Below are 56,702 nucleotides of genomic sequence, written 5' to 3'. Positions count from 1 at the left end.
GCGGCATGCCGCATCGCGACGGCACCAACGGGTCGGGGGCCGACGCGGCTTATCTGAAGAACACGCCGATCGAGATCACCGAAATGGAAACCCCGGTGGAGTTCGTCCGCTACGGGCTGGCGACCGACAGCGGCGGGGCCGGGCGCTGGCGCGGCGGGCTGGCCACCCACATGGCCTTCCGGGTCTTCTCCCCCGACACCCGGATCACCGCGCGCAACCGCGACCGTGGATTTTTCCGCCCCTGGGGCGTGCTGGGCGGCCGGCCGGCCGGGCTGTCGGACATGGTGGTCAATCCCGGCACGCCGGGTGAACGGCGGCTTGGCAACATCGATACTACGGTGCTGCAGCCGGGCGATGTGCTGGACATTCGCTCGGCCGGCGGCGGCGGGCGGGGAGACCCGTTCACGCGCGAGGCATGGCGGGTGGCCCGCGACGTGGCGCGCGGCTACGTCTCCGTCGAGGCGGCGGAGCGGGAGTATGGCGTCGTCATCCGCGACGGCGTGCTCGACACCGAGGCCACCGACCGACTGCGTGCCGGCCGGCCGGCACCCACGGGGCATTTCCATTTCGGGCCGGAGCGCGAGGGCTACGAGCGGCAATGGACGCCGGTCGCCTATGATTTCCTGACGCGGACCCTGGACGGCCTGCCGATCCATTGGCGCTTCTTCGCCAAGACGGAAATCTTCAGCCGCATGGCCGGACGTTCCGGGGCCGAGGGGGTGGAGGCCGCGCTGGAGGAAGTCTACGCCCGCTTCCCTGAAATGCCTCGCTCCAAGGCCATGGTCCGGGAGACGGCGGAATGATCGAGGCTAGTGGCGGCAGGCTGGTCAGGTTGGCCGAGACGGGGCGGGAGCCGATCCGTTTCCTGCTGGATGGCGTGGAGCGGACGGCGCTGGCGGGCGATACGGTGCTGACCGCGATCCTCACCAATGTGCCGGCTCTGCGGCAGGCGGAATTCGGCCCGGAGCGGCGCGCCGGCTTCTGCCTGATGGGGGCCTGTCAGGATTGCTGGATCTGGCAGGAACAGGGGCCGCGCCTCCGCGCCTGCTCCACTCCGGTGGCCGAGGGCATGCGGCTGCTGACCCGGACGCGGAGGGATTGGCCATGACCGAACTGCAAGTCGTGATCGTCGGTGCCGGCCCCGCCGGGATCCGTGCAGCCGAGACGCTGGCGGTCGCCGGACTGCGCCCGACGGTGATCGACGAGGGGGCGCGGGCCGGCGGGCAGATCTACCGCCGACCGCCCGACGGCTTCATCCGCCCGCCCACGGCGCTCTATGGCTCGCAGGCCGGCAAGGCGGTGGCGCTGCACACCGCCTTCGACGGGCTGGTGGCGACCGGCCATATCGTCCATCTGCCGCGCCGTTCGGTCGTCGCGCTGGCTGACGGAACGCTGCACACGGTCGGCGATAGCGGAAGCCGCCGCATCCGCTACGACCGGCTGATCCTGGCGACCGGCGCGACCGACCGTCTCGCCCCGCTGCCCGGCTGGCAGGCGCCCGGCGTCTACAGCCTGGGCGCGATGCAGATCGCGCTGAAGGCGCAGGGTGTGGCGATGGGGCGGCGGATCGTGCTCGCCGGATCGGGGCCGTTGCTGACCCTGCTGGCGACCCAGCTGCTGAAGGCGAGGGCGGAGATCGCGGCAGTCCTCGACACCGCCGGCATGCGTGGTCAGATCGCCGCCTTCGCCGACCTTGCCGTCCGCCCGTCCTTCGCCCTGCAAGGGCTGGCGATGCGGGCGCGGCTGCGGCGGCTCTATCATGCCGGGGTCGTGCTGGAGGGGATCGAGGCGACCGACACCGGGGTGACGGCGGTCCACTGGAGGGATGCCGGCGGGCAGACGCGGCGGACGGCGTGCGACGCGGTCGGGCTGGGCTGGCATCTGAAGGCGGAAACCCAGTTGGCCGATCTCGCCGGCTGCCGGTTCGACTACGACACGACATGGTCACAGTGGCTGCCCTCTGCCGACCGGATGGGCCGTGCCGGGGACGGCGTCTATCTGGCCGGCGACGGTCTGCGCCTGTTGGGGGCTGACGGGGCGGAGGTTGCCGGGCGTCTCGCCGCTGCGGCCTGTCTGTCCGATCTGGGGCTGGCGGCGCCGGACGCCACTGCCGACCTCAAGCGGCTCGACCGTCTGGAGCGCTTCGCGCGCGGCATCGCCCGCGCCTTTCCCTGGCCGGCGGATCAGGTGCGCGCCCTGCCCGACGATGCCGTCCTCTGCCGTTGCGAAGGGATCACCGCGGGCTCGGTGCGCGAAACGGCCGCCTATGGCGGGGCGGAGGCCAACCGGGTGAAGTCGCTGGGCCGGGCCGGCATGGGGCGGTGCCAGGGCCGCTACTGCCAGCTTGCGGCGGCCGACCTGATCGCCGTCTCCGGCGGGCTTGCGCATGCCGGAGAGGTGGGGCGCCTGCGCGCTCAGGCACCGGTCCGCCCGACGCCGATCCGCGCCTTGCTGGAGGAGGAATGAGCTGCGGCGGAGACCTCTTCGGCCGGTCGCCGCCGCTACAATCCCGAACATCCCTATTGATATCTGAAACATCATTATGCATACTATGAACATAGTTACTGATGTATCAGCGTGGTATACAGGATGATCACGGCTTCGCAGATGCGCGCCGCCCGGGCGCTCCTGGGGATCGACCAGAAGACACTCGCCGAACTGGCCGGACTGTCCGTTCCGACCATTCAGCGCATGGAGGCGAGCGACGGAAACGTGCGCGGTGTGGTCGACAGCCTGACCAGGGTGGTCGATGCCCTTACCCAGGCCGGGATCGAACTGATCGGTGAGAATGCGCAAAGCATCGCCGGCGGCCGAGGCGTCCGGTTGAGGACCCCGACGGAAAAATCCTGACGCCACACCCGATCGAACCTGCGACGGCGACCGCCGACCTGATGCCGACGATCCCGCCGCCTCATTGAAGGCCGCCGGACAGATGACAGCCCGAACCGAATCGATTTCCCAGCGCCCAATCTCCAAACCTCGCCAGCCCAGTTTTGCCGAACTGTTCACCCCGAAGCTCGTCACCATCCTGCGCGAGGGGTACGGATTATCGAATTTCCGTGCCGATGCCATCGCCGGGCTGACGGTCGCCATCGTCGCACTTCCGCTGTCCATGGCGATCGCCATCGCGTCCGGCGCATCGCCGGCCCAGGGTCTCTACACCGCGATCTTCGGCGGCTTTCTGGTGTCCGCTCTCGGCGGCAGCCGGTTCCAGATCGGCGGCCCCGCCGGTGCCTTCATCGTGCTGGTCGCCGCCACGGTCCAGGCGCACGGCATGGACGGGCTGATCCTCGCCACCATGCTGTCCGGCCTGATGCTGGCGGCCATCGGCTTTCTGCAGTTGGGCACCTACATCAAGTTCATGCCCTATCCGGTGACGGTCGGCTTCACCGCCGGCATCGCCGTCATCATCTTCGCCAGCCAGATCAAGGATCTGCTGGGCCTGAGCCTGGGCGTGCCGGAGCCGGGGCCGCTGCTCGACAAGCTGCCGGTGCTGTGGACGAGCCTGCCGACAGCGAAGCCGGCGGCGGTCGCGCTGGCACTGGCGACGATCGGGATCATCACCGGGCTGAAAATCCTGCGGCCACACTGGCCGGGCATGCTGATCGCGGTCGCCGGAAGTGCCGTCGTAACCGCCGGCCTCGGCCTGGAGGTCGCGACCATCGGCACCGATTTCGGTGGTATCCCGCCGGGCCTGCCGATGCCGAGTCTGCCGGCCATCACCCTGGACAAGATCCAGGCGGTTCTGCCGAGCGCCGTGTCGTTCGCGCTGCTCGGCTCCATCGAATCGCTGCTGTCGGCGGTGGTCGCCGACGGCATGACCGGGCGCCGTCACCGCTCCAACTGCGAACTGGTCGGGCAGGGCGCCGCCAACGTCGCCTCTGCCCTGTTCGGCGGATTCTGCGTCACCGGCACCATCGCCCGCACGGCGACCAATGTCCGCGCCGGTGCCCACGGGCCGGTTTCCGGAATGCTGCACTCGGCATTCCTGCTGGTCTTCGTGCTGGTCGCGGCGCCGCTGGCCAGCTTCATTCCGCTCGCCAGCCTTGCCGGCGTATTGGCGGTGGTGTCCTGGAACATGGTCGAGAAGCCGGCCTTCGCGCTGCTGCTGCGGTCCTCGCGCGGGGATGCCGCGGTGCTGCTGTCGACGTTCCTTCTCACCATCTTCCGCGGTCTGACGGAGGCCATCGTCATCGGCTTCGCGCTCGGTTCGGTGCTGTTCATCCATCGCATGTCGAAGGTGACCGCGATCGAGAGCCACACCCCCTTCGTCGCCGAGGACCGGCCCGACGGTGCCGATGGCGCCCGCAAACCCTACGATGAGGCCGCCGCCGATCCCGATGTGGTCATCTATCGGATCTCCGGCGTCTTCTTCTTCGGCGCGGCGGCCTCCATCGGCTCTGTGCTCGACCGCATCGCCGACACGCACCGGGTGCTGATCGTCGATTTCAGCGCCGTGCCGTTTCTCGATTCCACCGCCGCCAACACCATCGAAAGTCTCGCGCACAAGGCGGCGCGGCGCGGCGTGAAGGTGATCCTGACCGGGACCAGTCACGCGCTGCGGCAGGACCTGTTCAGCCATGGGCTCAAGCCGCCGCTCGTCGCCTATGAACGGACGATCGAGGTCGGCCTGCGCAAGCTGCGGCGGAGCGATGGGCGTATGACCGCCGGGGCGGACTCTTCCGCCGAGACGTGGCGGGGCAACGAGGGGTAGGATCGCCTGTTGTCCGGCACGGGAGGCGGGCGCCACGCCAAGCGGTGCCCGCTCCGCGGCAAAGGAGGGCGTCATGAGAAAGCTGCTGATCGCACTGGCCGTCATCGTCGGTATGGTCGTCGTCGCGGTGGCCGCTCTGCCCTTCGTCCTGACCGGCGATTTCATTGCCCAGCGCATCGCCGCGGCGGTGAAGGAGCATACCGGCCGCGATCTCGACCTCCGGATCGCTTCGGTATCGCTGTTCCCGCGGCTGAAGGCGGCGATCGCATCGGCGGCCTTGTCCGACGTGCCCGGCAGCGGACGCCCGCCGATGGTGGAGATTGGCAGCGCCAATCTGGAAATGCCGCTGTGGCCCCTTCTGCACGGCACCGTCGAACTGGAGCGACTGCATGTCGACGGCCTGCGGGCCAATCTGGTGGTGGATGCCGGGGGACGCGCCAATTGGGACTTGAAAGGCCAAGGCACAGGCCAGGGCAGCCAGCCTGCCGGCTCGGGCGGCGGGAGGACCCAAGAGCTTCCCGACCTGCGGTTCGGCGACGTGCGTATCGGCGATGTGGCGGCCAGCTACACCGACCAGCGTTCCGGCCAGTCCATTGCATTGTCCGACGGGTCGCTGGTGGTGGAGATGCCCGATCTCGACACGCCGGCTCATATCGAAGGCCATGCCGCGGTCAATGGCCGGGCACTTACCCTGACGGCCCAGGTCGACTCTCCGCGTGCCCTGGCCGCGGGCAAGCCGACGGCAGCGCGCGGGCGACTTTCATCCGACCTGTTCGAAATCAAGCTGGATGCGAAGCCGGAGGCCGACGGTCGTACCGGCGGGCCGCTGACGGCGTCGGTGCCGGACATTCCCGCCCTGGCCGGTTGGCTCGGGGTGCCGAACGCCGGGACGCTGCCGGTGCGAACGGTCCACCTCACCGGGAAGGCCGGTCTCGGTGGGCCGCAGGCGTCGCTGGACGATTTCCGTCTGGCGCTCGGCGACGTCAAGGCCAGCGGTGCGGTGAGCGCCGACTGGTCCGGCAAGGTGCCGGCCGTGACGCTGCGGGCGTCGGTCGATCCAGTCGATCTCGACCGTTTCCTTCCCGCGCCTGCCCCCGCCCAGGTTACGCCATCTCAGGGTCCAAAGCCCGGTTCCGCGGACGCCGGATGGAGCGACGAGCCGATCGACGTCTCGCCCTTGCGGCGTCTGAACCTGGACGCGGTCGTCGACAGCAAGGGGACCAGAATCCGGGGAATCGACATCGGACCCACCCGGACCAGCGTCAACCTGCGGGACGGCGTTCTGGCGGTCGATGTGCCGGACGTTCCCGCCTTCGGCGGCCACAGCAGCAGCGGGCTGAAGCTGGATGCCACGAAGCAGCCGGCGAGCTACGCGCTGACGATGACCGCCAACGGCCTGCAGGCCGAGCAGGTACTGGCGACCTTCGCCGGCACCAACGTGATCCGAGGCAGCACCGCGCTGGACATCGACGTGACCTCGGCCGGCGGCAGCCAAAGGGCGCTGGTGTCCGCCCTGATGGGGACGACCCACATCCTGTTCCGCGACGGTGCGCTGCGGGGCATCAACATCGCGGCCATCCTCCGCGATCCGGTCGCCGCCGCCACCGGGCGGATGCAGGATGCGGCACGGGAAACCGACTTCGCCGAGTTCGGGGGCAACTTTCGCCTGGATCACGGCGTGGCCCGTACCGGCGACCTGCGCATGCTGGCGCCGATCTTCCGTGTGGAGGGTCAGGGCACGGTGTCGCTGCCCGACCGCCGGCTGGACCTCCGCTTGGAGCCGACGGTGACGTCCAGCCTGAAGGGGCAGGGCGGGCAGTTCCAACAGGCGGGCGTGACGATCCCCGTCCTGGTGACGGGCAGCTTCGGCTCCCCCTCGATCCAACCCGATTTCAGCGGGGTCGCCCTGTCCGCCATCAAGGATCCGGCCAGGGCCGCCGAGGCGGTGCGGCGCTTGAAGGAAGGCGCGTCGCCGGCCGACATCCTCGGCGGCTTCCTTGGCTCAGGCAATTCCGGCACACCCGACAAACCGGCGGGAAACCTCCCCCTGCCGATCCCGGGCGGCCAGCTGCCGCCGGCCCTCAAGGACCTGTTCGGCCGATGAGGCGTGCCGGCCGGTGCCCGGATGCCGTCAGTCGAAGCTGAAGCCTTGGTCCTTCATGTAGATGTTCTTGACCTTGCACCAGTCGACACTGAACTTCTCCGATTCATAGCCGACCCAATCGACCTTGAAGGGCACGACGCAGTTGCCTTCGTCGCTGCCCCAATCCATCTCGGCGGATTCGCCGGGCTTCAGCTTGAAGTCGATCCAGTTCTTGCTCCACGCGCCATTTTCATAGGTGCGGAAGCCGTTGATGACGTAGTCGGACGATTTGTTGTGCAGGTTGAACTTGTAAGTATCGGCCGCCTGGGCGGAGACGGCGGTGCCGGTCAGGGCGGCGAGGATGGCGAGAAATGCGAAGCTGCGCACGGTTTCACCTCGTCAGGGGGTAAGCCGGCCATGGTGGCCGCAACCCACACTGTGACGAGGCAATAATCCGAACGGAAGAACGGATATGACCATCGCGGCGGTCGGCTGCCCTGTCGCCAGTTGCCGTGACGGTCCAGCGCCTTATGATCCTGGGCAATGACCGCCTGGACGGTCACGCAAGATGAGGGTTCGGGACATGAGTGACGCATCAGCCGCCGGCTGGATCGAGTTGACGGCGGCGGACGGCCACCGGATGCGCGCCTATCGGGCGCCGGCCAGGGGCGAGGAGATCGGGCGCCTGATCGTGGCGCCGGAGATCTTCGGCATCAACCACCACATCCGCAGCGTCTGCGACGGCTTTGCCCAGCAGGGCTTCACCACCGTGGCGCCGGACCTGTTCGACCGGGCCGAACGCGGGGTGGAACTGCCCTATGACGATGCCGGGATTCAGCGTGGCATCGCGCTGAAGAGCGCGATCGCGACCGCCGACGCCCTGCAGGACGTCGCCGCGGCGCTGGCCCATCTGGGCGGCGACGGGTCGGCCGCCATCGTCGGCTATTGCTGGGGCGGCAGCATCGCCTGGGCGGCGGCCTCGGCCCTGCCGGTGCGCGCGGCCATCGGCTATTACGGCGGGGAGATCGGCAAGACGCTGGACAGCGCCCCGCGCGTGCCGACCCTGCTGCATTTCGGCGAGCAGGACCACGCCATCCCGCTGTCGGTCGCCGAGGGGGTAAGCTCGCGCTATCCGTGGGTGCCGGTGCATGTCTACCCGGCCGGCCATGGCTTCAACTGCGACGAGCGGGGGAGCTTCCATCCCGAAAGTGCGGTTCTTGCGCTTCGCCGGACCGTCGGGCTGCTGCGGGCCGTGTTCTGACCGGACCCGTTCGGGCCTTCTGCCGTCCCAGCCGGATCGGCCAGCGGCGGAAGGCCAGCAGCCCGATACAGATCAGCGCATAGACCAGCGGCGCCGTCTGCCAGCCCTTCACCAGCATGATGAAGTGCAGGCAGCCGGCCAGCCCGGCGATGAACACGCCCTTGTGCAGGGCGCGCCAGTTCTTGCCGCCCAGCCGCTTGACCATGCCGTCGGTGGAGGTGGCGGCCAGCGCCGTCAGGATCAGGAAGGCGCCCATGCCGACCGTGATGTAGGGCCGCTTGACGATGTCCTTCCAGATCGCCGGCCAGTCGAAGAACTGGTCCAGCCCGATATAGGTGGACAGGTGGACGCAGGCATAGAAGAAGGCGAACAGCCCCAGCATCCGGCGGAACCGCGCCAGCCCGGCCACGCCCGTCAGCATGCGCAGTGGGGTCAGCGCCAGCGCGATCAGCAGGAAGCGCAGGGCCCAGAGCCCGCTGGCCTTGACGCTTTCCAGCACCGGCTCCGCCCCCAGTTCGCCGGTGTAGGCGAGCCAGACGGTCCAGACCAGCGGGACCAGGGCGGCGGTGAAGACGAGCGGCTTGGCCCAGCGGGACGCAAGCGCCGCGTTGGCGGTGGCGCGGAAATCGGGCATGGTCAGAAATTCGCCTTCAGGTCCATCCCGGTATAGAGCGACGCGACCTCTTCGCCATAGCCGTTGAAGGGCAGCGTCTTGCGGCGGGAGAATTCGCCGACCCGCCGTTCCGTCGCCTGGCTCCAGCGCGGGTGATCGACTGCAGGATTCACGTTTGAATAGAAGCCGTATTCGCTGGGCTGCGATTTGTTCCAGGCGGTCGGCGGCTGCTCCTTCACCAGCGTGATCTTGACGATCGACTTGATCGACTTGAAGCCGTACTTCCACGGCACCACCAGCCGGATCGGCGCGCCGTTCTGGTTGGGCAGCACCTCGCCATACATGCCGACGGCCAGAAGGGTCAGCGGGTGCATCGCCTCGTCCAGCCGCAGCCCCTCGGTATAGGGCCAGTTCAGCACCCAGGAGCGCAGGCCCGGCATCTGCTTCGGGTCGTTCAGGGTCTGGAAGGCGACGTATTTGGCGTTGCCGGTCGGCTCCACCCGCTTCAACAGCTCGGCCAGCGGGAAGCCGACCCAGGGGATCACCATCGACCAGCCTTCGACGCAGCGCAGGCGGTAGATGCGTTCCTCCATCGGGAATTTCAGCATGTCCTCGATGCGGATGGTCATCGGCTTGGCGACCTCGCCGCCGATGGCGATTTCCCACGGGCGCGTCTTCAGCGTGCCGGCATTCTCGGCCGGATCGCTCTTGCCGGTGCCGAACTCGTAGAAATTGTTGTAGGTGGTGGCCGACTTCATCGGCGTCGTCGGATCGAACTTCGGATCGGCCGGCTTGATCGTGGTCGGCGCCTCGAAGGCTGCGGCCAGTGCGTTGCCGCTCCACACCGGCAGGCTGCCCAATGCCATCGCGGCGGCGCCACCGGCCATCAGGCTGCGGCGCGACAGGAAAAGCTCCCGCGGCGTCACCTCGTCTTCGCGCGCCTGCGACGCGGTGGGGAATTTGAACAGCATCGACCCTCTCCCGAACGGACCATTCCTGCCACTAACCATAGGTCCGCAGTTGGCCGACGGCAAATCACGGGGTCAACACGATTGCGTGAGCGGCGATTTCAGCGCCGCCCCAGCGGAATCACCACCGCAGGACCGCCGAAGCCGCCGCCGCGCGCCGTGCGCCGCACCGGAAAGGGCAGCACGTCGGCCGGAGGGCGCGGCGGGCTGAGCATCGGCAATCCGGGCAATCCGGGCAATCCGGGCATTCCGGCGAAAGAATGGGCCAAGGCCACGCTCTGTTGGCAGGCGCGCATCCAAGAGAGCATGCAGCACATCGAAGCCTGCATGGTGAATGTCCAAAGAGTCATGGCCAAGCCCCGGGCTGTGAAAGAGGTCGGGTTGTCTTGCCCCGCGGGAGGCGGCCGTTGCCGGAATGACCCGCTTTGGCAGGATCCATAACGATGGCGGCAGGTGAATCGTTCCTGCACCCGCTTGGTGCGCAATGGTCATTCGGCTGAATGACTGAGCCGGTAAGCGCGTTGAAGCGCAAGAACGGCCCCTCTCCATCATAAGTCATAGGCGTAATCCTTCCGCACGAATCGGCAGCGCCTACGAAAGGCTAAATTGACCGGAATCGCCTTTACTTCATCGTGCGGGGCTGTAGGACTGCGCAGTCGCTCTTCGAATTGGAGCGGTGTACGCACAGTCCTGTTGCGGGTATTCGGCTTTCCGGTTGTATGGGCTTGCGTTTTCTTCGACCGCACAATCAGGCGGTCTTGGGGATGGGTGGAGCGCGGTCCATGGTGGGCTTAAGCGCGCGGATTGGGGAACGGCATGACGGCGATGGTCGAGACGGCGGACGCGTTGGATCCGAAGGTTCTGCTGATGGCCCTGCGGCAACTGCGCAAGGGCGATTTCTCGGTGCGGCTGCCGCTCGACCTGACGGGAATCGACGGTGAGATCGCCGCCGCCTTCAACGACGTGGTCGAGCTGAACCAGAACCTGACCACCGAGACCAGCCGGCTGAGCGTCGCCATCGGCAAGGAAGGCCGCATCAGCCAGCGCGCCAAGCTGAACAACGCGTCGGGCGGCTGGGAAACCTGCGTCGACAGCATCAACACGCTGGTCGGCGACATGATCCAGCCGACGACGGAAATCGCCCGCGTCATCGGCGCCGTCGCCAAGGGCGACCTGTCCAAGACCATGGCACTGGAGATCGAGGGCCGGCCGCTGCAGGGCGAATTTCTGCGCACCGCCCGCAACGTCAACACCATGGTGGAGCAGCTCGTCACCGTCACCACCGAACTGACGCGCGTGGCGCGCGAGGTGGGGATCGAAGGAAAGCTGGGCGGTCAGGCGCAGGTGAAGGGGGTTGCCGGAACCTGGAAGGATTTGACCGAGAACGTCAACGTGATGGCGGCCAACCTCACCGGTCAGGTCCGCAACATCGCGGAGGTGACCACGGCGGTGGCCAAGGGCGACCTGTCCAAGAAGATCACCGTCGACGTGAAGGGCGAAATTCTTGAGCTGAAATCCACCATCAACACCATGGTGGACCAGCTGAACAGCTTCGCCTCTGAAGTGACACGCGTGGCGCGCGAGGTGGGCTCCGAAGGAAAGCTCGGCGGTCAGGCGAAGGTCGAGGGTGTCGGCGGCACCTGGAAGGATCTGACCGACAATGTGAACATGATGGCGGAGAACCTGACCGGTCAGGTGCGCAACATCGCGGAGGTGACGACGGCGGTCGCCAAGGGCGATCTGTCGAAGAAGATCACCGTGGACGTGAAGGGCGAGATTCTGGAGCTGAAGTCCACCATCAACACCATGGTGGATCAGCTGAACAGTTTCGCCTCGGAAGTCACGCGCGTCGCCAGGGAAGTGGGTTCGGAAGGCAAGCTCGGCGGTCAGGCCCAGGTGAAGGGCGTCGGTGGCACCTGGAAGGACCTGACCGACAGCGTGAACATGATGGCGGCCAACCTGACCGGTCAGGTCCGCAACATCGCCGACGTGACGACCGCCGTCGCGACGGGCGACCTGTCGAAGAAGATCACCGTCGACGTGAAGGGCGAGATTCTTGAGCTGAAATCCACCATCAACACCATGGTGGACCAGTTGAACAGCTTCGCCTCGGAGGTGACGCGCGTGGCGCGCGAGGTGGGTTCGGAGGGCAAGCTGGGCGGTCAGGCGCGCGTGGAGGGCGTCGGCGGCACCTGGAAGGACCTGACCGACAGCGTGAACCTGATGGCCGCAAACCTGACGGGACAGGTGCGCAACATCGCCGACGTGACCACCGCCGTCGCCAACGGCGATCTGTCGAAGAAGATCACCGTGCCGGTGAAGGGCGAGATTCTGGAGCTGAAGAACACCATCAACACCATGGTGGACCAGCTGAACAGCTTCGCCTCGGAGGTGACACGCGTCGCCAGAGAAGTGGGCTCCGAAGGAAAGCTCGGCGGTCAGGCGCAGGTCCGGGGCGTCGGCGGCACTTGGAAGGACCTCACCGACAGCGTGAACGCGATGGCGACCAACCTCACGGGGCAGGTGCGCAACATCGCGGAGGTGACGACGGCCGTCGCCAACGGCGACCTGTCGAAGAAGATCACCGTCGACGTGAAGGGCGAGATTCTTGAGCTGAAATCCACCATCAACACCATGGTGGACCAGCTGAACAGCTTCGCTTCGGAAGTGACGCGCGTCGCCAGGGAAGTGGGTTCGGAAGGAAAGCTGGGCGGTCAGGCCCAGGTGAAGGGCGTTGCCGGCACCTGGAAGGATCTGACCGACAATGTGAATGCGATGGCGACCAACCTGACCGGTCAGGTGCGCAACATCGCCGAAGTCACCACCGCAGTCGCGAATGGCGACTTGTCGAAGAAGATCACCGTCGACGTGAAGGGCGAGATTCTGGAACTGAAATCCACCATCAACACCATGGTGGATCAGCTGAACAGCTTCGCCTCCGAAGTCGCCCGCGTGGCGCGCGAAGTCGGCATCGAGGGCAAGCTGGGCGGTCAGGCGCAGGTGAAGGGGGTTGCCGGCACCTGGAAGGATCTGACCGACAACGTGAACATGATGGCGGCCAACCTGACCGGTCAGGTCCGCAACATCGCGGAGGTGACGACGGCCGTCGCCAAGGGCGATTTGTCGAAGAAGATCACCGTCGACGTGAAGGGCGAGATCTTCGAGTTGAAATCCACCATCAACACCATGGTGGACCAGCTGAACAGCTTCGCCTCGGAAGTGACGCGCGTGGCGCGCGAGGTGGGCTCTGAGGGCAAGCTCGGCGGTCAGGCAAAGGTGGAGGGCGTCGGCGGCACCTGGAAGGACCTGACCGACAATGTGAACATGATGGCGGCCAACCTGACGGGGCAGGTGCGCGGCATCGCCAGCGTCGTCACCGCGGTCGCCGACGGCGACCTGAAGCGCAAGCTGGCAGTGGACGCCAAGGGTGAGATCGCGGCGCTGGCCAACACCATCAACGGCATGATCGACACGCTGGCGACCTTCGCCGATCAGGTCACCAACGTGGCGCGAGAGGTGGGCATCGAAGGCAAGCTGGGCGGTCAGGCCCGCGTGCCCGGCGCCGCCGGCCTGTGGAAGGATTTGACGGAGAACGTGAACCAGCTGGCCGCCAACCTGACCACCCAGGTGCGCGCCATCGCCGAGGTCGCCACCGCCGTGACCAAGGGCGACCTGACCCGCTCCATCACCGTGGAAGCGATGGGCGAGGTCGCGGCGCTGAAGGACAACATCAACGAGATGATCCGCAATCTTCGCGACACGACGCTGAAGAATGCGGAGCAGGATTGGCTGAAGACCAACCTCGCCAAATTCACCCGCATGCTGCAGGGCGAGCGCGATCTGGTCACCGTCTCCAACATGATCCTGTCGGAGATCGCGCCGCTGGTGAACGCCCAGCACGGCGTCTTCTACGTCGCCACCCGCGACCGCGACGAGCCGCTGCTGGAGCTGGTCGCCTCCTACGCGCTGAAGGAGCGCAAGAACCTGTCCAACCGCTTCCACCTGAAGGAAGGTCTGGTCGGGCAGTGCGCCTACGAGAAGAAGCGTATCCTGCTGACCAATGTGCCGCGCGACTATGTCTCCATCAGCTCCGGCCTGGGCGAGGCGCCGCCGCTGAACATCATCGTCCTGCCGGTGCTGTTCGAGGATGACGTGAAGGCGGTGATCGAGCTGGCGAGCTTCGGCCGTTTCAGCGAGACGCACCAGAGCTTCCTGGAGCAGCTGACCGAGAGCATCGGCATTGTTCTGAACACGATCGCCGCCAACATGCGCACCGAAGGCCTTCTGAAGCAGTCGCAGCGGCTGACCACCGAACTGCAGAGCCAGCAGGAGGAGTTGAAGACCACCAACGAGCGGCTGGAACAGCAGGCCGCATCGCTGCGCAAGTCGGAGGAGCTGCTGAAGGCCCAACAGGAAAAGCTGACCACTACCAACGAGGCGCTGGAGGAAAAGGCCGAACAGTTGGAGAAGCAGAACATCGAGGTCGAGCGCAAGAACCGCGAGGTGGTGTTCGCCAAGGCGGCGCTGGAGGAGAAGGCCGAACAGCTCGCGCTGACTTCCAAATACAAGTCGCAGTTCCTGGCGAACATGAGCCACGAGCTGCGCACGCCGCTGAACAGCCTGCTAATCCTGTCGAAGCTGCTGGCCGACAACCCCGACACCAACCTGTCCGACCGTCAGGTGGAGTTCGCCCGCACCATCCATTCTGCCGGGTCCGACCTGCTTGGACTGATCAACGACATCCTCGACCTGTCGAAGATTGAGTCCGGCACCGTGACGCTGGAGATCGGCGAGGTCGTTCTGGGCGACCTGCGCACCCATGTGGAGCGCACCTTCTCGCAACTGGCGCAGGAGAAGAAGCTGGACTTCACCATCGAGATGGACGAGACGCTGCCCGCCAGCGTCCAGACCGACGAGAAGCGGCTGGCCCAGGTGCTGAACAACCTTCTGTCCAATGCCTTCAAGTTCACCGAGAGCGGCGGCATCACCTTCCGCGTCGCCCCGGCGACCGAAGGCTGGAGCGCGGCGCATCCGACGCTGGACGCCGCATCGTCGGTGCTGGCCTTCACCGTCATCGACACCGGCATCGGCATCCCCGAGGAAAAGCAGCGCATCATCTTCGAGGCGTTCCAGCAGGCCGACGGAACCACCAGCCGCAAATATGGCGGCACCGGCCTGGGGCTGTCGATCAGCCGCGAGATCGCCCGGCTGCTGGGCGGTGAGATCCGCGTCTCCAGCACACCCGGCCAGGGCAGCGCCTTCACGCTGTTCGTCCCGCGCAGCTTCGACAGCATGGCGGATGCCGCCGCTCCGCTCGGCACGCCCGCCATCGCTGCGGCCAGCACCGTGCTCGGCACCTCCCCGGCGCCGGCCGGGCTGTTGCCCAAACGGACGGAGACGGCGACCTGGCCGGTGGTGGCGTCCGGTCCGCAGGAGGGGTTGGCGCTGCTGGACATGCCGCCGGGCGGCGACGACCGCGAAAAGCTGCGCCCCGGCGAGCCGGTGGTGCTGATCGTGGAGGATGACAACACCTTCGCCTCCATCCTGCTCGATCTGGCGCGGGAAAAGGGGTTCCGCACCATCCTGTCGAGCGGCGGCGCGGCGGCGCTGCCGCTGGCGCGCAAATACCGGCCGGACGCCGTCCTGCTCGACATCGGGCTGCCGGACATGGACGGCTGGGCGCTGCTCGACCTGCTGAAGCGCGATCCGCAGACCCGCCATATCCCGGTCCACGTCATCTCCGCCAAGGACGAGCGGCGGCGCGGTCTGTCGATGGGCGCCTTCGACTATTCGGAGAAGCCGGTGGAGCGCGAGGCGATCTTCGACGCCCTGAACCGGGTGAAGAGCTTCAAGGAGCGCGACCACCGCAAGCTGCTGGTGGTGGAGAAGGACAGCCCGCAGCCGGGCGCCGTCGCCGCCCTGATCGGCAACGGCGACGTGGAGACGCACACCGTCACCTCGATCGAGGCGGCGATGGCGGCGCTGAGCGCCGACCGCTTCGACTGCATGGTGCTGGATCTGTCGAGCCCGACCCTGTCCGGACCGGTCACCGTTGATTTCGAGCTGATCGAATGGCTGCGCACCCGCGACACGCTGGCCTGGATGCCGGTGGTGGTCTATGTCGCCGCCGACATCGCGCCGGAGGACGAGGCGCGGCTGCGCCGGCTGGCAGAGACGGTGGTGCTGAAGAGCGCCCGTTCGCCGGCCGGGCTGCTGGACGAGACCGCGCTGTTCCTGCACCGCGCCGTCGACCGGCTGCCCGACGAGAAGCGGCGCAGCATCCTCGATCTGCGCCAGCACGACCCGTCGCTGGCCGGCAAGCGGGTGCTGGTGATCGACGACGACATCCGCAACATCTTCTCGCTCGCCAGCGTCATGGAGGCCCACAAGATCGAGGTCCTGCATGCCGAAAGCGGGCGCGAGGGGATCGAGCGGCTGCGTGCCGATCCGGAGGTGGACGTGGTGCTGGTCGACATCATGATGCCGGAGATGGACGGCTATGAGACCATGCGCACCATCCGCGGCATCGACGAGTTCCGCGGCCTGCCGATGATCGCCGTCACCGCCAAGGCGATGAAGGGCGACCGCGACAAATGCATCGAAGCCGGCGCCACCGATTACATCGCCAAGCCGGTGGACATCGACCATCTGCTGTCGCTGCTGCGGATCTGGACCGCCAAGGGCAACCGGCCGCAGGCGCGCGGCGGCGGGGTGCAGCCATGACGCGGCGCAAGCTCCAGACGGCGCGGAGGGGGCGGCGCGTCCCCCTCGTGCCGCCTTCCGCTTCTCCGGTACCGCCGGTTCAGCGGTCGACCCTGCTCGGCACCACCAGCGTCCCGACGCCCGGCGAGGATGCCGTTCGCCAGACGTTTTTGCCGGCGGCCCCTGCACCCGACGTGACTCCGGTGCCACCCCCCGCCGGCCCGACTGCCGTCCCCGCGGGTTGGGAAAGCGGAACCATGACCAGCGATTCGAATCCCCAGCCCGACAAGGCGGACGTCGCGATCCTGATCGTCGACGACGACCCGCGGAACCTGTTCGCCGTGCGCGAGACGCTGGAGGATCTGGGGGCGCAGCTTGTGCTCGCCCGCTCTGGCGAGGAGGCTCTGAAGCATCTGCTGCGCCAGGACTTCGCCCTGATCCTGCTGGACGTCCACATGCCGGGCATGGACGGCTACGAGACGGCGGAGCTGATCCGCCTGCGCGAGAAGTCGCGCCACATCCCGATTATCTTCCTGACCGCCATCAACAAGGACGAGACGCACATCTTCCGCGGCTATGCCACCGGCGCCGTGGATTACATGTTCAAGCCGGTCGACCCGCTGATCCTGAAATGCAAGGTGGCGGTCTTCGTCGATCTCTATCGCAAGACCGAGGAGGTGAAGCGCGAGGTCGAGGCGAAGCAGCGCCTGCTGGACGAGAACGAGCGGGTGCGGCGCGAGATGCGGCAGGCCGAACAGGCGTTGCGCCGGTCGGAGGAGCGGCAGGCGCTGATCCTGGGCCAGCTCCCCATCGTTCTCTATGTTGCCGACCTGACGCCGGGCATGCCCTTCCGCTACCTGTCGGACACCACCGAAACGGTGCTGGGCTGCCCCGCCGCCCGCTTCATCGAGGATCCGCAATTCTGGGAAAGCGGTCTGCATCCGGACGACCGCAGCCGCGTGCTGCGCCAGTTGGAATCGGTCCATGAGACCGGGCTGACCATGGTGGAATATCGCTGGCGCGGCCCGGACGGGGGCGAACGCCACCTGCTGGATCAGGCCGTCGTCGTGCGCGACGAGGACGGCGTGCCGACCGAGCTGTTCGGCACCATCATGGACGTGACCGAGACCCGCCAGGCCCAGCAGCAGCTCGCCCATGCGCAGAAGATGGAGATGGTCGGCCGGTTGACCGGCGGCATCGCCCACGATTTCAACAACATGCTGATGGTGGTGATCGGCAGCCTGGAGCGTCTGGTCCCCGGCCTCGCCGACGATCCCAAGGCGGCGCGGCGGGCGGAGATGGCGCTGCAGGCGGCGCTGCGCTGTTCCGACATGACGCGGCGGCTGCTGACCTTCGCCCGGCGCCAGCAGCTTCACCCGGAGCCGGTGGACCTCGGCGCGCTGGTCGCCGGCATGGGCGAGCTGATGGAGCGGACGCTGGGCGGCGCCGTCGCCATCGCCATCGAGGCGCCCCCGGCCGATGCCGAGCCGTTGTGGACGGCGTCGGTCGACCGGTCGCAGGCGGAATCGGCCTTGCTTAATCTCGTCATCAACGCCCGCGACGCCATGCCCGGCGGCGGCACCCTGCGCATCCGCACCGCGAACAGCCGATTCGGTGAGCCGCAGACGGCGCATGGCATGTCGGTGCCGGCCGGCGACTATATCCTGCTGTCGGTGTCGGACAGCGGATGCGGCATGCCGCCGGACGTGCTGGAGCGCGCCTTCGAGCCCTTCTTCACCACCAAGGAGACGGGGAAGGGCACCGGCCTCGGCCTTGCCATGATCCATGGCTTCGTCAAGCAGTCGGGCGGACTGATCGGCATCGACAGCATTCCCGGTACCGGCACCACCTTCCGCCTCTATCTGCCGCGGGCGGCGATGGACGCCGCGCAAGGCCCCGCTCCGGACGAGGACGGTACCGACGAGGCCTTCGCCGGTCGTGGCGAGACGGTGCTGGTGGTGGATGACGACGCCGACGTGCGGGCGGTTGCCGTCCAGGCGGTGACGGCGCTGGGATACCGCGTGCTGGAGGCCGACGGGGCGGAGGCGGCGCTGACCCTGCTGGACCGGCAGCCGGTCGATCTTCTGTTCACCGACATCGTGATGCCCGGCGGGCTGAACGGGCGCGAACTGGCGCTGGAGGGTCTGCGCCGCCATCCCTCGCTGCGGGTGCTGTTCGCGTCGGGCTATGCCAACGGAACCAGTGCGCCGGAACCGGAGGCCGGCGCATCCGCCGACACCGGCAGCGCCACCGATCCCGGCGCCGTGCTGGGGGCCGTGCTGGGCCGTGCGGAAACGTTGCCGAAGCCTTATCGCGACGGCGTTCTGGCCCGTGCCCTGCGGCGCGCGCTGGATTTGCAGTCCCCTCTCGCCCCGGCGGAGGCCGTCCGGGGATGATGAGGGGGATCGAGGGCGGCGCCGCCCCACGCCGCCGGTTGTGCATATCAGGTCAGGTTCCGGTTCATGGTTTTGTCCGACGACGCGCTTACCCTGCTCAGAAGCTCCATCCGATCCGTTTGGGCGCTGGAACTGCTTTTGCTGTTGCGCCGGCATCCCGATCGCGACTGGTCGAACGGCGACCTCGTGAGGGAGCTGCGCGGCAGCGACGTGGTGGTTCAGGAGGCGCTGGGCGGCTTTCTCGGGGCCGGGCTTCTGGTGGCGTTGGCGGACGGCCGTCACCGCTACCAGCCCGCCGCCCCGGTCCTCGACAAATGGGTTGAGGAGATCGCGCAGGCCTATGCCACCCGTCCGTCCGCCATCATCCGCGAGATTTTCGCGGCACCCGGCAACAAGGTGCAGATCTTTGCCGACTCCTTCAGGTTCCGCCTCAATGATTGAGACTTACTGGACAGAGACGATGGCTGTTTCGAGAGTTTCTTCCCTCGACCTGTATCGACTCCCCTCCCCGCCGGGGAGAGGGAAAGAAGGGCGCTGACATGGATGTCCTGAAGTCGGCGGTCTATCTGCTGTGCTTTGCCGCCAGCCTGCTGTGCATGGTCCTGCTGCTGCGCAGTTACCTGCGGTCGCACAGCCGCCTGCTGCTGTGGAGCACGCTGTGCTTCGTCGGGCTGGCGATCAACAACCTGCTGCTGTTCATCGACGTCGTCGTGCTGCCGACGGAGGTCGACCTGCTGCCGTTCCGCCATCTCTCCGCCCTGGCCGGGGTCGGGGTCCTGCTGTACGGCTTCATCTGGGATGCCGAGTGATGTTGCCAACCACCTACAGTTTCTTCACCGGGGCGCTGGCAGCGCTGTATGCGGTCGCGGGGCTGTTCTTTCTCAGCTTCTGGAGACGGACGCGCGATGCGCTGTTCGCCAGCTTCGCATTGGCCTTTGCGCTGCTGGCGACCAACCAGATCGTGCTGGCGCTGGGCGGGCTGGAGCGGGAGGAGCAGAGCTGGGTCTATGTGTTGCGCCTGCTGGCCTTCCTGCTGATCATCGCCGGCATCGCCCGGAAGAACCTGGAGGGACGGCGGCGCTGACCGGTCATTTGCGGCCGTCGCCGAAACGGCGGCAGTCCCATTCGTCGGTCCCGGCCTCCGCCCGCCCGCCGTTGGAGGTGCGGTAGCGCGCGTCGTCGCACCGGCCGTTGCCGGCATAGCGACTGTAGCCGCCGCGGCCCCGGCTTCGGTATCCGGTGTCATAGCCGTTGCCGTAATAGCCGCCATTGTCGTAGCCGCCGCGACGGTGATGGTGCCGGCCGCGGTTGTAATCGCCGTCGTCGTCATCGCCGGCGGTCGCGGCCAGCACGCCCAACCCGACCACGGCGGCGCCGATCAGCAGGGCGCCCGCCATGTCGTCGTTGCCGTTGCCGGCGCAGCCGGGCAAGGCCAGCGACACCGCCAGACAAGCGGCCATCACGGTCCTGCCGCCGAAACCTCCGCGCCGTGCCACCGTTCCCATCGCCGCCTCCCGGAATAGGGCTTCATTTAGGCACGAACACATGAGCGGCGTTTTTCATCCGTTACCATTATAATTTCTTTTTAGAAACTTTTGCTCCGCATCGCTTCCGCCCGGCCGGTGCATACGAAAGACTTGCGGCGGGGCTTGGCCCGGCCGGCGTGAAGCCCTATGGTCGGGCTGCTGTCGCCAATACGGGGAGTGCGTGGATGTTCACCGCCAGGATCCTTCTGCTCGGCTCCGGGGAGTTGGGCAAGGAATTCGTCATCGCGGCCAAGCGGCTGGGTTGCGAGGTCATCGCCTGCGACAGCTACGCCAACGCCCCGGCGATGCAGGTCGCCGACGCGGCGGAGGTGTTCTCCATGCTGGACGCCGACGCCCTGCGCGCCGCCATCGCCAAGCACCGCCCCGACTATATCGTGCCGGAGGTGGAGGCGATCCGCACCGAGGTGCTGCACGAGTTCGAGGATGCCGGCACCACCGTCGTCCCGTCGGCCCGCGCCGCCACCATGACGATGAACCGCGACCGTATCCGCGAGGTCGCCGCGACCGAACTGGGCCTGCGCACCTCGCGCTACCGCTATGCCGAGAGCCTGGAGGAGGTCCGTGCCGGGGCGAAGCACACCGGATTCCCCTGTGTCGTCAAGCCGGTGATGTCCTCTTCCGGCAAGGGGCAGAGCACGGTGCAGGACGCCGCCGGGCTGGAGGCCGCCTGGGACTATGCGGTGGCGAACATGCGCGGCGACCGCCGCAAGGTGATCGTGGAGGAGTTCGTCCCCTTCGAGTACGAGATCACCCTGCTGACCGTCCGCACCCGCGACGGCATCCTCTATTGCGAGCCGATCGGCCACCGGCAGGAGCGCGGCGACTATCAGGAATCCTGGCAGCCGGTCGCCATGCCGCAGGCGATGCTGGACGACGCCAAGGCGATGGCGGCGCGCGTCGTCGACAATCTCGGCGGCTACGGCATCTTCGGCGTCGAGTTCTTCGTGACCGCCGACGAAGTCATTTTCTCCGAGCTGTCGCCGCGCCCGCACGACACCGGCATGGTCACGCTGCTGTCGCAGAACCTGTCGGAATTCGAACTGCACGCCCGCGCCATCCTGGGCCTGCCGATCCCGAACATCGTCTGCAGTGCCCCGTCGGCGTCGGCCGTCATCCTGGCCGACCGCGAGGCCGAGAATTTCCGCATCGAGGGGCTGGCCGACGCGCTGCGCCTCGGGTCGGCGGAGCAGGAGGTCGACGTCCGCCTGTTCGGCAAGCCTACCACCCGCAAGAATCGCCGCATGGGCGTGGCGCTCGCCACCGGCACCGGCACCGACACCGACGACGCGCGGGCGCGGGCCAAGCAGGCTGCGGACAAGGTGACGATCCGGTATCTGTGAATCGTCAGGCGATGCGGCGGGCACGGTGGATGCCCGCCGCATCGCCGCACGTCCGCTTAGGAGATCGCTGCCAGCGTTCCGGACAAGCCATCCGCCTCAAGCATCGGAGCCGCCCGTCCAGTGGTGGTCAGCGGAACGGTGGAGCGCCCTTCGCGGTATCCGAACTGTACGTAATGGGTGGCCGCAGCCGCCTCGGTGCTGCCCAAGGCACGCTGCACATCGGGATTGCGCGCCAGATAGGCTGCCGCGTTGAAAGTGGTCGTCCGTCCTTCCAGGCGCCCGGTGCGGGCATAGTGCAACGCCGCGGCAGTCGTGTCGGTGCCGAACGCCCGGATCAGATCCGGGTTCGCTGCGATATAGCTCATGGCGTTGAACGTGGTGCTGCGCCCTTCCGACCGGCCGAGAACAATGTAATGCTCCGTCGCAGCCGCGGTGTTCGTGCCGAATGCAGCAGCAAGATCGCGGTTTGCGGCCAGATAGCTTGCGGCATCAAATGTCGTCGACCGGTTTTCGAGGTGCCCGGTCTGCACGTAATGGTAGAAGGCAGCCGTGCCGTCGGTTCCGAACGCGGCCGCCAAGTCACGGTTGGCCGCGAGATAGCTCATCGCGTCGAAGGTGGTCGCGCTGGAGGTCGAGACCGTGCGGTCGGAAAACCGGATATACTCGACATTCCGAATCAGATCGGACCCATTGAGGCGGTCGATGATCGCGGACTGGCCGCCGTAGCTCATCAGTTTACTGGGCGCATAGCTCTGGCTGGAGATGACCGTATCGACGCCGTCACCTCCGTCGATCGTATCGACTCCATACCCGCCGTTGATCAGATCATCACCGCCGCCGCCGCTGATATAATCGTTTCCATTATATCCATAGAGCGTGTCGGCATAGGACGATCCAAAGATCTGGTCGCTGCCGGACAGGATGTTCTGGGTGGTCAGTGCATAGGATAGACTGTAGATGCTGGAAAAGCTGATGTTGACATTGCTGAATGACAGCAGAGAGCTTCCACCGGGCAGGGTGGCCGACATGGAAGTTATTCTTCCGGACGCATTGTAGTCGGTGATGTTGAACGAACCGTTGACGGTAATGTCCATCACCGGCGCCCCGTTCAGCGTATAACGGAACGCAATCTGCGAAGAATTTTGCGTAAGAAGCGAGTAATTGTCGTAAACGATACCGGCGGAATCTCCGGACCCCGATAAATTGATCGAAACATTCGCGACGACAGTGGTCATTGTGGGTCCTCGAGAAATCCGGTGGAAGTATGGCTGACGGGATATTCTGCGGCAGCTGATCTCAAGGGCGGCATCACCGTGCCCTGCGTCACCATCGCCTATCCCATTCTACGGTCGCCTTCACGCCACCGGTTGGAAGCGGCGACCTTTAGGGCTTGCTCAAAAGGGTAAATGCGCAATCTTAGAATGTCGAGAGTGTACGAGTAAATTTCGCTTCCGACGTGTGGATACGTCTACCGCCCCAGCAGCCTGTCCACCCGGCGCAGGGCCGGGAACATCACCGTCCACAGCCCGGCCAACCCCATGGCGCCGACCCCGCCCAGAACCACCGCGGGGACCGCGCCGACCAGGGCCGCCACGCTGCCGGATTCGAACTCGCCCAACTGGTTGGAGGCACCGATGAACAGCGAGGTGACGGCGCCGACCCGGCCGCGCATTTCGTCGGGAGTGGACAGCTGGATCAGGGTTTGGCGGACGAACATGCTGACCTGATCGGTGGCGCCGACCGCCAGAAGGGCGATGAAGGACAGCACCGGATCGGCCGACAGGCCGAAGGCGATGGTGGCGACTCCGAACCCGGCGACGGCGACCAGCATCCAGCGCCCGGCATGGCGCTTCACACCCCAGCGGGTGATGACCATTGCCATGGCGAGCGCCCCCAGCGCCGGGGCGGAGCGCAGCAGGCCGAGCCCCCACGGCCCGACATGCAGAACGTCGCGCGCATAGATCGGCAGCAGCGCCGTCGCCCCGCCGAGCAGGACGGCGAAGAGGTCGAGCGAGATGGCGCCCAGGATCTCCGGCCGGCTGCGGATGAAGGCGGCACCGGCCAGCATGCTCGTCAGGCTCATGGCGCGCTTGGTCATGGTGACGGGGCGCGGCCGGCAGGCGGCGATCAGCAGGACCGACAGCACCAGCATCGCCGTGCTGACGCCGTAGACCGCCGCCGGCCCGGCGATGTAGAGCAGTCCGCCCAGCGCCGGCCCGGAGATCTGCGCCACCTGCACCCCCGACGATTGCCAGGCGACGGCGTTGGGCAGATCCTCCACCGGGACAGTCGCCGACAGGATCGCCTGGTTGGCCGGCCCCTCGAAGGACTTGGCGAGGCCGATCAGCGCCACCACGGCGAAGATCGCGTGGGGCGACAGCGCGCCGGCCATGGTCAGCAGGAACAGGGCGGCGACCGCGATCATCTCGATCGACAGGGCGCCGAACAGCACCGTCTTGCGGTCGTTGTTGTCGACCACATGGCCGGCGACCAGCACCAGGGCCAGTGTGGGCAAGAACTGGAACAGCCCGACCAGCCCGAGGTCGAGCGGGTCGCCGGTCATGGCATAGACCTGCCAGCCGACCGCCACCACCTGCATCTGGATCGCCAGCATCGAACAAACCCGCGCGCTCCAGAACAGGGCAAAGGCGCGGTGACGGAAGGCCGACCGGAAACTATCCCCGGCCGCGGCGGCGCTGGTCATTCAAACTGGCTCCAGAAGTGTGGCGAGCCCCAGCCCGCCGCCGATGCCGAGCGTGGCGAGGCCCCGGCTGGGCGTGGTACCCGCCGCCGGGAACAGCAGCTCGGTGAACAGGCGCGTCACCAGGATTGCCCCCGACGCGCCATAGGGATGGCCGAGCGCCAGCGCGCCGCCGCCGACCGACACCCGCGCCGGGTCGATGGCGAGCGCGTCGAGGCTGGCCAGCACCTGGGCGGCGAAGGCCTCGTTGAACTCGACGAGGTCGATGTCGGCGACGGACAGACCGGGATTGCGGGCCAGCAGCTTCGTCACCGCCGGGATCGGGCCGGTGCCGAGCAGTTTGGGGTCCACCCCCGCCGCCGTGCTGTCGACCACTGCCAGCCCTTTGGTCAGGCCGAGCGCGCGGAATTTCCGTTCCGACACCACCGCCACGACGGCGGCGCCGTCATTGACCGGGCAGGCGTTGCCGGCGGTCACCGTGCCGTCGGCCCGCAGGATGGGGCGCAGGGCCGTCAATTTCTCAAGGCTGGTGTCGGCGCGCGGGCACTCGTCGCGGTCAATGATGCGGCCGTCGCGCAGGGTGAGCGGCACGATCTCGCGGTCGAACCGTCCGGCGGCTTGCGCGGCGACGGCCTTGCGGTGACTGTCCAGGGCGTAGCGGTCCTGGCGGGCGCGGCCGATGCCGTGGGCGGCGGCGACATTCTCCGCCGCTTCGATCATCGACGGGTCGCCGATCTCGTCGGGAGCGAAGCGGGCGCGGTCGTAGAAGGTCGGGCTGCGGTAGAGGCTGGACGGCTTGGCGACGCGCCACGGTGCGGTGCTGGTGCTCTCTACCCCGCCGGCGAGGACGACGTCGCAGGCGCCGGACTGCACCAGCCGAGCGGCGAGGTTGATCGCCTCCAGCCCCGACCCGCACTGCCGGTCCACCGTGACGCCGGGCACCGACACCGGTAGCCCGGCCGCCAGCGCCGACAGCCGCGCGACGTTGCCGCCCGGCCCGACTGCGTTGCCCAGCAGCACCTCGTCCACCTCCGCCGCATCAAGGCCGGCGTCGGACAGCACCGCGCGGATGACCGGGGCGGCGAGGTCTTCGACCGGAAGCTCCCGCAAGCTGCCGCCGATGCGGCCGACCGGCGTGCGGCGTGCGGCGACGATGATTGGACGGGTCATGCGCTACCCCCCTGGCTTCCCCTCTCCCCCCCCGGGGAGAGGGTCAGGGTGAGGGGGATGCGCGGCGAGGATCTCATCGGCTGCGCCGAACCCCCTCATCCCAACCTTCTCCCCAGGGGGGAGAAGGGGCTTGGTGGTGGGGAGGCGAAGTGCATCGGCAATCATTATTCCACCACCTCCAACCCGCCGGATTTGGCCAGCTCACGGACATCGGCGCGGGCGATCTTGCCGCTGCCGGTCAGGGGCATGTCGGCCGCCGCGAAGACCCGGCGCGGGGCCTTGTAGGCTTCCAGCCGCTCCTGGCACCAATGGCGCAGGTCGGCCAGCGTGGCGCATCCATTCCCGCGCCACCAGACGACGGCGGACAGGGCGTCGCCCCAATAGGGGTCGGGCAGGCCGAACACCACAGCCTCAGCCACCATGGGGTGGGCGCGCAGCACCGCTTCGACCTCCGCCGGGTAGACGTTCAGGCCGCCGGTGATGACCATGTCGCCGGCCCGGCCGACCAGCCTGAGCCAGCCATCGTCGTCGATCCAGCCGTAATCGCCGACCGTGCCCCAACCGCCCTGCTCGCGATAGCCGGCGCCGTCGGTGGTGCCGAGATAACCGTCGCTCAGCATGCCGCTGCGCACCCAGACGGTGCCGGGCCGGCCGCGCTCCACCGGAGTGCCGTCGTGTTCGCGCAGGCTCAACTCCACCCCGTGGAAGGGGCGGCCGACGCTGTCGGCGGGGGCGCCTTCGCGCGACGAGCGCAGGCTGACGAAGCTCAGCTCCGACGCGCCGTAATATTCCAGCACGGCGGCATCCGGGCAGAGCGCTGACAGCCGCTCATGCACCGCGGGGGCGAGCTTGGCGCCGGAACAGACCACCCGGCGCAATGCCGGAAAGCGCCGGCCGTCGCGCTCCGCCGCGTCGAGGATGCCGACCAGCATCGTCGGCACCAGCACCAGCGTGGTGACGCCGCAGGTCGCCAGTTGCGCCGCCGCATCCGCCGCGTCGAACTTCGGCTGTACCCGGACAGTGGCGCCGGCCGACAGCCCCTCCACCGCGCCATAGAGGCCCAGGCCATGGACCAGAGGTCCCGGCACCAGAACGATATCGTCGGTGCCGATGCCGAACTCGACCCGGCTCGCCTCCAGCGTCGCCAGCCAGGAGCCCTGGTTGCGTATGAAGGCCTTCGGCCGCCCGGTGGTGCCGGAGGTGAAGCCGACCAGGAAAGGCGTCTGCGGATCGACCGCCGGGATGCTCCAGCCCGCCGGCTGTGCCGCGATCCAGCCGGCGGCGGTGTCCGTCGTCAGGTGCAGGTCGGGACGGAAGGTCTCAAGGGCTGCGGCGGTCTGCGAGGCGCTCCATTTCGGGTCGAGCAGTCCGACGATTCCGCCGGCCGCGACGATGCCGAAGAACAGCGCCGGCAGTTCCGCCCGGTTGCCGAGGCTGAGCGCCACGCGCGGCGGCGCTCCGTCCCGGCGCAGGGCCGACACTCCCGCCCCCGCCCGCCGCACTTGGTTGAGCAGGGTGCCGTAGGACACCATCTCGTCGCCGAAGATCAGTGCCGGATGACCGGGCGCCCGTCCGACGGCCAACGCGAAGGGGCGGGCGAGGTTGTCCGCCCCGGTATAGCTGCCGGCCAACGTGGGTCGGTCAGGCGCCACGGTCTCAGGCATGGATCGGGAGGATGCCGGCGCGGCGGACGCCCGAGGCGGCGACGGCGGCGACGCCGGCCTTGATCAGGTCGCCCGGCACGAAGGCCATCGAGCCGAACAGCGCCTTCTCGATCGGCAGGCCGGCGACCAGTGACAGCCACGGAATGCCGCCGGCATAGACGACCAGGATGCCGCCGAGGACGCTGACCGCGAACAGGCGGATCGGGTTGGCATTGGTGGCGAACCGCTCGGCCAGCCAGCCGGTGACGAAAGCGGCGACCGGCCAGGACAGCACGAAGCCGCCGGTCGGCCCCATCAGCACGCCAATGCCGCCGCGCCCGCCCGCCAGCAGCGGCAGCCCGGCCGCGACCAGCAGCACGAACAGCAATGCTGCGATGCCGCCGCGCTTGGCGCCCAGGATGGTGCCGGCCAGCATGACGCCCAGCGTCTGCGCGGTGACCGGCACCGGCAGGAAGCCGAGCGGGATCGGCGGCGCCATGCCAAGCCCGCCCAGCAGGGCGGCGAACAGGGCGCAGAGGACGAGGTCGCGGGTTGACAGCATGATGGACGCTTCCTTCGGCTGGTGGCTTTATCGTTGAGTGCTGTTTTTGGTCTCGGTGCTCTTGAATCCGGCATCCGCCGGGTCGTAGCCGCGCGCTTCCAGCGCGGCGGTCAGATCATCGGCCATGGTGAGGATCTTGACCAGCAGCGGAACGAACAGGGCGGCTATGTTGCGTTCCACGCCGCGGGCGCGCTGTGCCATCCGCACCTCGCGCACCTGTTCGCCCAGCAGCGGGATGAAGCGGATGGTCAGGGCCAGCATCAGCGCCATCTTCGCCGGGTTGACCCCGACCGGTCGCAGCAGGCCGAACAGCCGCTCGAACAAATCGACCATGTCCATCACGCGGGTGGTCAGTGTGACCAGCGTCGCCAGCAGGATCAGGGCGGCGAAGCGGGCGACGGCGACCACGGTCTCCTCCCACCCGCCGCCGGCCAGCAGGGACTGGAAGCCGAACAGCAGGGTCAGCATGACGACCGGCGCCCGCAGCTCCGCCAGCACCCGCCCGGCCGGCAGCCTCGCCGCGACAAGCATGGCGGCGCCGATCAGTCCGGCGGCGAGCGCCCCCCAGGCACCGGGCAGCGCCAGCACCGCCACCGTCACCAGCAGCAGCCCGCCCAGCTTGACGCCCGCCGGCAGGCGGTGGACGGGAGATTCCCGATGCAGGTAGAGCCCCAGCATCAGCCGAGCCGCTCGATGTACGCCGGCACGGTGTCCGTCGGGGGACCGTCGGCGACGACGCGGCCATCCTCCAGCACCAGCGCCCGGTCGAAATCCGCAATCATGTCGAGATCGTGGGTGACGACGATCACAGTCTGCGGCAGCCCGCGCAGCAGCTCGATCACCTTGCGGCGGTTGCGCAGGTCGAGCAGCGTGGTCGGCTCGTCGAAGATCACATAGGCCGGTTCCAGCACCAGCATCCCGGCGATGGCGAGCAGCTGCTTCTCGCCGCCGCTCATCTGGTGGGCCGGCTGGTGGCGGTAGCGGGCGAGGCCGTAGCGCTCCAGCGCCCCGGCGACGCGGCGGGCGATCTCGTCCTTCGGCAGCTTGCGCGCCTTCAGCCCGAAGGCGATGTCTTCCTCCACTGTCGGATAGACGATCTGCGTGTCGGGATTCTGGAAGACGAAGCCGACCCGCTGGCGGACGGCGCGGCCGTCGCTGCGGGTGTCAAGGCCGTCGACGGTGACGGCACCGGCGGTCGGCAGGATCAGGCCATTCAGCAGGCGGGCCAGCGTGCTCTTGCCCGAGCCGTTGCCGCCGAGGATGGCGATGCGCCGCTCCGCCAGCCGCAGCGACAGGTCGTGCAGGACTGGGCGGTCGCCATAGGCGTGGGTGACGGACCGGAGTTCGATCATCGACAGCGACGGGGCTTTCGCGTTGCAGTTCTGTTGCGCGTGCGAAAGGTTCTTAGCCGGTTTGCGGGCGGGGTTCCAGGGGGAAGGGAGCCCCATTCACCGTCAGCGGCGTCCCGTACGCTCAACGATCCACAGTCGGTCACCCGGCGTCGTGGCGGGAACCGCGTCGAAACCACCCAATTCCGCCAACACATGGAATCCATGGTCCATCAGCAGTGCCCGCATCTCGTCCGGCGAACACCAGCGCAATTCCAGCGACTCATCCTTGCTTTTGAGAACTCTGTCCTCTTTGTCCAAAATCTCATAACTGACGGTGAAATCCGTGATCTGCCTTTCAAGATCGGTCCTGTCGCTTTTGAAGGTTCGTGCGACATTGAAGGGAGAGCCTTCCAGCTTGACGACCATCCTGCGGTTCTGAACGACCGGGCGCAAACGGCTGCTATCGTCGGAGGCGCCCCAGGTGTCGATGACCGCCCGACCGGATTCGGAAAGATGCCGATACAATGCCTGAAGGAAACGGCTTCTGTCTTTGTCCCTCAAAAGAAAGTTGAATGTCCGGTAGGGGGTTATCGCGAGATCGAAGCGGCGGCCAAGGTCCAGTTCGCAAATATCCGACTGTATGAAGGACACGCGGCCTTTCACCGCCTCATCGGCGGCGTCCAGCTTGCGACGGGCGACGGAGAGCATGTCGGGCGAGAGGTCGACGCCGATCACGTCGTGTCCGGCTTCGGCAAGTGCGAATGTCAGGCGTCCGGTTCCGGCACCGAGGTCCAGGATCGGCGTTGCGGTGCCGATCGCCAGCGCTCGGTAGAATGCCGCTTCATTCTCCGGACACAGAACGCCGTCGATCAGGTCATACAGCGCAGCACTGAAGCTGCCCTGCCCATAATAACGCTCCGTCATTTAACCTGCTGCTGTTCGTGCTCGTGCTGCGAAACACTCATTTTTGGAGCTGGCACCCTGGTAATTAGCCATATCCCGCGATGATCGGGCAAGATCGCCGATGTCTTTCCCGCTCGTAAGGGGGATGCGCCGCATCGCCGGCCGGCACTATTGCATTTCGACCCCGGACGGCTCCCTAGAAACTGTTGCGTTCATGATACGTCTGCAGGAACTGCTGCACCCGCGGTTCGGTGGATTCGTGGAAGACCTCGCGCGGGGTGCCGAAGGCGGCGATACGGCCGCGGTCGAGGAACGCCACCTTGTCGGCGACATTGGCGGCGAAGCCCATCTCGTGGGTCACCACCACCATGGTCATGCCGTCGGCCGCCAGATCGCGCATCACCTGCAACACCTCGCCCACCAGTTCAGGGTCGAGGGCAGAGGTCGGCTCGTCGAACAGCATCAGGTGGGGTTCCATCGCGATGACGCGGGCGATGGCGACGCGCTGCTGCTGTCCGCCGGACAGTCGGGCCGGATAGCTGTCGGCCTTGGCGGCCAGACCCACGCGGTCCAGCATCCGGCCGGCATGCGCGGCGGCCGACGCCTTGTCCATGCCGCGGACCTGTACCAGCGCTTCCGCCACATTCTCCAGCGCCGTCATGTGAGGCCACAGGTTGAACTGCTGGAACACCATGCCGACGTTGCGGCGCAGGCTGCGCAGGTCGCGGTTCGACAGGCGGCGGCGCGGCGTGTCCTCGGTATAGCCGACCAGCGTGCCTTCGATGCGGATTTCGCCGCGGTCGTAGACCTCCAGGAAGTTGATGCAGCGCAGAAGCGTGCTCTTGCCCGATCCGCTGGGGCCGATCAGGCAGACGACCTCCGACCTGTTGACCGTCAGATCGATGTCGCGCAGCACCTCGTTGGTGCCGAAGCTCTTGCCGACGCCGCGGATCGAGACCATCGGCACGGCATCGTCCTGGACGCCGGTGCGCAACGGGGTGGCGGTATGGGAAGCGGCGGTCATCACGCCCTCGCGGTTGCGGTATCGGTCGGCGACCCCTGCGGCGAGGCATGGGTCAGGAAACGGGTGACGCGGGCCTCAAGCCGGCGGCCCAGGCGCGACACCACCTCGACCAGCAGCCAGTAGAACAGCGCCATCCCCAGGATGGTCTCGAAGGTGGCGAAGGTCTCCGCCGCCATCGTCTGCATCTCGTACATCAGTTCCGGCACGGTGATGATCGACAGCACCACCGTCTCCTTGGTCAGGATCGCCATCATGTTGACGATGGCCGGGATGGTCGACACCAGCATGGCCGGCACGATCACCCGGCGCAGGATGGAGCCGTAGGACATGCCGAGGCTGAGCGCCGCTTCCACCTGTCCCTTCGGCACCGCCTGATAGCCGGCGCGGAAAATCTCGGCAAAGTATGCGCTGCCGTAGATGCCGAGGCCGAGGATGCCGGCGGTCGTCGCCTCCAGCCGCAGGCCGATGGACGGGCCGCCGCTGTAGAGCAGGAACAGCTGGATCAGGAACGGCGTGCCGCGGATCACCTCGATATAGGCGCGGATGACCCAACGCAGCGGCTTCACCGGCAACTGCCGCAGCAGCATCAGCACGAAGCCCAGCACCATGCCGATGAGGCAGCCCGCCCCCCAGCACAGGATGGTGACGCCGAAGCCGCGCAGCAGCGCCGGGCCGTACTGGACGAGAAGGGAAAGGTCCAACATCGGTTCAAGCCTGTTGCAGGCGGCGTTCGACAAGCGTGCCGAACAGGGCCAGCGCGCCGTTGATCACCAGATAGATGACGCCGGCCGCCAGATAGATCTCCAGCGGGCGGTAGTTGCTGGCCGAGATGGTCTGGCTGGTCCGCGTCAGCTCCGCCACCCCGACGACGGAGATCAGCGAGGACGCCTTCAGCAGCAGGATCAGCTCGTTGACCAGCGCGGGAACCGAGATGCGGAAGGCCTGCGGCAGCAGGATGCGCGTCCAGATCGACCGGCCGGGGAATCCCAGCGCCAGCGCCGCTTCCGATTGCCCATGCGGGACGGCGTTCAGCGCGCCGCGGTAGATCTCCGACACATAGGCGCCGGACGCGAGGCCGAGGGCTGCGACGGAGGCGACCAGCGGCGGCACGTCGATGCCGATCAGCGGCAGCATGTAATAGATCAGCAGAAGCTGGATCAGCAGCGGCACGCCGCGGAAGAAGCTGACATAGACGCCGCCGGCCATGTCGGCCGCCCGGCCGCCGGACTGGCGCGCCACGCAGACGACGACACCGATCACCTGCCCCAGCATCACGCCGAGCAGCGAGACCCAAATGGTCGTGACGGCCGCCTCCAGCAGATAGGGAAGGGCGTCGATGATGACGCTGAACTTCATCGAGTGGGCCTTTGATTACGGCGGAGCCGCGACCTGTCCCCTCTCCCCCCTGGGGAGAGGGTTAGGGTGAGGGGGACGCATGGGTGGAGGTTGGGGGAGGGGGTGGCGCTCCGCATTTCCCGCTAAGCCACGCGGTGCCTCCCCCTCACCCCGCCCCTCTCCCCGGGGGGGAGAGGGGGTGATCCACCTGTTCCCTTACAGCTGCGGTTCCGGAACGGTGGTCGGCAGGTCCTGCGAGACTCCGAACCACTTCTTCTGGATGGTCGCCATGCGGCCGTCCTTCTGGATCTTCACCAGGGCGGCGTTGACCGCCTCGACCAGGCTCTTGTCGTTCTCGTCCAGGCGGCCGACCCAGGAGAAGTAGGACGGCTTGCCGAAGGGCGGCAGGACGACGGCGAAGGTGTCCTTGCGCTTGGCAGCGGCGAAGTTCAGGTTCGGCAGCGAGTTGACCGAGGCGTCGACGCGGCCGGCGGCCAGATCGGCGTAGGACTGGTTGCTGTCGACATATTCACGCACGTCCGGCGGGGTCGGCAGGGTCTGGCCGTATTCCTTCAGCTGCGCCAGCTGCGAGGTGCCCTTGCCGCCGCCGACCTTCTTGCCGGCGATGTCCTCCGGCTTGTTGATGGTCTTGTCGTCGGCGCGCTTCATCAGGGCGGCGGTCGCCTCCGAAATCGGAACGGTGAAGGTGTAGCGCTTCATGCGCTCCTTGGTGATCGTCACCGGGGCGATGACCAGATCGAACTTCTTGGCTTCCAGGCCGGGCAGCACGCTGGTCCAGGGCAGGTCCATGTACTTGGCCTTGACGCCCAGTTCCTTCGCCACCTCGTCGATCAGGTCGCGGTCGACGCCCTTGTATTCGTTGTTCTCGAGGAAATCGAAGGGCGGGAACTGCATCTCGGTGGCGACGGTCAGGACACCGGCCTTCTTCACGTCGGCCAGCGTATCGGCCATCGCCGTGCCGGCGGCGGCACCGGCGACCAGCATCGTGGCGCCCAACAGCGCCGCCTTGACCATCGTCCGAACCATAGCCTTGCTCTCCATCATGAAAGGACCCCCTGTTGCGGCCGGCGGCTGTCGCCGGTCCTTTTGTGTTTACAAATTCAACTCTGTCGCGCTGTCGGTGATCGACGACCCGCTGAGGCTGAAGCGGTCGCCCACCGACAGGAAATGCACCAGCGTCACCGGCCGGCTGAGATGCATGGTCTGCCGCCGGATCGACAGGCAGGCCGTGCCGGCCTCCACCCCCAACAGCGCCGCCATTTCCGCCGTGGCATTGACCGCCCGCACGGTGTGGTCGGCCGACGACCAGGGAACCCGGTCGACCAGCCAGCGGCTGGGTGCCACGACGTCGAACTGTTCGTCAATCACCTCAGGCACCACGTCGAGGTTGACGAGGCGGCGTTCGTGCTGGATCGGCGTCCCGTCGCTGAAATGCAGGCACTCCAGCGTCAGGATCGGCGTTCCGTCGGGCAGGTCCGGCCAGCGGATGCCTTCGCCGTTGCGAAGTGTCCTGCGGTCGCGGATGCGGAATTCATAGACATGCCCCTCCCGCGCCACCACGTCGCCGATGTCCTCGATGGGCAGGGCGAAGCGGTCGCGGCGGCTGGTTGCCACGAAGGTGCCGGCCCGGCGGCGGCGCACCAGGAACCCTTCCCGCGCCAGCAGGGCGATGGCCTTGTGCACGGTCTGCCGGGAGACGCCGTAGAGGCTCGACAGTTCCGCCTCGTTGGGAAGTCGCTGACCGGCTTGCCAGCGTCCGCGCAGTATCTGGCCGGCGACGGCGCGCTTGATCTGGTCGAACAGGGGGCCGCGGCCGTCCAGGGCGCCATCCATTGTGCCGTTGCGGGCGCCGTCCAGGGTCAGGCCGCCTTGCGCCGGATCGCCCGGCTGGGAAGCCGGTCCGCCACTGCGGTCCTGTCCGGTCAGGCCTTGCCTTGCCAACCCCTGCACCCCGCTCTCCGCGCCGCGTTGCGATGTGACGTTTCGGCGATAATGTATGTACATAAACTTTCGGTCAATCGCGAATTCCCGAACTTTCTCTTTGCCATGCTGCGGTGCGGCGGATTTCCGCCTATCCGCTTCGCAAGGGCTTGCGAAGCCGTGCAAAAAAGCCAATTGGAGAGCGGGTTTCGCTGTTTTGAAGGCTCGAGTGCGTGCATGTCGGATGGATCGGGCAAGGAAGGGTTGAGGGGGGCGGTGGCGGAGGTGCGCGACGATCTCATCGCCTGCCACGACTGCGGACGCCTGCACCGCATCCGCCTGCCGGCACCGGGCCGCCGGGCCGAATGCACCCGCTGCGGGGCGGTGCTGTTCCGGCACACCAGGGGCGGGCTGCACCATGCGCTGCCGGTGGCGGTCGCCGGTGCCCTGCTGCTGCTGCTGATCGTCGCCAACCCGCTGATGGGCGTGAACATCCAGGGCAACGACCGGACCAGTCTGGTCACCACCGGGGTCGAAACGCTGGCCGACCAGGGCATGTGGCCGCTGGCGCTGCTGGTCGGCGTGCTGGTGCTGGCCGCCCCCTTCGCCCGCAACATGGCGGTGATCGCCGTTCTGCAGCGCCTGCACGAAGGTCGCCCACCCGCCCATGTGCGGGAGACGGCGCGCCTGTTCGCCTGGGCGGAGCGGCTGCGACCTTGGGCGATGCTGGACGTCTTCCTGCTGGGCCTTCTCGTCGGCTATTCGCGACTGAAGGGCTTCGCCAATGCGGAATTCCTGTCCGGCGGGCTGGCGCTGGGCGGCTTCGTTCTGGTCCGTACGCTGATGGATCTGGCGCTCGACAGCCGCCGGATCTGGCAGGCCATCGACCATGTGCCGCCGTCCGGCGCATCGGCACCGGCGCGTTGGGTCGCCTGCACCGTCTGCCAGCGGATCCATGCCTGCGACCATGGTCCGGCGCCGGAGCGCTGCACCCGCTGCCACAGCCGGCTGCACCCGCGCGAGCCGAACAGCCTGGAGCGCACCGCCGCGCTGGTGACGGCCGGCGCGGTGCTCTACATCCCGGCCAACCTGCTGCCGGTGATGACCGTCATCAATTTCGGCCAGGGCGCCCCCAGCACCATCCTCAGCGGCGTGCACGAGCTGGCGGAGGCCGGGCTGTGGCCGCTGGCCATTCTGGTCTTCGTCGCCAGCGTCGCCGTTCCGGTGCTGAAGCTGGCGGGGCTCGGCTGGTTCCTTCTGGCCGCGTGGCGGCGTTCGGCCGCAAGGCTGCATGCCCGGACGCGGCTGTACCGTATCATCGACGCCATCGGGCGCTGGTCCAACATCGACGTGTTCATGATCGCCATCCTCACGGCCCTGGTGCAGTTCGGCGCCGTCGCCTCCGTCCGCGCCGATCCCGGCGCCATCGCCTTCGCCTCGGTGGTCGTGCTGACCATGCTGGCGAGCCACGTCTTCGACCCGCGTGTGATGTGGGACCGGGCCGAGGAGCCCGCGCCCGATCCGGCTCCGGATCGCCAAGTGGGGGTGGTGCCGCATGGCTGACGAGACCCCGCACGGCCATCCGCCGGCCAACCATCCGCCGGCCAACCACCCGCCGGAGGTCGCCACGCCGGCGCGCCGGCGGCTGTCGCCCTTATGGATTCTGCCGCTGGTGGCGGTGCTGATCGCCGGCTGGCTCGGCTGGCGCTGGTTCGAAGAGCGTGGGCCGCAGATCGTCATCACCTTCCAGTCCGGCGATGGGCTGGAGGCCGGGCGGACCCGCATCAAGCACAAGAACGTCGATCTGGGCGTGATCGAATCGGTGCGGCTGTCCGACGACCTGTCGCAGGTGATCGCCACCGCCCGCATGGACCGCACCGCCACCCGCCACCTGAAGGAGGGGACCCGCTTCTGGATGGTGGCGCCGCGCCTCAGCCTGGGCGGGGTGTCGGGGCTCAGCACCGTGGTGTCGGGTACCTATGTGGAGATGGAGCCGGGCGGCGGCGAAGACCGGCGGGAGTTCGACGCGCTGGACGAGCCGCCGGTGATCCGCGCCGACGTGCCGGGCCGCAGCTTCAACCTGAAGACGGAACAACTGGGCTCTCTGGCCCAGGGTTCGCCCGTCTATTTCCGCGGCGTGCAGATCGGCGAGGTGATGGGCTACAACCTGTCTGCGCAGGACCGCACGGTGTCGGTGTCGGTCTTCGTCCGCGCGCCCTACGAGGAACTGGTGCATGAAGGAAGCCGCTTCTGGCGGTCGTCGGGCATCCAGTTCTCCGCCGGGGCCGACGGCATCAAGTTCCAGACCGAATCGCTGAAGTCGCTGGCGCTGGGCGGCGTCGTGCTGGAAACCCCGCCCGATCCGGAGGCGGGGGCGCAGGCCAAGGACTGGGCCACCTTCACTCTATACGAGGATCAGGCGTCGGCTGCTGCGGCACGGGACCGGCTGCGCGTGCGCTACCGGCTGGAATTCCCCGGCTCGGTCCAGGGGCTGCAGGCCGGCGCCCCGGTGCTGATGCGCGGCCTGACCGTCGGCCATGTCGCCGCCGTGCGGCTGGAGTATGACGAGAAAACGCAGGAACTGCATATCCCCGTCGATATCGACATCGAACCCGATCTGGTCGCCCGGACCTATGCCGTCATCGACGGCAAGCCGATGGATGAGGCGGCGGTGCGCAAGCTGATCGCCACCCAAGTGGCCAAGGGGCTGCGCGGCCGGCTGGCGGCCGGCAATCTGCTGACCGGGCAGAAGCTGGTGTCCTTCGACTACGAGCCGGGCAACCCGCCGACGGCCCCGGGGACCGGGAAGTCGGAACTGCCGGTCGTCGCCTCCAGCGACCTGGAGTCCCTGACGCGGTCGGCCGGGCAGGTGATGGACAAGGTGGCGGCGCTGCCGCTCGACGCGCTGCTGGCCGATCTGCGCGGTACCTTGCAGTCGATCAGCGGCGTTGCCGGCTCACCCGACCTTGCGCGCTCGCTGGCGGCGCTCGCCAAGGCGCTGGGCAGCGCCGATGCGCTGATGCGCGATGCCGACCGGCAGCTGCCGCAGCTGGTGAAGAGCCTGCGCGGCGTGGCGACCGCGGCCCAGGGCACGCTGAAGAGCGCCAACGGGCTGCTGGGCGGTGGGGGAGGACAGGCCGATTTGCCCGGCGTGATGCGGCAGTTGAACGATGCGGCGCGGTCCTTCCGCGTGCTGGCCGACTATCTGGAGCGCCACCCGGAGGCTCTGCTTCGGGGCAAGAGGTGACGGAATGGGGGAGGAGAGGGTGATGGATTGGGTGCGCGGATTGCGGAATGCCGCGCTGGCGGCGCCGCTTCTCGTGCTGGCGGCCTGCCAGTCGACGCCGGACAGCCGGCTCTACACGCTGGCGGTGGTCCCGCCCGCCGGCACGGTGCAGCCCGCCCGGTCCGTGCCGCAAATCCTGGCGCTGGGCTCGCTGGACCTGCCGATGCTGATCGACCGGCCGCAGATCGTCCGCCGGATCGACGGCAACCGGGTGGAGACGCTGGAGTTCGACCGCTGGGCCGAACCGCTGGCCGACGGGCTGCGCTCCACGCTGGCCGGCAACCTGTCGTCGCGCCTGCCGGGCACGACGGTGCTGCCGACGGCCGGAAGCAACGTGGCGGAGGGAACGGCGGTGCTCGCCGTCACCGTACTGCGCTTCGACGCCGATGCCACCGGCAAAGTGGTTCTGGATGCACAATGGAGCCTGTCGCCCGGCGGCGGTTCCGGCGGTCGAAAGAGCGGCCCAACGCGCGAAATCGTCGAGGTGCCGTCCGCCGGTACCGGACCCGATGCCCAGGTCCGGGCGATGAGCCAGGCGGTTGGAACGCTGGCCGACCGCATCGCTGCCGGCATGTGGCGTTAGCCAAACGAGGCTTGACCGGGTCTCAGTGAAGCAGGGAGGCGCCGCGGTCCACGCCGGCATGCGGCCGGTCAATGCGGCCGACAGCCGGGCGGTTTGGCGTGGGCGTGTCCTCCGCCGGGTCCGGCAGATGCAGCCCGGCCCGGCCGAGGGCAGCCGCCAGGACGCAGAGCGGGGCCATCGCCATGCGTACGCCCGCCAACGGAAGCCATTCATTCATCAGCAGCCCCGCCTCACCATGCTTTCCGTTCTGCGCCAGCCACAGAATGTCGAGCAGCAGCGCTTCGTCCGTACCCAGGGCCGGGCAGGGCGGACGGTGCAGGTCGAGCGGACGGGTGGTGGCAGCCAGCACGATGCGCATCAGCGTGTCGAAGGCCACCGCCGCATCGTTCGATAGGCCGGCCTCGGCCATGCCGTCCTGCCAGTGCGGGTGCTGGCGTTCCGGTTCCCGCAACGGTTCCGCCCACAGCCGCAGAACGGAGACGACCAGCGCCTCAGTGCCGCGCAGGTCCTGGAAGCGCTCGCGGCTGGGCATGAAGCGGCGATGGGACTGCATGCTGGACATGACGGACTCCGCTTGGAATGGATGAGCGGAGGGTAGGCTTTTCAATATGCGAATGCAAGTCATTCGCAAAATCGGAAGGCTCACGAGGCCCGGAATGTCTCCGCGCCCCACCACCTGTGGCGGAGGCGGGGCGTGGAGATCCGGCGAGGGAAGGAAGGTGCGCGCGATCAGGCGGTCGCCGGTTCGGTGACCAGCGAGCGGACGGCCGCGACCACCGCATCGCCCTGTGGCACGAAGGCCTGCTCCAGCGGGAAGCTGGCCGGGGCCGGCGCGTCCGGCCCGGTCAGGCGCAGCACCGGTGCCCGTAGGCTGGCGAAGGCCTTTTCCGCCACCAGAGCGGCGATTTCCGCACCGACGCCGCACAGCCGGCTCGCCTCATGCACCACGACAAGCCGGCCGGTCTTGGCGACGGAGCGCAGGATGGCGTCCTCGTCCAACGGCTTCAGGCTGCGCAGGTCGATCACCTCGGCGTCGATCCCGGCGGCGGCCAGCGTGTCGGCGGCGGCCATGCAGGTGCCCACCGTCTTGGCGTAGGAGACCAGCGTCACGTCGCGGCCCTCGCGCCGCACCGCCGCCTTGCCCAGCGGAATGGCCTCGGCATCCTCCGCCACCTCGCCGGCGCTGTAGCCGAGCGCGATGTCGGCGAAGACCAGGACCGGGTTGTCGTCGCGGATCGCCGATTTCATCAGCCCCTTGAAGTCGGCGGGGGTGGAGGGCATGACGATCTTCAGGCCGGGGCTGTGGACGAACCAGCTTTCCACATTGTGGTTGTGCTGGGCGCCGACGCCCCAGCCGGCGCCGGTCATCGCCAGCACCACCATCGGAAACTTGAACTGCCCGCCGGAGATGTAGCGCAGCTTGCCGGCGCTGTTGACGATCTCGTCCATCGCATAGCAGAGGAAGGGGGCGAACAGCAGGTCCACCACCGGGCGCAGGCCGGTGGCGGCGGCCCCGGCGGCGGTGCCGGCGATGATGCCCTCCGCCAGCGGGGTGTTGCGGACGCGCGCCGACCCGAACTCGGACAGCAGGTCGTGGCGCTTGGTGGCGACGCCTTCGCCGAAGATCATCACAGTGGGATCGAGCCGCATCTCCTCGGCCAGGGCGGCGGAGATCGCGTCGTTGACGGTCATGGTGGTCATGGTAATGGGCCTCCGCTCAGGCGTAGACGTCGGTGGTCAGGGCATCGAGGCCCGGATAGGGGCTGGCGTCGGCGAAGGCGGTCGCGGCCTCCATCGTGGCGCGGACGCGGGCTTCGATGGCGGCGATACCGTCGGCGGTCAGGCGGCCTTCGCGCTCCAGCCGGGCGCTCAGGCACAGGATCGGGTCGCGGTCGCGCCAGTGGGCCAACTCGGCCTTGTCGACATAGCCCTGGTCGTCCGGCTCGAAATGGCCGCGCAGGCGGTAGGTCTTCGCCTCCAGCAGGAAGGGTTTGCCGGTGCGGCGGATACTATCAATGGCGGCGCCGGCGGCATCGAACACGGCCAGCGGATCGTTGCCGTCGACCACCGCGCTTTCCACTCCCAACGCCGCCGCCTGACCGGCGATGCCGTCGGCCATCATCGTCTCCTTGCGGCGGACGAAGGCCTGCCACTGGTTGTTCTCGCAGACATAGAGGATCGGCAGCTTCCACACCGCGGCAAGGTTCAGCGATTCCTGGAAGCGCCCTTCGGTGGCGGCCCCGTCGCCGAAGAAGCAGGCGACGATGCCGGGTTCGTTGAGCATGGTTCGCGACAGCCCGACGCCGGTCGCCAGCGCCAGTTCGCCGCCGACGATGGTGGAGGTCAGCACGACGCCCAACTCCTTGGCGGAGATGTGCAGCGATCCGCTCTTGCCGCCACAATAACCGTCCCGCTTGCCCATCACCTCGGCCAGCATGCGGCCGGGATCGGCGCCGCGGGCCAGCAGATGGCCGGCGCTGCGGTGGTTGGTCAGGATCAGGTCGTCGGCGGTCAGGGCCGAGACGACGCCGACGGCCGGCGCTTCCTGCCCGACAGAAGTACAGGTCCCGGCGGCGCGCCCGCGCCCGTGCAGGTCGATCAAGGTTTCTTCATAGGCCCGGATCAGCATCATGCGTTCCAGGGCCTGGACGGGGTCCAGTGAATGGATGGTCATGGTGGCGGTCTCCCTGAATTGGGGACCGTCCGGATGCGGGGTTTTTTCTTCGCGGCGCCCCAATGCTCCCCTCTTCAGTTAGGCGGAGGCGGATGCGGCGATGTTGCATTCCGAACGGCCTGTGTTCGGAAGCGACCATAAGCGCGCTAATCGGCTTTCGGGTACTAACTGTTTCTTACCGGAATACTAAAAGAATATTAAGTGTCTCGCGCAAGATAACTATCTGAAATATCGCGGCTTTTCAGCGTTGTGACCAACGTGTCAGCCATCCGGCCAGACGGTCGAAACCGGCATCGATCACCACGGCAAGCGCGGCAACGATCAGGGCGCCCTGGATGACGTAGGCCTGGTTGGAGCCGTTCAAGCCGACGATGATGGGCAGGCCCAGGGTCTTGGCGCCGACGGTCGACGCGATGGCGGCGGTGCCGACATTGATGATGACGGCGGTGCGCACGCCGGCAAGGATCACCGGGGCGGCCAGCGGCAACTCCACCCGGAACAGCACCTCCGCCGGTCCCATGCCGAGGCCGCGGGCGGAGTCCAGCACCGGGGCGGGAACGCCGTCCAGCCCGGCCACCGTGTTCTCCACCACCGGCAGCAGGGCGTAGAGCGTCAGCGCGATCAGCGCCGGTTCCGGCCCGAATCCCATCACCGGCACCGCCAGCGCCAGCACCGCCACCGGCGGAAAGGTCTGGCCCATGGTGGCGACGGTTTCCAGCAGGCCGCGGAACTCCCGCCCCCACGGGCGCGTGACGGCGATGCCGGCCCCGCCGCCGAGCAGGATCGCGGCGAGGCTGGAGATGCCGACCAGCGCCATGTGGTCGAGCGTCAGGCGGACGAAGCTCTCCGCCTCGTACAGTGGGCGGTCGAGGCCTGGATAGAGCGTGGCGAACAGCGGCTTCAGCGAGGGCATGCCGAGCACCAGCGCCACCAGCGCCACCAGACCCAGCATCAGCCGGTCGGTCAGAAATTCACGCGGAGCCATGCCGGCGACGGTCATGCCGTTCCACCCGCGTCGGGGCGCACGAGGTCGGACAGGTGCAGCACGCCGGCCGGCCGGCCGTCGCCGTCCACCACCGGCAGCCGTTCGGTGCCGCGGGCGACCATTTCCGACAGGGCGCGGTGCAGCGGGGTCTCGGCGGCCAGCGGTTCGCCGGCCGCGCTTTCCTGCCGGCGGGCGCGGTCGCCGACCGTCTCCACCGCCAGCCGTTTCAACCCCCATTCCTCGCGCCCGACGAGGTCGCGCACCAGCGGACTGGCCGGGCGGGTCAGGATGTCGAGCGGGGAGGCGCACTGGATCAGCCGGCCATGGTCCATCACCGCGATGCTGTCGCCCAGCCTGAGCGCCTCGTCCATGTCGTGGGTGACGAAGACCACGGTGGTGCCGGTGCGGCGGTGGATGGCCGACAGTTCCGTCTGCAGGCTGGCGCGTGTGATGGGGTCGAGCGCGCTGAACGGCTCGTCCATCAGCAGGATACGCGGTTCCGCCGCCAGCGCGCGGGCGACGCCGACGCGCTGCTGTTGTCCGCCGGACAGCTGGTGCGGGTAGGCGGTGCGGTAACGGCGGGGGTCGAGGTTCAACAACTCCAGCAGTTCGGTCACCCGGTCGCGGATGCGCGCCCTGGGCCAGCCGAGCAGGCCGGGAACGGTGGCGATGTTGCGCTCCACCGTCCAGTGCGGGAACAGCCCGACCGACTGGATGACGTAGCCCATGCGCCGGCGAAGCTCCTCCGGCTTCAGCGAGGCGATGTCCTCGCCGTCGATGCGGATGGCGCCCTCGTCGGCGGGGATCAGCCGGTTGATCATCCGCAGCACCGTCGATTTGCCGGAGCCGGACGGCCCGATCAGCACGCGGAACTCCCCCTCCGCCACGGTGAAGGAGACGGCATCGACCGCCGTCCAGGAGCCGAAGCGCTTGGTCACGCGCTCGAATTCGATCATGGCGCACTCCTTCCCGGCAGAACGCCGATGCGGTGGGTGGCGGCGGCGATGCCGATGGACAGCAGGGCGTCGGCCGCCACCGCCAGCAGAATGACGGGAACGGCCCCCAGCAGCACGAGGTCCAGCGCGTTGGCGAAAAGCCCCTGGAACATGATGGCGCCCAAGCCTCCGGCGCCGATCAGCGCGGCGACTGCCGCCAGCCCGACCGCCTGGACCACGGTGATGCGCAGCCCCGACAGGAACACCGGCAGGGCCAGCGGCAGGTCGACGCGCAGGAAGATCTGGCGCGGCGTCAGCCCCATGCCCCTCGCGGCTTCCCGCACCGGGGCGGGAACGCCGTCCAGTCCGACCGCGGTGTTTCGCACGATCGGCAGCAGCGAATAAAGCGTCAGCGCGATCACCGCCGGCAGCGGCCCGACCCCGCTGATCCCCGATCCCGGAAGCATCGCACCCAGCGCGGCCAGCGGCGCCATCAGCAGCCCGAACAGGGCGATGGACGGCACCGTCTGCACCACATTCAGGACCGGGAAAACCGCGCGTCCGACCGCCTGCACCCGATGGGCCGCCACGCCCAGCGGCACGCCGATCAGCAGCGTCGGCGCCAGTGCCGCCGCCACCAGCATGGCGTGACGCAGCACGGCGTCGGCGAACACGTCGCGGCGGTTGGCGTATTCCTTGAGGATCGACAGCGCGTCGAGATGGCCGGAAACCAACTGCAGCGCCACCAGCGCGGCGATCGCCGCGCCGACCGCCAACCGGCCGACGGCACCCAGCCCCAGCCGCCGAGCGGCATCGACCGCCGCCAGCAGACCCGCCGCCGCCATCACCCAGAAACCTGAGGCGAAGGAGGTCCGCGCCGCCGTGGACGCCCCCTGCGCCAGTGCTTCCGCCTGGGCGCCCGCCAGCCAGACCAGCCCGGCCGTGAACAGTCCGCCGGCCGCGACGGTCAGGCCGAGGCCGAAGCGGCCGGGCCGCAGGAAGGGCGCCGCCAGCAGGACCAGCCCCGGCAGCAGGGCCACGGCCCCGCCCAATCCCTGCACCGCCGCCCACAGCGGCACCGGCCGGCCCGACAGCAGTCGGTTGGGCGCGAAGCCGAGGAACGGCAAAGCGACGGCGCCGGCCAGGGCGGCCAGAGCCATCAGCAGGGCGACGCGGTTGTGCAGGCGCAGGCGGCTGGTCACGTCGTCGGCTTACTTCAGGAAGCCCTTGGACTTCAGGTACTCGGTGGCGACCTGCTTCTGGTCCTGCCCCTCCACCGAGATCTTGGCGTTCAGACTGCGCAGCGTTTCCGCATCCAGGCTGGCGAAGACCGGGTTCAGCAGGTCGGCGATCTTCGGGTGCGCCGCCAGCACCGATTCGCGGACGGTCGGCGCCGGCTCATACACCATCTGCGCGCCCTTGGTGTCGTCCAGGACCACAAGGTCCAGCGCCGCGATGGCGCCGTCGGTGCCGTAGACCATGGCGGTGTTGACGCCGGAGGTCTGCTCCGCCGCCGCGCGGATGGTCGCTGCGGTGTCGCCGCCGGCCAACACGAGCAGCTGGTCGGGCTTCAGCGTGAAGCCGTAGGTCTGCTGGAAAGAGGGCAGGGCCGCCGGGCTCTCCACGAACTCGGCGGAGGCAGCGACCTTCGCCTTGCCGCCGCCGGACACCCACTTGGCGAAATCCTCCATCGTCTTCAGCTTGTTGGCGTCGGCCACGTCATGGCGCACGGCCAGCGCCCAGGTGTTGTTGGCCGGGGCCGGCTTCAGCCAGACGATGTTGTTCTTTTCCTTGTCGAGCTGCCGGACCTTGTCATAGCCGGCGCCCGCCTTCTTCCAGGCCGGATCGCTGTCGATGTTGAAGAAGAAGGCGCCGTTGCCGGTGTATTCGGGATAGATGTCGATCTCGCCGGACAGCAGCGCGCCGCGCACGATCTTGGTCGGACCCAACTGGATCTTGTTTTCCGTCGGTATGCCGTTCGCCTGCAGAACCTGGAGGATCATGGTGCCGAGCAGCCCGCTTTCCGCATCCAGCTTCGACCCGACGCGGACCGCGTCCGCCGCCTGCGCCGTGCCGGCGACCAGTCCGAACGCCAGCACCGCCGCCCCCATCATGGCGCGGCCCTTGTTGAAGATCGTGAACACCCCGGAACCTCCCCCTGAAAGTATTGGGGAAAGGATGGGTGACGGCGCCGCTCACGGCAAGCCGCGCTTTTCGTCTGTCCGGTCCCGGATATGCGTTTCAGCCTATTCCGCGGAGGAACTTCCCATCGGGTCGCGCTGTTCAGTGGGAAACCGCAACGGGAGGACCCGATGTCCCAGGGCGACAAGGACAAATACACCGACAAGCAGAAACGCAAGGCCGAGCATATCGAGGAAGGGTACGAAAAGCGTGGCGTCTCCCACGACGAGGCCGAACGGCGCGCCTGGGCGACGGTCAACAAGCAGGACGGCGGCGGTAAGAAGGGGGGATCGGGCGACAAGGCCTGAACGGTCCTCGCCCGACGCGCCCGGTGAATTACAGCCTCTCGATGATCCCGGCGGTGGTGGTCACCTCGCAGAACTCATAGCGCAGCGTAGCGACATGGACAGCGTGGACCTGCTCCGCCGGGATCGTCCCGCCCTGGCCGTCCGGCAGTTCGAAGCAATCGCAGGCGTCGCTGACCAGCGTGATCGGCCATCCCATGTTGGCGCCGGTGCGAATCGTGGTTGAAACGCACATGTCGGTCGAGATGCCGAACACCACCAGCCGTTCGATGCCGAGCCGGCGCAGCCGCAAATCCAGGTCGGTGCCGATGAAGGCCGAATTCACGCTCTTGCTGACGACCGCCTCATTGTCCAGCGGCTCGAATCCTTCGCGGAAGCGGTTGCCGGGCTGCCCAACGCGAAGGGTGGAGGCCGGCCCCACCGAATCGTGACGCACATGGATGACCGGCCGGCCGCTGCGCCGCCAGGCTTGAAGAAGGCGCAGGCCGTTGTGATCGGCCGCGCGGTTCCAGCGCTTCGGCCAGGACGGTTCGTCGAAGGCGCGCTGCATGTCCACCAGCAGCAGAAGCGAGGCGTCCGGAAGCAAGGTCATTGGATACTCCGTGCAAATCGTCCATGGTCCCTGTCCGCTAGGTTCCGCCGAAAGACGGCCGGTTGCAGCCCGGCAAGATGCCGGGCGACCGGCATTTCGCCGCCGGGCGTGGGCGCAGGTGTGTGGGGACGGGGATGGACGAGAAGGACAGGCTTTTGCTGGCGGCCTTGCGCAAGGACGCCCGGCGGACGCTGGTGGCGCTGGCCCGTGACGTCGGGCTGTCGCGCAGCGCCACCCAGGAGCGGTTGGACCGGCTGCTGAAGTCGGGAGTGATCCGCGGCTTCACGACGGTCGAGGAAGGCCCGGCCGCCGACGGTGTCGCCGCCTATTTCCTACTGCGCCATGAGCCTGGGCGGACCTGTGCCCAACTGGTTCCCAAGTTGCGGCGGATTCCCGGCATCGTCGCGATGGATGCGGTGGCCGGGGCCATCGATCTGGTCATCCGGGCGGAGGCGCCCGACATCCGCGGTATCGAAGCGATCCGCGCCGCCATCGCCGGACTGCCCGGCGTTGCCGACGTGACGACGCAGATGGTGCTCGAACGCTTTTTATAGAGACGGAAAGTCAGGCGCCGCGATAGGTCCACTCCGTCCCCAGCGCCGCGGCGTCGCGGTCGCGCAGCACGGCGACATCCGCATGGGCGGGCGACAGTTCGCAGACGGGGTCGGTGGCATCCGCGCTGCCCGCCAGCGCCAGCGCCTGACAGCGGCAGCCGCCCCAATCCTCTTCCTTATGGTCGCAGGACTGGCAGGGCTCCGGCATCCAGGCGGTGCCGCGGTAACGGGTGAAGGCCGGGCCGTCCCGCCAGATGTCGGACAGGCTGCGGTCGTGCACCGTCTCGAACTCCATCCCCGGAATCGTCTCGGCCGCATGGCAGGGCAGGACCCGGCCGCGCGGGTTCACGTTCATGAAGCGGCGTGCCCAGCCACCCATGCAGCTTTTCGGCCGGCGGGCGTAATAATCGGGCACGACGTAATCCACCACGATCCGACCGGCCAGTTCAGGCAGCCGGGCGCGAACCGCGGCATCCATCGCCAGCAACTGGTCGCGCGACGGCATCAGCGCCGCGCGGTTGGCGAGGGCCCAGCCGTAATACTGCACGTTGGCGATCTCGATCCGCCCGGCGCCGAGGTCCATTGCCAGATCAATGACGTCGTTCACCCGGTCGATGTTGTGGCGATGCAGCACCGCATTGATGGTCAGCGCCAGACCCTGCCGGACCACCGCCCGCGCGACCTCCAGCTTCTTGGCATGGCCGCCCTTGAAGCCGCCGACACGGTCGGCCCCGGCGGCTTCCGCATCCTGCAGGCTGATCTGCACATGCTGCAGCCCGGCCTGCTGCAACCGCTCCAGCCGAGCCTGGTCGAGCAGCACGGCAGACGTGATGAGATTGCTGTAGAGGCCGATCTCGGTCGCGTGGGCGACCAGATCCTCCAGATCCTTGCGGACGCAGGGCTCGCCACCGGAGAAATGAACCTGCAGGGCGCCGACGTCGGCCGCCTCGTCCAGCACGCGCTTCCAGGTTGCGGTGTCCAGCTCGGCGCTGGCGGGGTCGAGCGCCACCGGGTTGGAGCAGTAGGGGCAGCGCAGCGGGCAGCGGTGCGTCAGCTCCATCAGCACGGCGAAGGGCGGGGCCGGCTCGGCATTGGACGCGGCGGCGAAGGCGGGCAGGGCGCAGCTCATCGAACGTTCCTCCTGGGGACGCACCTCCTGGGGCATCTCATGTGACGACATACCCCTTGTTGCGCAGGTCGGTCAGCATCTCCAGCACGTCGGCGGCTACCTCGGTGCGCGGGGCATCATATTCCACGGTCAGCCGGTCGATGCCGGCCGCCACATCGGCGATTTCCGGCCCGACGCAGGCGCGGACGATCGCCAGCGCCATCTCGTCCAGCACCAGGAGCCGCTCCGGCCCCATCAGCATCCACTGGTCGCGGCGGCGGTCGTTGCGCAGCATGACGCCGGGGGCCAGCCGGAGCCGGTCGGTCTCGGCAACGTGGGGGGCGATTGCGTTCACCGGCTGTACCGTGTCGGTTCCATGTCCTCCGGCACGAAGGCGCCGGGCGGGATCAGGTTGGGGGTGACATAGGCGTGGTGCAGGGCATCCAGCTGCGCCCACAGCAGCTCCGTCTTGAAGCGCAGGGCGCGCAGGCATTGCCGCTGCTGTTCTGCTGTATGGGCATTGGTCAGCACGTATTCCAGCCCGAACTCGACGTCGCGCGGCGCTTCGTCCAGACGCTTGCGGAAGTAGGACAGCGTGCTGTCGTTGGCGAAGGCATAGTTCTGCTCGAAGCCGGCGATGCGCTCGCGGTGGATCGAGGGCGCGAACAACTCGGTCAGCGAGGAGGCGACGGCTTCCAGCAGGGAATGGTCGCGGACGAAGTTGACATAGGCGTCCACCGCGAAGCGGGTGGCGGGCAGGATACCTTCCAGCGATTTCACGTAATCGCGGTCAAGCCCCAGCCCGTCGGTCAGGCGCAGCCAGCGTTCGATACCGCCGACCTTCGTCTCGTCCAGTTCGCCGGTCTGGGTCAGCCCGTCGTGATCGAGTACCCGCTGCATCCAGGCGCGGCGCATCGCCTGGTCGTCCATCCGCGACATGATGGTCAGGTCCTTGCGCGGAATCGACACCTGATAATAGAAGCGGTTCAGCGCCCAGGCCTGGATCTGGCCCTTCTGCAGCTTCCCGCCGTGGAGCAGCTGATGGAAGGGGTGGAGGTCGTGATACTGCCGCTCGCCGATGGCATAAAGGGCGGCGCGGAACTCCTCACGGGACATGAATTCGGTCATAGGGTCAGCTCCAGCCCGTCATGGGCGATGCGCCAGCCGGCCGCCTCGGCCTCCGCCCGTTCGGGCGAATCCTCCAGCAGGGCGGGATTCGTGTTGTTGATGTGGATGTAGATCTTGCGGGCGACGTTCAGCGGCGCGAGGGTGGCCATGCTGCCGGCATGTCCCGACATCGGCATGTGGCCCATGCGTGCAGCCGTCTTCACCCCGGTGCCGCTGCGGATCATCTCGTCGTCGGTCCAGGTGGTGCCGTCGAACAGCACCAGCGGCGCGCCGAACAGCCGGTCGGCGAGCCAGCCCGGCATGCCGGCGCAGCCGGGGATGTAGAAGAAGCCGTCGCTGGAGCCGTCGGTCGGGCGAATGCGCAACGCCACCGTGTCCTCGGCGACGGATCCGAAGCCGGGGCCGGCCGATGCATCCTCCAGATAGAGCGCCACCTTGCCCGGCACCGCGAACGCCTCCACCTCCAGCCCCAGCGGGTGGCCATCGGCACCGGCGGGCTGGAAGGGCTGGCCCAGCGCCATCGGTCGGCGGGCGACCAGTTCCGGATTCAGGACGTTGAAGACGCTGTTGGCGGCCAGCACGCCATGGACGCGCGGCGTGGCATAGACGGCGAAGGGGTGGGATTCGCGCAAGGTCAGCAGCCCGGCGACATGGTCGATGTCGGCGTTGGTCAGCAGCGCGGCACTGATCGGATTGCCGCGCAAGCCCCCTTGGGGATGAAGCTGCGGGTTGGCGAGCAGCTGCGCGCCGAGGTCGGGGGAGGCGTTCAGCAGCAGCCAGCGCTCGCCGTCCGCGGTCACCGCCAGGGACGATTGTGTGCGCGGCTTCGCCGCCGGGTCGCCGGAACGGGCACGGCGGCATCCCTCGCAGGCGCAGTTCCATTGCGGGAAGCCCCCGCCGGCCGCCGAACCGAGTACGAGAATCTTCATGGCCACCGACTTGATCCACAGTCCTGAGAGAAGGTGCCTGGGAGAGAAGGGCCGGGGAAGTGGATGTCACGCCGTGCTTCCCCGGTTCCCAATCTTCCGGCTTACAGGCCGGCGCAGGCGTAGGCGTTGATCTCGGTGCCGACGGCGATCTCGGTGGTCTTGGGTTTGCGCCAGGTCTTCATCGCGTGATACTCCTGCTTGCTGACTGTTGCTGACCATGATGGTTGGCAAGATGAAGAGTAGCGGTCCGGGGCGGCCGACCGCCATGCTACCATGGTGTAATCCGCCACCTCTTTCGGCGCTGGACCACCCCCGGCGTCAGGGCGTGCGGGCAACCGGCGGCGGCAGCGGATGCGCCTCTTCCGTCGGCAGACCGGCTTCCATCCAGCCGTCGATGCCCGTCGGGTACCAATGGACGCGGGCATACCCAAGCAACACCGCGCGCTTGGCGGCGTTCCACGACAGCCAGCAATCGGACAGGCAGTAGAACAAAAGATCACGCGCCTGGTCGCCGCCGGTCAGCCGTTCCAGATGGGATTCGAACCAGCCCAGCGTCGCGGCGTCCGGCGCGCCGACGCCGACATTGGGCAGCCAGACGCTGCCGGGGATCTGCCGGTAGGGCTTCGATTGCAGCCAGGGACCGCCGGGCAAAGTGCTGCGCTCCAGCCGCTGGACGAAGATCGGAAGGACGCGGCCCTGCGACAGCAGCGCTTGCACAGCGGGGGTGTCGACCGTCGTCGCGCCGGTCACGCCGTCGGGCGTTGGGGAGCGGTAGTCGGACAGGCGGTAGCCGTCCGGCTGCGGTACACCGGCGGCGAGGGCAGGGGTGATGAGGAGCGTGAGGGCGAGGAGGAGAGTGGTGATCTTTGGGAGGCTTTGCCCCCTCCGGCTTTGCCCCCTCCCTAACCCTCCGCCGCCTTGCGGGAGAGGGAACTCCGCCGCTCTGCCACTTAACTCCCTCTCCCGCGAAGCGGGGGAGGGCCGGGGAGGGGGGAAGGCCGAACCTCCCCTCACCGCCGCTCGGCCAAAACGCGGTTGGCGATCACCACCGCCTGGGTGCGGCTGTAGACCTTCAGCTTCTGCAGGATGGCGGAGACATGGGCCTTCACCGTCGTCTCGGTGATGCTGAGGTCGAAGGCGATCTCCTTGTTCAGCTTGCCGGTGCCCAGCAGTTCCAGCACCCGCAACTGCTGGGCCGTCAGGGTGGCGATGCGGCGCGCGATCTCCGCGGTCTCCGCATCTTCCGGATCCTCGACGCCGGCTTCGTCGGTGGCGGAGGGCGGAACATAGAGTTCACCGTTCAGCACCTGCCGCAACGCCGCGGCGATGGCGTCGCGCGGGGTCGATTTGGGGATGAAGCCGGCGGCTCCACTCTCCATCGCCTCGCGCACCCAGCGGCGCTCCTCATGGGCGGAAACGACGACGACCGGGGTGGCCGGAAAGCGCTGGCGCAACGTGCGCAGCCCGCCCAGCCCGTTCATACCCGGCATGTTGACGTCCAGCAGAACGAGGTCGAGGTCGCCCCGCTCCTCCAGCGCCTGCATGACGCTTTCGAGCCGGTCCGCCTCCATCACGTCGGTGGCCTGACAGGAATAAAGCACCGCGCTGCGCAACGCATCGCGCACCATCGGATGGTCATCGGCGATCAGGATCCGGGTCATGGCCTGCGGTTCCTTGCACAGCGGCGGATGGAACGAACTGCGGGAGGGCTTCCCGCATCCATTGTGTCAGACCAAAATGGGGAGGTGCAACATCGCGAACGACGCAAATTGTTTTGTGCGCGAACATGTCGCACTGTCATGGGACGTGCCCCCATCATCTGGACCCCGCGGTCATTCCTCGTGCACTGTTTCCAGCCAGGAACGGATTGCCCACAGAGCCTCCTGTCCCAGCGCCTCGCCGAACTTCGGCATATAGGTCACGCCGTTGCGGATCGAGCCGTTGGTGACACGCTCCTTGAACCACTCGTCGCCGGCATCGCCCTTTTCCAGATAGCGCAGGTCGGGAGCGATGCCGCCGGACACCGCGCCCAGCCCATGGCAGCGCGCGCAGTTCTGGTTGAAGGCCGATGCGCCGATCTCGATGGCGCGCTCGTTGCCGCGATAGGGATTGCTGTCCCGCCAGGTCTCTCCCAGCTTTTCCAGCCCGGTGGTGTCGACCGGCTGCGGCGTGACATCGCCATGGGCGAAGACCGGATCGGCGAAGCCCGCCATCAGCAACCCGGCGAGAGCGAAGGACGCCAAGCGGAGGCGTTTGGGCGGCGTGGCGGATCTGTGCGTCATCTGTGGGTCCTCATCCTGCATCCGTCATTCGGCTTTCGCTTGCCGCCCTGTCGCTGTTCCGGGTTTCGCGGGTGCGCAGGACGGTTGCCGGTTCTGATTGCGGCCGAGGATAGCAATCGTTCGTTCGCGTAATTATTCGACGATGGTACAAGAGCCGGGCGCAAGGCCACGCTCACGCCATCCCGTCTTGGTCGATGGTCGGATGACGCATGCGGCATACCGTCAGCCCGCAGTCGTCAGGGTCGGGTTCGTCAGGTCAGGGGCGGCAGCCGCCCGGCATTGATCGCCGCCTTCACCTTGGTCAGCTGCCGCACCGCCGGGTCGCCCAGCCGCAGCGCCACGCCGGTCGACAGCACGTCGATCAGCGTCAGATGCACCAGCCGCGAGGCCATCGGCGTGTACATCTCGGTGTCCTCCACCGGCTGGCTGGCGATAACCACGCTCGCCATCGCCGCCAGCGGAGAGCGTGGCGCGGTGATCGCCACCACCGCCGTGCCCTGCGCCCGCGCCGCCGCCGCCAACTCGTTGATCGTCCCGCTGCGCCCCGTGTTTGATAGTGCCAGCAGCACCCCTCCGGCCGCCATGTTGACCAGCAGCATGCGCGCCAGCACCGGGTCGGCACAGGGTTGGGCATCGGCGCCGAAGCGCAGCAGCTTGTGCGCCGCGTCCTGCGCCAGCGCGCTCGAACCGCCGGTGCCGACGCACAGCACGCGCGGCGCATCCGCCAGCAGGGCGATGGCCCGCTCCAGCGCGCGATCGTCGAGCGCGGCGGACGCGGAGGTCAGGGCGGCGGCACTCGATGAAAAAATTTTTCGCGCAAGCGTCCCGACATCGTCGTCCGCCGCCACATCCTGGCTGACATAGGGGGTGCCGCCGCGAACCTCGTCGCGCAGCGCATCGCGCGCCTGGGATTCGGCGAGCCGCAGCTTGAAGTCCGGGAAGCCGCCGCAGCCGACGCTGCGGCAGAAGCGGACGACCGTCGCCTCGCTGACCTCGGCCGCCTGGGCCAGCGAGGTGACGTTGAGGTCGAGCACCCGCCGCGGGTCGCTCAGCACCAGATCGGCGATCCGCCCCTCCGACCGTTTCAGGTCGGCCCTCAACCGGCGGACCTCATCCAGTATGTCCATTGGTGCAGGATTGGCGGCTGCGCTGTTGACCGGGGATGCCATGACGTAAAGTTAACTCCCTGGATGGGGCGGCGCTGCTGGTGGCCGGACAAGTGCGGTGCTGCAAGGAGCGCTCCTGTCACTATGAAGATTTTTGCCGCGCATGGCGAGAAATCCAGCCGTGACATCCCATATATGAAAAAATTTTTCTTCACAGCCCGTCCCCTCAGGCGTATGGTCCGTTCCGGAAATCATCGCCTCCCACAAACGGTCGAGACGCGATCATGAGCAAGCCCGCCCCCCTGAATTCTGTCGTCGCCCGCGTGACGGAGCGCATTGCCGAACGCAGCCGCGACCGCCGTGCCGCCTATCTGGCGCGGCTGGAGAGCGCAGGCGGAAAGCCGCGCCGTCATCGCCTCGGCTGCGCCAACCTCGCCCATTCCTTCGCGGCCTGCGGTGCGAACGACAAGGCGGCACTGCGCGGCGAGACGCAGCCGTCGATCGGCATCGTCACCGCCTACAACGATATGCTCTCGGCCCATCAGCCCTACGAGCGCTATCCCGCCATGATCCGCGAGTCGGTGCGTGCGGCCGGCGGCGTGGCGCAGGTCGCCGGCGGCGTGCCCGCCATGTGCGACGGCGTCACCCAGGGTTACGAGGGGATGGAGCTGTCGCTGTTCAGCCGCGATGTCATCGCGCTGGCGACAGGCGTGGCGCTGTCCCATGCCACCTTCGACGGCGTGCTGTGCCTGGGCATCTGCGACAAGATCGTCCCCGGCCTGATGATCGGCTCGCTCGCCTTCGGCCATCTGCCGACGATCTTCGTGCCCGCCGGCCCGATGCCGTCCGGCCTGTCGAACGCCGACAAGGCCAAGGCGCGCCAGCTCTACGCCCAGGGCAAAGTCGGCCGCGAGGAGTTGCTGGAGGCGGAGTCCCAGTCCTACCACGCCCCCGGCACCTGCACCTTCTACGGCACCGCCAACACCAACCAGATGCTGATGGAGATCATGGGCCTGCATCTGCCGGGCGCCAGCTTCGTCAACCCCAACACGCCTCTGCGCGATGCACTGACCGATGCGGCGGCCCGCCGGGTGGTCGCGATGACCTCGCCCGGCGCAGGCACTCCCATCGGCCGCATCGTCGATGAGCGCGCGCTGGTGAACGGTATCGTCGGGCTGCTCGCGACCGGCGGCTCGACCAACCACACCCTGCACATCCCGGCCATCGCCGCCGCCGCCGGCATCGAACTGAACTGGGAGGATTTCGCGGAACTGTCGGCGGTCGTTCCGCTGCTTGCCCGCGTCTATCCCAACGGCACCGCCGACGTGAACCGCTTCCATCAGGCCGGCGGTATGCCCTTCATCATCGGCCAGCTGATCGACGCAGGGCTCGTCCACACCGACATCGCCACCATCCATGGCGAGGGCGGGCTGGAGCCCTACCGCAGCATGCCGGACCTGGACGAGGGCGGCGCCCTGACCTGGACCCGCGCGGCCACCGACCAGAGCGGCGACCCCACGGTCGTCGCCACCACCGCGGCTCCCTTCGCGGCGGAAGGCGGTTTGCGCGTGCTGACCGGCAATCTCGGTCGCGGCGTCATCAAGATTTCGGCGGTCAAGCCGGAGCATCGCCTCGTCGAAGCGCCGGCCCGCGTCTTCGACAATCAGGAAGCCGTGCAGGCCGCCTTCCGCGCCGGCGAACTCGACCGCGACGTGATCGTCGTCGTCCGCTACCAGGGCCCCGGCGCCAACGGCATGCCGGAACTCCACAAGCTGACCCCGCCGTTGGGCGTGCTGCAGGACAAGGGTTTCAAGGTCGCACTGGTGACCGACGGCCGCATGTCCGGCGCGTCGGGCAAGGTGCCGGCCGCCATCCATGTCACCCCGGAAGTGAAGGGCGGCGGTCCGCTCGGCCGTGTGCGCGACGGCGATATCCTGCGGCTGGATGCGGAGGCAGGGACCTTGAACGCCTTGGTGGATGCCGCCGAGTGGGAGGGCCGCGGCGCCCCCCCGCCGCCGAGCGAGGATGCCTCCCACGGCTGCGGGCGGGACCTGTTCTCCCTGTTCCGCAACAATGCCGGCCCGGCAGAAAGCGGCGCGTCCGTCCTCAACCTGCTGGGCTGATCCAGCAGGCGAAAACCCTGGCAGCTCGGGCTGGCGTCGGGCCACGCCGGCCCGCATTGTGACCGGCCCATCCCTGTGGCACCATGACGCACGGGCTGATCCAAGGCACCGTGCCATCGACGTCGAGAGGTCCGAAGATGCACTCCCGCTCCACCGTCGCAGCCCCCGCACTGCCTCCCTTCGACTATACGGTGTTCGGCGGCACCGGCGATCTGGCCCTGCGCAAGCTGCTGCCGGCGCTCTATCTGCGCGACAAGGCGGGGCAGGTGGCCGAGGGGAGTCGCATCATCGGCGTCTCGCGCAGCCCGCTTGCCCCGTCCGACTATCGTGCCAAGGCGGAGGAGGCGATCAGCCAGCATGTGCCGGCAGATGAACGCGAGACTGCAGTGATCGCCCGATTCCTGGAGCGGCTGGATTATGTGCCGGTCGACGTCACCTCCGACGACGGCTGGGACGACCTGGCTGACCGGCTGAACAATCCGCCGTCGCGCAGCAACGATGCAGTCCGCATCTTCTATCTCGCCACTTCTCCCAGCCTGTTCGGCCCGGTCAGCGACCAGCTGCGCGCCTTCGGCCTCGCCACGCCTGACTCGCGCGTCGTGCTGGAAAAGCCGATTGGTCGCGACCTCGCTTCGGCGCAGGAGATCAATGATCGGGTCGGCGCCGTCTTCACCGAGCCGCAGATCTACCGCATCGACCATTACCTGGGTAAGGAGACGGTGCAGAACCTGCTGGCTCTGCGCTTCGGCAACTCACTGTTCGAGCCGCTGTGGAACGCCGACCACATCGACCATGTCCAGATCACCGTCGCCGAGACGGTCGGCGTGGAGGAGCGCGGCGGCTATTACGACCAGTCAGGCGCGCTCCGCGACATGGTGCAGAACCACTTGTTGCAACTCGTCTGTCTGGTCGGCATGGAGTGTCCGATCTCGCTTGCCCAGGAATCGGTGCGCGACGAAAAGCTGAAGGTTCTGCGCTCGCTGAAGCCCATCGGGCCGGAGGAGATCGGCGGCTGCACCGTCCGCGGCCAGTATCGCGCCGGCGCGGTTGCCGGCGGTGCGGTGCCCGGCTATCTCGACGAACCCGGCATCCCGCCCGGAAGCGGCACTGAAACCTTCGTCGCGCTGAAGCTGGAGATCGACAACTGGCGCTGGGCCGGCGTGCCGTTCTACCTGCGCAGCGGCAAGCGCCTTCCGGCCAAGATGTCGGAAATCGTCATCCAGTTCCGGCCGATCCGCCATTCCATCTTCCCACAGGCAGCGGGTGAACTGCAGGCCAACCGTCTGATCGTTCGGCTCCAGCCCGACGAAAGCATCCGCCTGCACCTGATGACCAAGGAGCCGGGACCGGGCGGCATGCGTCTGCGGCCGGCGGCTCTGAACCTCAGCTTCGCCCAGACCTTTGGCGGGCGGTTCCCGGATGCCTACGAGCGTCTGCTGATGGATGTGGTGCGCGGCAACTCCACCCTGTTCATGCGCCGTGACGAGGTCGAGGCGGCGTGGCAGTGGGCGGAGCCGATCATCGACGGCTGGATGGCCCGGCACGAGATGCCGAAGCCCTACATCGCCGGCACCTGGGGGCCGTCGCAATCCATTGCCCTGATCGAGCGAGACGGACGTACCTGGCACGACGACGATATCCCGTCGGCCGCCTTCTGAGGCCTCCGGCCAAAGAATCGTCATCGGGACGAAAAAAGG

Annotated in this window: 54 protein-coding genes (1 of these 54 running past the window's edge); 20 read left to right on the top strand and 34 right to left on the bottom strand. The window is 67.9% G+C overall.

The genetic code is table 11. The features are described from left to right. The 6 genes from PWS46_RS21140 to PWS46_RS21115 all read left to right on the top strand — a co-directional run. Positions 1-803 carry the end of a hydantoinase B/oxoprolinase family protein gene (locus PWS46_RS21140; RefSeq protein WP_434623323.1) on the top strand. Its footprint begins 1,192 nt before the window's first position, so only the last 803 of its 1,995 coding nucleotides appear in the window; the start codon falls outside the window, past its left edge; its stop codon occupies positions 801-803. Beyond that, the gene (locus tag PWS46_RS21135) at positions 800-1,108 is read left to right on the top strand and encodes a (2Fe-2S)-binding protein (protein WP_434623322.1); all 309 of its coding nucleotides are present in this window, start codon (positions 800-802) and stop codon (positions 1,106-1,108) included. The genes PWS46_RS21140 and PWS46_RS21135 overlap by 4 nt, the downstream gene beginning before the upstream one ends. Continuing rightward, entirely contained in the window at positions 1,105-2,466 is a 1,362-nt protein-coding gene (locus tag PWS46_RS21130; RefSeq protein WP_434623321.1) for an FAD-dependent oxidoreductase, read from the top strand. The genes PWS46_RS21135 and PWS46_RS21130 overlap by 4 nt, the downstream gene beginning before the upstream one ends. A 123-nt stretch (positions 2,467-2,589) precedes the next feature. Further along, a complete protein-coding gene (locus PWS46_RS21125; protein WP_434623320.1) occupies positions 2,590-2,850 on the top strand; it encodes a helix-turn-helix domain-containing protein in 261 nt (86 codons plus the stop codon). 82 nt (positions 2,851-2,932) lie between these two features. Next, a complete protein-coding gene (locus tag PWS46_RS21120; RefSeq protein WP_434623319.1) occupies positions 2,933-4,714 on the top strand; it encodes a SulP family inorganic anion transporter in 1,782 nt (593 codons plus the stop codon). A gap of 73 nt (positions 4,715-4,787) precedes the next feature. Then, a complete protein-coding gene (locus PWS46_RS21115) occupies positions 4,788-6,818 on the top strand; it encodes an AsmA family protein (RefSeq protein ID WP_434623318.1) in 2,031 nt (676 codons plus the stop codon). 27 nt (positions 6,819-6,845) lie between these two features. Here PWS46_RS21115 and PWS46_RS21110 read toward each other — a convergent pair whose 3' ends face one another. Further along, complete coding sequence (locus PWS46_RS21110; RefSeq protein WP_434623317.1) at positions 6,846-7,184, bottom strand: hypothetical protein; 339 nt, start codon at positions 7,182-7,184, stop codon at positions 6,846-6,848. Between the two features lie 196 nt (positions 7,185-7,380). Here PWS46_RS21110 and PWS46_RS21105 point away from each other — a divergent pair, with 196 nt between their 5' ends. After that, positions 7,381-8,058: a dienelactone hydrolase family protein gene (locus PWS46_RS21105; protein ID WP_434623316.1), complete on the top strand. Its 678-nt coding sequence runs from the start codon at positions 7,381-7,383 to the stop codon at positions 8,056-8,058. Here the strand turns inward: PWS46_RS21105 and PWS46_RS21100 are convergent. Both PWS46_RS21100 and msrP read right to left on the bottom strand, forming a co-directional pair. Further along, on the bottom strand, positions 7,970-8,692 hold the full coding sequence (locus PWS46_RS21100; RefSeq protein WP_434623315.1) for a sulfite oxidase heme-binding subunit YedZ: 723 nt from the start codon (positions 8,690-8,692) through the stop codon (positions 7,970-7,972). The genes PWS46_RS21105 and PWS46_RS21100 overlap by 89 nt on opposite strands. 2 nt (positions 8,693-8,694) lie before the next feature. Further along, complete coding sequence (msrP, locus tag PWS46_RS21095) at positions 8,695-9,642, bottom strand: protein-methionine-sulfoxide reductase catalytic subunit MsrP (protein WP_434623314.1); 948 nt, start codon at positions 9,640-9,642, stop codon at positions 8,695-8,697. 813 nt (positions 9,643-10,455) lie between these two features. Between msrP and PWS46_RS21090 the strand changes: the two genes are divergently transcribed. The 5 genes from PWS46_RS21090 to PWS46_RS21070 all read left to right on the top strand — a co-directional run bounded on the left by PWS46_RS21090 (position 10,456) and on the right by PWS46_RS21070 (position 19,821). Beyond that, positions 10,456-16,362: a HAMP domain-containing protein gene (locus PWS46_RS21090; protein WP_434623313.1), complete on the top strand. Its 5,907-nt coding sequence runs from the start codon at positions 10,456-10,458 to the stop codon at positions 16,360-16,362. Between the two features lie 236 nt (positions 16,363-16,598). Next, positions 16,599-18,737, top strand: a complete 2,139-nt coding sequence (locus PWS46_RS21085; RefSeq protein WP_434623312.1) for a response regulator — start codon at positions 16,599-16,601, stop codon at positions 18,735-18,737. 66 nt (positions 18,738-18,803) lie between these two features. Continuing rightward, complete coding sequence (locus PWS46_RS21080; RefSeq protein WP_434623311.1) at positions 18,804-19,178, top strand: hypothetical protein; 375 nt, start codon at positions 18,804-18,806, stop codon at positions 19,176-19,178. A 98-nt stretch (positions 19,179-19,276) separates the two neighbouring features. Beyond that, a complete protein-coding gene (locus PWS46_RS21075) occupies positions 19,277-19,546 on the top strand; it encodes a DUF5985 family protein (protein ID WP_434623310.1) in 270 nt (89 codons plus the stop codon). Then, complete coding sequence (locus PWS46_RS21070) at positions 19,546-19,821, top strand: DUF5985 family protein (protein ID WP_295837151.1); 276 nt, start codon at positions 19,546-19,548, stop codon at positions 19,819-19,821. The genes PWS46_RS21075 and PWS46_RS21070 overlap by 1 nt, the downstream gene beginning before the upstream one ends. A 4-nt stretch (positions 19,822-19,825) precedes the next feature. Here PWS46_RS21070 and PWS46_RS21065 read toward each other — a convergent pair whose 3' ends face one another. After that, on the bottom strand, positions 19,826-20,197 hold the full coding sequence (locus PWS46_RS21065; protein WP_434623309.1) for a hypothetical protein: 372 nt from the start codon (positions 20,195-20,197) through the stop codon (positions 19,826-19,828). A 251-nt stretch (positions 20,198-20,448) separates the two neighbouring features. Between PWS46_RS21065 and purT the strand changes: the two genes are divergently transcribed. Beyond that, positions 20,449-21,624, top strand: coding sequence for a formate-dependent phosphoribosylglycinamide formyltransferase (gene purT / locus PWS46_RS21060; RefSeq protein ID WP_434623308.1), 1,176 nt, complete (start codon positions 20,449-20,451; stop codon positions 21,622-21,624). Between the two features lie 56 nt (positions 21,625-21,680). Here purT and PWS46_RS21055 read toward each other — a convergent pair whose 3' ends face one another. The 13 genes from PWS46_RS21055 to PWS46_RS20995 all read right to left on the bottom strand — a co-directional run bounded on the left by PWS46_RS21055 (position 21,681) and on the right by PWS46_RS20995 (position 34,264). Continuing rightward, positions 21,681-22,859, bottom strand: coding sequence for a calcium-binding protein (locus PWS46_RS21055; RefSeq protein ID WP_434623307.1), 1,179 nt, complete (start codon positions 22,857-22,859; stop codon positions 21,681-21,683). Positions 22,860-23,092: 233 nt separating this feature from the next. Next, the gene (locus tag PWS46_RS21050) at positions 23,093-24,328 is read right to left on the bottom strand and encodes an MFS transporter (protein WP_434623306.1); all 1,236 of its coding nucleotides are present in this window, start codon (positions 24,326-24,328) and stop codon (positions 23,093-23,095) included. Further along, complete coding sequence (locus PWS46_RS21045) at positions 24,329-25,495, bottom strand: thiolase family protein (RefSeq protein ID WP_434623305.1); 1,167 nt, start codon at positions 25,493-25,495, stop codon at positions 24,329-24,331. Between the two features lie 164 nt (positions 25,496-25,659). Then, complete coding sequence (locus PWS46_RS21040) at positions 25,660-27,159, bottom strand: class I adenylate-forming enzyme family protein (RefSeq protein WP_434623304.1); 1,500 nt, start codon at positions 27,157-27,159, stop codon at positions 25,660-25,662. After that, positions 27,152-27,700 carry a biotin transporter BioY gene (locus PWS46_RS21035; RefSeq protein WP_434623303.1) on the bottom strand — a complete coding sequence of 183 codons (549 nt, stop codon included), beginning with the start codon at positions 27,698-27,700 and terminating at the stop codon, positions 27,152-27,154. The genes PWS46_RS21040 and PWS46_RS21035 overlap by 8 nt, the downstream gene beginning before the upstream one ends. Before the next feature lie 27 nt (positions 27,701-27,727). Beyond that, positions 27,728-28,378 carry an energy-coupling factor transporter transmembrane component T family protein gene (locus PWS46_RS21030; RefSeq protein WP_434623302.1) on the bottom strand — a complete coding sequence of 217 codons (651 nt, stop codon included), beginning with the start codon at positions 28,376-28,378 and terminating at the stop codon, positions 27,728-27,730. Further along, positions 28,378-29,052 (bottom strand): energy-coupling factor ABC transporter ATP-binding protein, encoded by a 675-nt coding sequence (locus PWS46_RS21025; protein ID WP_434623301.1) that lies wholly within the window; start codon positions 29,050-29,052, stop codon positions 28,378-28,380. The genes PWS46_RS21030 and PWS46_RS21025 overlap by 1 nt, the downstream gene beginning before the upstream one ends. A gap of 102 nt (positions 29,053-29,154) precedes the next feature. Further along, entirely contained in the window at positions 29,155-29,955 is an 801-nt protein-coding gene (locus PWS46_RS21020; protein WP_434623300.1) for a class I SAM-dependent methyltransferase, read from the bottom strand. A 175-nt stretch (positions 29,956-30,130) separates the two neighbouring features. Next, positions 30,131-30,958 carry an amino acid ABC transporter ATP-binding protein gene (locus tag PWS46_RS21015; RefSeq protein ID WP_434623299.1) on the bottom strand — a complete coding sequence of 276 codons (828 nt, stop codon included), beginning with the start codon at positions 30,956-30,958 and terminating at the stop codon, positions 30,131-30,133. After that, positions 30,958-31,662 (bottom strand): amino acid ABC transporter permease, encoded by a 705-nt coding sequence (locus PWS46_RS21010; RefSeq protein ID WP_434623298.1) that lies wholly within the window; start codon positions 31,660-31,662, stop codon positions 30,958-30,960. Before PWS46_RS21010 ends, PWS46_RS21015 begins: the two co-directional genes overlap by 1 nt. A gap of 4 nt (positions 31,663-31,666) precedes the next feature. Beyond that, entirely contained in the window at positions 31,667-32,314 is a 648-nt protein-coding gene (locus PWS46_RS21005) for an amino acid ABC transporter permease (protein WP_434623297.1), read from the bottom strand. A gap of 195 nt (positions 32,315-32,509) precedes the next feature. Further along, positions 32,510-33,340: a transporter substrate-binding domain-containing protein gene (locus PWS46_RS21000; protein ID WP_434623296.1), complete on the bottom strand. Its 831-nt coding sequence runs from the start codon at positions 33,338-33,340 to the stop codon at positions 32,510-32,512. Between the two features lie 66 nt (positions 33,341-33,406). Continuing rightward, positions 33,407-34,264, bottom strand: a complete 858-nt coding sequence (locus tag PWS46_RS20995) for a GntR family transcriptional regulator (protein ID WP_434623295.1) — start codon at positions 34,262-34,264, stop codon at positions 33,407-33,409. Positions 34,265-34,471: 207 nt separating this feature from the next. Here PWS46_RS20995 and PWS46_RS20990 point away from each other — a divergent pair, with 207 nt between their 5' ends. Genes PWS46_RS20990 through PWS46_RS20980 form a run of 3 tightly spaced genes read left to right on the top strand, consistent with a single transcriptional unit; the run spans position 34,472 to position 38,103 of the window. Beyond that, a complete protein-coding gene (locus PWS46_RS20990; protein ID WP_434623294.1) occupies positions 34,472-35,797 on the top strand; it encodes a paraquat-inducible protein A in 1,326 nt (441 codons plus the stop codon). Next, positions 35,790-37,481: an intermembrane transport protein PqiB gene (locus PWS46_RS20985; protein WP_434623293.1), complete on the top strand. Its 1,692-nt coding sequence runs from the start codon at positions 35,790-35,792 to the stop codon at positions 37,479-37,481. The genes PWS46_RS20990 and PWS46_RS20985 overlap by 8 nt, the downstream gene beginning before the upstream one ends. Positions 37,482-37,503: 22 nt before the next feature. Further along, on the top strand, positions 37,504-38,103 hold the full coding sequence (locus PWS46_RS20980; protein WP_434623292.1) for a PqiC family protein: 600 nt from the start codon (positions 37,504-37,506) through the stop codon (positions 38,101-38,103). Between the two features lie 22 nt (positions 38,104-38,125). On the opposite strand, the gene PWS46_RS20975 is transcribed toward PWS46_RS20980, so the two are convergent. From PWS46_RS20975 to osmF, 7 genes are all read right to left on the bottom strand, one after another. Further along, positions 38,126-38,665: a hypothetical protein gene (locus tag PWS46_RS20975; RefSeq protein ID WP_434623291.1), complete on the bottom strand. Its 540-nt coding sequence runs from the start codon at positions 38,663-38,665 to the stop codon at positions 38,126-38,128. A gap of 167 nt (positions 38,666-38,832) precedes the next feature. Then, entirely contained in the window at positions 38,833-39,804 is a 972-nt protein-coding gene (locus tag PWS46_RS20970) for an alpha-ketoacid dehydrogenase subunit beta (RefSeq protein WP_434623289.1), read from the bottom strand. Between the two features lie 16 nt (positions 39,805-39,820). Beyond that, on the bottom strand, positions 39,821-40,777 hold the full coding sequence (locus PWS46_RS20965) for a thiamine pyrophosphate-dependent dehydrogenase E1 component subunit alpha (protein ID WP_434623288.1): 957 nt from the start codon (positions 40,775-40,777) through the stop codon (positions 39,821-39,823). Positions 40,778-41,018: 241 nt separating this feature from the next. Next, positions 41,019-41,777 (bottom strand): ABC transporter permease, encoded by a 759-nt coding sequence (locus PWS46_RS20960; protein ID WP_434623287.1) that lies wholly within the window; start codon positions 41,775-41,777, stop codon positions 41,019-41,021. Continuing rightward, positions 41,774-42,718, bottom strand: coding sequence for an ABC transporter ATP-binding protein (locus tag PWS46_RS20955; protein ID WP_434623286.1), 945 nt, complete (start codon positions 42,716-42,718; stop codon positions 41,774-41,776). The genes PWS46_RS20960 and PWS46_RS20955 overlap by 4 nt, the downstream gene beginning before the upstream one ends. After that, on the bottom strand, positions 42,715-43,899 hold the full coding sequence (locus PWS46_RS20950) for an ABC transporter permease (protein WP_434623285.1): 1,185 nt from the start codon (positions 43,897-43,899) through the stop codon (positions 42,715-42,717). The genes PWS46_RS20955 and PWS46_RS20950 overlap by 4 nt, the downstream gene beginning before the upstream one ends. Before the next feature lie 9 nt (positions 43,900-43,908). Continuing rightward, on the bottom strand, positions 43,909-44,841 hold the full coding sequence (osmF, locus tag PWS46_RS20945; protein WP_434623284.1) for a glycine betaine ABC transporter substrate-binding protein OsmF: 933 nt from the start codon (positions 44,839-44,841) through the stop codon (positions 43,909-43,911). A 168-nt stretch (positions 44,842-45,009) separates the two neighbouring features. On the opposite strand from osmF, the gene PWS46_RS20940 reads away from it, so the two are divergent. After that, positions 45,010-45,186 (top strand): hypothetical protein, encoded by a 177-nt coding sequence (locus tag PWS46_RS20940; RefSeq protein ID WP_169054941.1) that lies wholly within the window; start codon positions 45,010-45,012, stop codon positions 45,184-45,186. 28 nt (positions 45,187-45,214) lie between these two features. Here the strand turns inward: PWS46_RS20940 and PWS46_RS20935 are convergent, their stop codons facing one another. Then, positions 45,215-45,775: a cysteine hydrolase family protein gene (locus PWS46_RS20935; RefSeq protein ID WP_434623283.1), complete on the bottom strand. Its 561-nt coding sequence runs from the start codon at positions 45,773-45,775 to the stop codon at positions 45,215-45,217. A 134-nt stretch (positions 45,776-45,909) separates the two neighbouring features. Between PWS46_RS20935 and PWS46_RS20930 the strand changes: the two genes are divergently transcribed. Next, positions 45,910-46,329 (top strand): Lrp/AsnC family transcriptional regulator, encoded by a 420-nt coding sequence (locus tag PWS46_RS20930; protein ID WP_434623282.1) that lies wholly within the window; start codon positions 45,910-45,912, stop codon positions 46,327-46,329. Between the two features lie 10 nt (positions 46,330-46,339). On the opposite strand, the gene pqqE is transcribed toward PWS46_RS20930, so the two are convergent. The 9 genes from pqqE to PWS46_RS20885 form a co-directional block, all read right to left on the bottom strand. Then, the gene (gene pqqE, locus PWS46_RS20925) at positions 46,340-47,458 is read right to left on the bottom strand and encodes a pyrroloquinoline quinone biosynthesis protein PqqE (RefSeq protein ID WP_434623281.1); all 1,119 of its coding nucleotides are present in this window, start codon (positions 47,456-47,458) and stop codon (positions 46,340-46,342) included. Positions 47,459-47,495: 37 nt separating this feature from the next. After that, complete coding sequence (gene pqqD / locus PWS46_RS20920) at positions 47,496-47,792, bottom strand: pyrroloquinoline quinone biosynthesis peptide chaperone PqqD (protein ID WP_085086274.1); 297 nt, start codon at positions 47,790-47,792, stop codon at positions 47,496-47,498. Next, on the bottom strand, positions 47,789-48,565 hold the full coding sequence (gene pqqC, locus PWS46_RS20915; RefSeq protein ID WP_434623280.1) for a pyrroloquinoline-quinone synthase PqqC: 777 nt from the start codon (positions 48,563-48,565) through the stop codon (positions 47,789-47,791). The genes pqqD and pqqC overlap by 4 nt, the downstream gene beginning before the upstream one ends. Next, positions 48,562-49,494 (bottom strand): pyrroloquinoline quinone biosynthesis protein PqqB, encoded by a 933-nt coding sequence (pqqB, locus tag PWS46_RS20910; protein WP_434623279.1) that lies wholly within the window; start codon positions 49,492-49,494, stop codon positions 48,562-48,564. Before pqqB ends, pqqC begins: the two co-directional genes overlap by 4 nt. Positions 49,495-49,595: 101 nt before the next feature. Further along, positions 49,596-49,784, bottom strand: a complete 189-nt coding sequence (pqqA, locus tag PWS46_RS20905; protein ID WP_244560663.1) for a pyrroloquinoline quinone precursor peptide PqqA — start codon at positions 49,782-49,784, stop codon at positions 49,596-49,598. A 28-nt stretch (positions 49,785-49,812) separates the two neighbouring features. Further along, positions 49,813-50,508, bottom strand: a complete 696-nt coding sequence (locus tag PWS46_RS20900; protein ID WP_434623278.1) for a rhodanese-like domain-containing protein — start codon at positions 50,506-50,508, stop codon at positions 49,813-49,815. Beyond that, complete coding sequence (locus tag PWS46_RS20895) at positions 50,505-51,155, bottom strand: response regulator transcription factor (protein WP_434623277.1); 651 nt, start codon at positions 51,153-51,155, stop codon at positions 50,505-50,507. Before PWS46_RS20895 ends, PWS46_RS20900 begins: the two co-directional genes overlap by 4 nt. 171 nt (positions 51,156-51,326) lie before the next feature. Further along, positions 51,327-51,776 (bottom strand): cytochrome c-550 PedF, encoded by a 450-nt coding sequence (gene pedF / locus PWS46_RS20890; RefSeq protein WP_434623276.1) that lies wholly within the window; start codon positions 51,774-51,776, stop codon positions 51,327-51,329. Between the two features lie 251 nt (positions 51,777-52,027). Further along, positions 52,028-52,903, bottom strand: a complete 876-nt coding sequence (locus PWS46_RS20885; RefSeq protein ID WP_434623275.1) for an SIS domain-containing protein — start codon at positions 52,901-52,903, stop codon at positions 52,028-52,030. Between the two features lie 263 nt (positions 52,904-53,166). Between PWS46_RS20885 and edd the strand changes: the two genes are divergently transcribed. Beyond that, positions 53,167-55,005, top strand: coding sequence for a phosphogluconate dehydratase (gene edd, locus PWS46_RS20880; protein WP_434623274.1), 1,839 nt, complete (start codon positions 53,167-53,169; stop codon positions 55,003-55,005). Between the two features lie 137 nt (positions 55,006-55,142). After that, positions 55,143-56,663 carry a glucose-6-phosphate dehydrogenase gene (zwf, locus tag PWS46_RS20875; protein WP_434623273.1) on the top strand — a complete coding sequence of 507 codons (1,521 nt, stop codon included), beginning with the start codon at positions 55,143-55,145 and terminating at the stop codon, positions 56,661-56,663. The last annotated feature ends 39 nt before the right edge of the window (positions 56,664-56,702 follow it).

The organism is Azospirillum sp. B2RO_4, assembly GCF_051124815.1.
Classification (GTDB): Bacteria; Pseudomonadota; Alphaproteobacteria; order Azospirillales; family Azospirillaceae; genus Azospirillum.
The sequence above is the reverse complement of the archived record's forward strand: the minus strand, read 5'-3'. Positions and strand labels throughout refer to the sequence as shown.

Coding starts and splice junctions, on each gene's coding strand:
- PWS46_RS21135 (WP_434623322.1), top strand. CDS start 800: ATGATCGAGGCTAGTGGCGGCAGGCTGGTCAGGTTGGCCGAGACGGGG.
- PWS46_RS21130 (WP_434623321.1), top strand. CDS start 1,105: ATGACCGAACTGCAAGTCGTGATCGTCGGTGCCGGCCCCGCCGGGATC.
- PWS46_RS21125 (WP_434623320.1), top strand. CDS start 2,590: ATGATCACGGCTTCGCAGATGCGCGCCGCCCGGGCGCTCCTGGGGATC.
- PWS46_RS21120 (WP_434623319.1), top strand. CDS start 2,933: ATGACAGCCCGAACCGAATCGATTTCCCAGCGCCCAATCTCCAAACCT.
- PWS46_RS21115 (WP_434623318.1), top strand. CDS start 4,788: ATGAGAAAGCTGCTGATCGCACTGGCCGTCATCGTCGGTATGGTCGTC.
- PWS46_RS21105 (WP_434623316.1), top strand. CDS start 7,381: ATGAGTGACGCATCAGCCGCCGGCTGGATCGAGTTGACGGCGGCGGAC.
- PWS46_RS21100 (WP_434623315.1), bottom strand. CDS start 8,692: ATGCCCGATTTCCGCGCCACCGCCAACGCGGCGCTTGCGTCCCGCTGG.
- msrP (WP_434623314.1), bottom strand. CDS start 9,642: ATGCTGTTCAAATTCCCCACCGCGTCGCAGGCGCGCGAAGACGAGGTG.
- PWS46_RS21090 (WP_434623313.1), top strand. CDS start 10,456: ATGACGGCGATGGTCGAGACGGCGGACGCGTTGGATCCGAAGGTTCTG.
- PWS46_RS21085 (WP_434623312.1), top strand. CDS start 16,599: ATGACCAGCGATTCGAATCCCCAGCCCGACAAGGCGGACGTCGCGATC.
- PWS46_RS21080 (WP_434623311.1), top strand. CDS start 18,804: ATGGTTTTGTCCGACGACGCGCTTACCCTGCTCAGAAGCTCCATCCGA.
- PWS46_RS21075 (WP_434623310.1), top strand. CDS start 19,277: ATGGATGTCCTGAAGTCGGCGGTCTATCTGCTGTGCTTTGCCGCCAGC.
- PWS46_RS21070 (WP_295837151.1), top strand. CDS start 19,546: ATGTTGCCAACCACCTACAGTTTCTTCACCGGGGCGCTGGCAGCGCTG.
- PWS46_RS21065 (WP_434623309.1), bottom strand. CDS start 20,197: ATGGCCGCTTGTCTGGCGGTGTCGCTGGCCTTGCCCGGCTGCGCCGGC.
- purT (WP_434623308.1), top strand. CDS start 20,449: ATGTTCACCGCCAGGATCCTTCTGCTCGGCTCCGGGGAGTTGGGCAAG.
- PWS46_RS21055 (WP_434623307.1), bottom strand. CDS start 22,859: ATGACCACTGTCGTCGCGAATGTTTCGATCAATTTATCGGGGTCCGGA.
- PWS46_RS21050 (WP_434623306.1), bottom strand. CDS start 24,328: ATGACCAGCGCCGCCGCGGCCGGGGATAGTTTCCGGTCGGCCTTCCGT.
- PWS46_RS21045 (WP_434623305.1), bottom strand. CDS start 25,495: ATGACCCGTCCAATCATCGTCGCCGCACGCCGCACGCCGGTCGGCCGC.
- PWS46_RS21040 (WP_434623304.1), bottom strand. CDS start 27,159: ATGCCTGAGACCGTGGCGCCTGACCGACCCACGTTGGCCGGCAGCTAT.
- PWS46_RS21035 (WP_434623303.1), bottom strand. CDS start 27,700: ATGCTGTCAACCCGCGACCTCGTCCTCTGCGCCCTGTTCGCCGCCCTG.
- PWS46_RS21030 (WP_434623302.1), bottom strand. CDS start 28,378: ATGCTGGGGCTCTACCTGCATCGGGAATCTCCCGTCCACCGCCTGCCG.
- PWS46_RS21025 (WP_434623301.1), bottom strand. CDS start 29,052: ATGATCGAACTCCGGTCCGTCACCCACGCCTATGGCGACCGCCCAGTC.
- PWS46_RS21020 (WP_434623300.1), bottom strand. CDS start 29,955: ATGACGGAGCGTTATTATGGGCAGGGCAGCTTCAGTGCTGCGCTGTAT.
- PWS46_RS21015 (WP_434623299.1), bottom strand. CDS start 30,958: ATGACCGCCGCTTCCCATACCGCCACCCCGTTGCGCACCGGCGTCCAG.
- PWS46_RS21010 (WP_434623298.1), bottom strand. CDS start 31,662: ATGTTGGACCTTTCCCTTCTCGTCCAGTACGGCCCGGCGCTGCTGCGC.
- PWS46_RS21005 (WP_434623297.1), bottom strand. CDS start 32,314: ATGAAGTTCAGCGTCATCATCGACGCCCTTCCCTATCTGCTGGAGGCG.
- PWS46_RS21000 (WP_434623296.1), bottom strand. CDS start 33,340: ATGGTTCGGACGATGGTCAAGGCGGCGCTGTTGGGCGCCACGATGCTG.
- PWS46_RS20990 (WP_434623294.1), top strand. CDS start 34,472: ATGTCGGATGGATCGGGCAAGGAAGGGTTGAGGGGGGCGGTGGCGGAG.
- PWS46_RS20985 (WP_434623293.1), top strand. CDS start 35,790: ATGGCTGACGAGACCCCGCACGGCCATCCGCCGGCCAACCATCCGCCG.
- PWS46_RS20980 (WP_434623292.1), top strand. CDS start 37,504: ATGGATTGGGTGCGCGGATTGCGGAATGCCGCGCTGGCGGCGCCGCTT.
- PWS46_RS20975 (WP_434623291.1), bottom strand. CDS start 38,665: ATGTCCAGCATGCAGTCCCATCGCCGCTTCATGCCCAGCCGCGAGCGC.
- PWS46_RS20970 (WP_434623289.1), bottom strand. CDS start 39,804: ATGACCACCATGACCGTCAACGACGCGATCTCCGCCGCCCTGGCCGAG.
- PWS46_RS20965 (WP_434623288.1), bottom strand. CDS start 40,777: ATGACCATCCATTCACTGGACCCCGTCCAGGCCCTGGAACGCATGATG.
- PWS46_RS20960 (WP_434623287.1), bottom strand. CDS start 41,777: ATGACCGTCGCCGGCATGGCTCCGCGTGAATTTCTGACCGACCGGCTG.
- PWS46_RS20955 (WP_434623286.1), bottom strand. CDS start 42,718: ATGATCGAATTCGAGCGCGTGACCAAGCGCTTCGGCTCCTGGACGGCG.
- PWS46_RS20940 (WP_169054941.1), top strand. CDS start 45,010: ATGTCCCAGGGCGACAAGGACAAATACACCGACAAGCAGAAACGCAAG.
- PWS46_RS20935 (WP_434623283.1), bottom strand. CDS start 45,775: ATGACCTTGCTTCCGGACGCCTCGCTTCTGCTGCTGGTGGACATGCAG.
- PWS46_RS20930 (WP_434623282.1), top strand. CDS start 45,910: ATGGACGAGAAGGACAGGCTTTTGCTGGCGGCCTTGCGCAAGGACGCC.
- pqqE (WP_434623281.1), bottom strand. CDS start 47,458: ATGAGCTGCGCCCTGCCCGCCTTCGCCGCCGCGTCCAATGCCGAGCCG.
- pqqC (WP_434623280.1), bottom strand. CDS start 48,565: ATGACCGAATTCATGTCCCGTGAGGAGTTCCGCGCCGCCCTTTATGCC.
- pqqB (WP_434623279.1), bottom strand. CDS start 49,494: ATGAAGATTCTCGTACTCGGTTCGGCGGCCGGCGGGGGCTTCCCGCAA.
- PWS46_RS20895 (WP_434623277.1), bottom strand. CDS start 51,155: ATGACCCGGATCCTGATCGCCGATGACCATCCGATGGTGCGCGATGCG.
- pedF (WP_434623276.1), bottom strand. CDS start 51,776: ATGACGCACAGATCCGCCACGCCGCCCAAACGCCTCCGCTTGGCGTCC.
- PWS46_RS20885 (WP_434623275.1), bottom strand. CDS start 52,903: ATGGACATACTGGATGAGGTCCGCCGGTTGAGGGCCGACCTGAAACGG.
- edd (WP_434623274.1), top strand. CDS start 53,167: ATGAGCAAGCCCGCCCCCCTGAATTCTGTCGTCGCCCGCGTGACGGAG.
- zwf (WP_434623273.1), top strand. CDS start 55,143: ATGCACTCCCGCTCCACCGTCGCAGCCCCCGCACTGCCTCCCTTCGAC.